Here is a 44,941-nt window from a genome sequence, read left to right on the forward strand (position 1 = left end):
AGTATTTCCTTCTCGTTTTTCTTCTCTTTTTTCATAGTTTGCTAAGATAAGTAGACACACTTAATTGAACAGTCTCACTCTAAATAATCTCCAACAATGGATTCCTGGAAAAAAAAGCAGGTAAGAACTATACCACAACATTTACAAATTATTCCTTTTCCGGTACATTAATAAAAATTGAAGTAGACCTGAATTCCTTTGAAGAAAAAGACCATACTGACGATTTATTTGATTTTTAGGAATATTTTTTGTATCTTATTACATATTTACTTTCAGAAAATCCGTTATTATGATTAAATAAACTGGTATATGAATATCCTAATTTTAAAAGACGTGGTAATTAATTCTAGCTCTAACGAAGAGGGAACAGTTTTGTTTGAAAAGCTTGAAGAAGCCTATCTAAGTAACAATCCTTTAATCTTACAGGTGGGTTCAGACATGTCGATGTCATCATCCTTTTTAAATACATCTATTGGTCTATTTTTAGAAAAATACGGGTTAGACAATTTTAAAAAAACAGTAAAATTCAAAGGATCTAAAAATCAATTCCTTCGACTGTCTGATTATATTGACAAGTTTAATGAACTATACTTAATTTAAAATAAATCCAAGAATCAGAAACTCATAATATCCTCTTGTTTTTTTTATTTTTATATTCAGAATATTTATTCTTCAGTTTCACTGCTTTGTCTATATCTTTAATAGGTGTTTTCTGTCCTTTTTTAATTATTCCATGAGTTGCAATTACTATGATTACTTTACTGTCAGTTTTGTCCCAAAAGGCAAAAAGTCTATATTGCTTTCTATTGTACCAAGTACGAAATTCCCAAATATCAGAATGAAGCTTTTTAAAGAGCCTATTGTCGGTTTTAATTTTTGCTCTGTCAATATTGAATAGGATTTTATCTCTAGCCTTTTTTCGAGTCCATCAAGAAATTCCAAAACCTCTATTAGAGATTAAAAGCTATAGTTAAACAACCCTATTCGATATTAATTTTATCATTACCTTGGCAACCATATCTACATCCTGTTTGCTCGTCCTCCAATTTACAAAAGATGCCCTTATTCCTTTTTTACCGTTATATACAGTTGGCGTCATAAATACTTTTCCCGTTTCGTTAATGTTTTTCAAAAAGGGAAAAACTTTATCTTGATTTTCTTCTCCTTCTAATGTATAGCAAACATTATTTAGTCGAATAGGGGCCATTAACTCAAATGCATTACTGGTTTCAATAAAATGTCCAAAATGATTGGCCATCGCGACAACGTTTTCAGTGATATATCGATAACCTTTTTTCCCGTATGCCATCAAAGAAAACCAAACGGGCAATGCTTTTAGTCGTCTTGAATTTTCAGGCAAAAAATTAAGATAATTAAAATCTTCAGAAGGATCCCCCAAATATGGAGCATTCGAATTTTGAAATGTTTCGGTTTGTATCGACCTATATTGTTCTTTTACTAAGAAAATGGCACTCTCATAAGGTACATTTAACCATTTATGGCAATCTATCGTTATACTATCTGCCGTTTCCCAGCCACTAGTCAAGTGTTTGTATTTTGGAGAACAAGCTGCAAAAGCTCCAAATGTCCCGTCAATATGCCACCAAAAATCATGATTTCTTTTCAGTTTAGAAATGGTCTTAAAGTCGTCAAAGTCCACCGTATTGACCGTTCCCGCACTTGAGATAAGTATAAATGGCTGCCCTTTTAATGCCTTAATTTTCAGCTTTAAGTCCTCTATATCGATACTTTCTCTGTTGTCACTATTAACTTTTACCCTTATATAATTATTACTCCCAATGCCTAACATTGAAAGAGATTTTATCACAGATGAATGAGGTGAAGCGGATAGAATATATATCTGTTCCGAAACTCCGTCTCTGGCAAAGTCTTTTCCGTGTTGCTTTCCTATCCATTGTCTTGCGGTTGCCAGACAAGTAAAATTCGACATTGTGGCTCCCGTTACAAACCCGCCCGTAAAATCCTTAGGTAGATCAAACAAGTCCAAAAGAAGTTTTATAGTTTCCATTTCAATATGGGCAGAAATATCGCCCTCTCCTTTAATGGCTTGGGGATTTTGATCATAAATGGTAGCAAGCCAATCACCAACTATAGATGCTGGTGTTGTACCCCCAATTACAAATCCTAAATATCTAGGACCTGATGATGAGACAATTAATTTCTCAAATTTTTCATTAAATGCCTTTAGGGTATCCATGCTTCCCAAACCCATTTCATCCAATGTTTCATTTAATAAAATGGCTGATGATGCTGAAGTGGGCCTCTCTGAAAGTTTAGCTAAATAATCAAGCCCTTGAACTTTAACTTTTTCAAGTATTTGATCAAGAGTTATTAAGTCTTTATGTAATTGTTCATTCATGATATTCTAACTTTTCTTTGCTTGCCGTATAAGTAAATAGGTATCGCATCAATATAATGTTTATGCCCAAATATTCAAGGGTTATCCCAATATACAATGAAGAGATTAATACACATTCCGAGGAGATAGATCAACTAACATAAAACAAATTACATCTCAGTTATTTACCCAGTTCATACAATGATCTATTAATAAAAAAAGACAAAGTTAAAATAGAAACACTTTGTCCATTTTTTCAAATCATATATAAGGTTTCATGACTGAATAGAATAACTAACATTTCCAGATAGCCCATTAAACTAAATCTCATTGTCCGAAAGGGCAAACCAAGTAAAAATTTAAATCTATGTAAATCCAGCTTCCTGATATGGAATGCTAAAAAAATTATAGATAGGGGAAAAAAAAAAGCCCGACTTCTGTTAATCAGAAATCGGACTTTGTAGACCCACAAGGACTCGAACCTTGACTGGCGGTACCAAAAACCGAAGTGCTACCATTACACCATGGGTCTGTGCTTTAATTCCAAAAGCGGATGCAAATTTAAATATTTTTCGTAATTATACCAAATTAAGTTATTCCTTTTTATGTAAATTTTTATTTGCCTTACTTTCTACCCCATATTTCTAGCCGCTTCACCCAAAGATTTGGCCATAATAAAGATTCATATTGCTATTTCTTTTGATGCATCTTAAACCTTTCGATAGCTTGCTTGACATAAGCCGTATTGACTAGGCGACCACTGACAACAGCCCTTTCTGCCAACAACTCCGTCCATGAATCGGTATTGCGCCACAACATAGCCTTAATCTCTTTTAAGGCCTCTGGATGATAAGTGGTAAATCTCTGCACAAAAGTCTTTACATATGCCTCCAACTGAATCTTATCGTCAAACACTTCTTGGAATAGACCACAGCCTTGCGCCCATTTGGCCGTCTGCCATTCTTCAGCATTGAGGGTTAAATACGAAAAATGTGCGAGGCCAATTTTTCTCTCCACTGCAGGACCAATCACAAAAGGTCCAATCCCCAGCCCCAATTCACTCAATCGCACCGATGCCCATTTGCTGGCTATGGCATAATCCACAGCTGCGCAGATACCTACACCACCACCTACAGCCTTGCCCTGTACCTGAGCTATGGTTATTTTGCCACAGTTGCGCAAGGCATTGATCACTCTTGCAAACCCCATAAAAAAAGACTTCCCCGTCTCTTCATCGGAAATACTCATCAATTCTTCAAAATCCGCACCGGCACAAAAAGTCCGATCCCCTTCACTCTTCAACAACAACACCTTTACCCCATCATCGGTCTTGCACTCCAATATTTTCTTCTCCAACTCAAGCAACAAATTACTGGGCAAAGCATTGTGATTGGGATGATAAAACCGTATCTCGGCTATTCCATCCATACTGACTTCCTTTTCTACAAATCCTTCCATATTAATTTACATTGATCTACGAAAACAAAGTATAAAATAATACTGTGCAAAAAAAATTTCTATTAGAATTAATAAATCTCATCTACAATGAGTTATCATTGTAAAAATGGATCTTACTATCCAGAACAATACAATAATAGGAATCTATCGCAAACCATAGGAATAATGCCTTATAAAAGCGCCCTGCAATCTGCATCACTTAGCATTATCGTCAATTTATTAATGGCGATTGCCAAAGTTGTGACCGGCATATTAGGCTCTTCCTTTGCATTGGTAGCCGATGGAATCGAATCCCTGGCCGATATTTTTTCATCCATCTTAGTCTTCATCGGTATAAAATATGCGGCCAAGCCACCAGACGACAATCACCCCTATGGCCATGGACGTGCCGAAGTACTGGTCACCATAACCGTCGTTGGACTACTCATCATTTCTGCCCTATTCATCGTCTATCAAAGCATCATTCACATTCTCACGCCTCACAATCTGCCTCGTCCTTTTGTCCTTATCGTCTTGGGTATTGTCATTGTGGTTAAAGAAACCTTATTTCAAATCTTCTCCCGACGTGCGGCCAAAGTCAATAGCTCATCTCTAGCCGCCGACGCATGGCACCATCGAGGTGACGCCATCACTTCAATAGCCGCTTTTATTGGAGTATCCATTGCCATATATCTCGGACCGGGTTATGAAGCCGCTGACGATTGGGCTGCGATCTTAGCTGCAATCTTGATTCTATATAATGCTTACCGAATTCTCCAACCTGCCCTCGGGGAAATCATGGATGAAAACCACCATCACATGATCGACCAAATTCGCGATATCGCAGAGGAAGAACCAGGAATCTTGGGAACAGAAAAGTGTTTTATCCGAAAAACTGGTATGACTTATCACGTCGACTTACACGCCATAGTATCTGGAGAGATTCCCGTAAAAGAAGGTCACCTTCTCGCCCACAACCTCAAAGACTCCATCCAGAGCGAAATGCCAGAAATCGCGGAGATTTTAATCCATATAGAACCCGATCAATTCTAGAGTTCCTATACGACTTACATTTATAATTAATGGAAATCTTTCGATTTATTCAATGAATACCCATTCTCAATGATTAAACCATGGTTATCCTGAATATATCCCCTAACTTAAACATCCTCTTGACAGCTTTTCCCAAATCAACCATGCCGAGCTAGACCTCAACAACGACAACTTCTCCAGCCTCATCGGTATCCAATACACGCTCTACCCAATGATCTTGATCAGGATCCCCGATTTTCACTAAATACTTACCCGACGCCAAAACGGGGAAGGCAAAAGTAGTTGTATGCAATCGAACCGCCGAGACCAAAGTCTGCTCATCAGCCTGGTATATCTTAACCACTGGCCGGTCCAATCCTTTCACCTCGATGGTGGGTAAAAACACATTGCTGTGGGAGGCAAAATTATCGTATTGACTGATTTCTACCGGCCAATCATCGTATTGTCCCTGAGGATGATCTATAGGGTTGGTAAATCGATCCCAACATTCGAATCGAATTCGTCTATTGGTTTTATTGAGATGAACCACCCCATATCCCGTAGCCCGATCGTAAAGCAATGCCGGTGTTTTATCCAATTTAGTAGGATTACCTGCCGAAAACACCGTCAAACGATTACCAAATCCATCAAAGAAATCACCAGTATATTGTTTTCTTCCCGGCAAGGGTCTATGTTGTTCTGGAATGGGCGGCCACCACCTCCGAGGCCAAACACTGGCAATGGCTGGGACGGTAAATGCAAAATTACTATCTCTAAAATTCTCTACCCCGTATTGGGCAACGGAAGCCAAATGTTGATCTCCAACCACATGAGTCACATAACCTTTGCGCAATATCCTTACTATTTCGTCCCTCTTCTTTTGAGGCCAACCATTGGAATCCATATCTCTTGTAAAATAGTCACCAGTCACGTATTCACCGTATTTGGGAATAGGTAGTTTCGGTGTTATCTTATCACTATTACTCCCCTCCGGAAGGGTTTGCATCGTCATAAATGAAGTCGCCGACAAAAGCACCTTCATCTCTACCTTATCCGTCCAATCCCCAATCCATTCTTCTAAAAATGCCATTTGCCGCTCCCCTAACAATTCTGCGTGTTCGTCGTCTTTAAATCCCTCCCAGTCAAAATCCCGATTTTGCACATATCCATTGAATACTTCTGCTTCCGGAGGAAAAATATTTTTAGGTGCCGATTTAAATTTGCGGTCTTCAATTATACCAAAATCAATTCCTCCGTATTTCCAACTGGTATAAAATACAGAAATACCCTGAAGTACTGGAGTTGGATCATAGGCATCTGGCATATGACTGGTCTGAGTAGTCTGTACTATATTCACCCATTCCCCCGGCATTTTATATCCACCGGTATCCTGTCGTTCGGCTGCACCACCTTCTGCAATGGTGGCTTTTCCACCTTCACCCCATACGTTGCCGTGATACACATCGTGATCATCGGGCAGGCAAATCGAAGGACGATTGCGGAACAAATCTCGATGAGCCCATCCAAACAAATACCACTTTCTTAAATAGTCCAATGCCGCCTTGTCTGCGGGAAACATTTGAACCCCAAAACCCGCATTGGCTTCGTAAAACTGATCACCCAAAAACACAGCAATATGAGCATCGTGACTGGAGGCGTTCTTGCCAAACTCGAGATCGGGAAAACCCAAATCCCAGTTACAACTCAATGCCAAAACTTTTACATTTTCAACATCTACTGGCTCCTCGGCTATTTGTCCGATATAATTATATTCCGTTTTATGGCCATTGTTATCTTCAAAGGTAAAGTGAATTTTAAACTCTTGCGAAACAGTCCCATCCCAGTCTTCCAATCGAAAATGTGCGGTATAAGAACCCGGTACCAGAGGTTGCTCTTGCAATACCTTCCAATCATCACCCTGCTTAATCGACATGGTAATTGGTCCGACAGACTCTGGCAGCACAGCCAGCTGAGCGGTCAATTTTAACACCCCCAATTCCTGAGTGTATTGAGTAAAATAAATAGGTCCGTAATTATGAGACTCATCGTAAGTCAACAAATCCCCACTTAAATCCCACTTACTATAGGAGACCGACCAATCTTCTTTTTGAGGTTTATCAAAATGTGAATACAGGGCAATATTTCCTTTGGCTTGGTCGATAGGGATTTCATTTTTTCTCAGGGTAGATATAGGGCTACCTTTATACCAGACCGATAGATCTGCTTGAACCTGATGGCCGTCAGAACTAATATAAAACTTCAACTCTACTCCTTCGGAAAGATATTCTTGCTCTATTGGTTTATGGGAAACCATATCGTCCAAATGCAACAAACCTTGAGTATCGATACCTACCACTAGACCTTTGCCCGTAAGTGCTGCGCTTCGATAATCGTCAAATCGCCCTTGGGAACCCCATTGAAAGCCAACCAATCCTTGATTGTCGAGAGCTTTTTCATTTACTTTGATCTGTATAGAAGTTTGTACAAAATTTCCAATATCATTCAATTGGTAGGTCAATAAATGGGCTGTTCTATTTTTGTCGCAAATATTGCACAACAATTCACCACCTCTAATTTCCCAATCCTGCAATCTATTGGCCCAAAAAGATTCGCCGATCCATACCATATCGGGCAGGTTATGCCAGGGGCTGTTGTAAAACACCGTATGAACGGCATTATTTCTCACTTTGCTATCAACTTTTGTTGATGATGATTGATGAAGAGCGGGAACTGCCATGGCAGACAAAGCCATTGACTTTAAAACTTTACGACGTTTCATAGACTAGAAAATGTTTATACACATAAGAAAATACCACATTCAAACGAAAATCAGGACAGAATTATTAACATTCTTCCTTCCACGGAAAGTTAATTCAATATTTTGGGATATACCAAATCAAAGGAAGGGATATTGACATAAAACTTCTCTTCCGTCATCAAATCGAGAACTTGATACCGCCCATCCATTCTACCGATTTCGGTACCTATCGGACTCCACGACGAATAGCTGTGAAATTCTCCGGGGGCAATAATGGGTTGTTTGCCGATAATTCCCTCACCAATGACCTCCCTTTTGGTGCCAAAACTGTCAAAAATACGCCAGTGACGAGCCATCACTTGTACGGGATGGTCGGTCAAATTTTCGATTAAAATTTCGTAGACGTAAACAAATTTTTTCTCTAAGGGGTCGGAATAGTCCTTATTGTAAGAAACGCGTACACTGATTCTGATTCCGTTTGTGGTCGTCGTATGCATATTATATCATTTTTCCAGAGCCAAGTATTGTTCTATTAATTTTGATGCTTCTCTATATGCATCCTCCAATACATCGTTAACAATTATTTTATCGAAACGGTTTTTATAGGACATTTCTTCTTTAACGCGAGCAATTCTTTTTCTCAGATTTTCATCTGACTCGGTATTCCTAGCTTTCAACCTCTCGATTAACACATTGAGACTAGGGGGTTGTACAAATATAGCCAAACATTGTGAGCCATAAGTCGCTTTAATATTTTCCGCTCCTTTGACATCGATATCGAAAATTACGCATTTATTTTGGGACCATATCCTATCGACCTCTGATTTTAAGGTTCCGTAAAACTGATTTTCATAAACCTCTTCATACTCCAACATATCCCCTGAGGTTATTTTTTCTTTGAATTCATCAGGGCTAAGGAAGTAATAATCCACACCGTCTTCCTCATTTCCGCGAGCTGACCGAGTCGTCGCAGAAACCGAAAACCCAAATATATCGGGGTAAGTTTCCAACAGATACTTTTTAATCGTGGTCTTACCTGCTCCCGACGGTGCAGTCAATACAATACATTTATGAAGATCATTCATACTTACAATACATTTGCCAATTGTTCTTTAATTTTATCCAATTCATTTTTCATTTGGACAACCGATCGCTGAATTTCGGAATGAGCAGCTTTGGCACCGAGGGTATTGATCTCACGTCCAATTTCTTGGCTAATAAAAGTCAATTTCTTCCCTTTGGACGAATCATTCACATCCAATTCTTCCAAAAAATAGAGACAATGCTGTTGCAATCTCACCATTTCTTCATGAATATCCATTTTATCGAGATAATAGATTAACTCCTGCTCAAATCTCGCGGGATCAATTTGATCTTTTTTAAGATGTTGTTCCAGATTGGTTCGCAATCTTGTCTTGACTCCATCTATTCGTTCGCTGTCCAGATCGGCGATGGCTTTTTGATGAGTCAATATTTGATTCACGCTATGATCAAGGGCTTTTTTCAACACTTCACCTTCTGTTTGACGAAATACGTGAAGATCGGCCAAGGCTTTTTGCAAAACTTTTAAAATGGCTTTTTTCAAATCCGCACTAATGGAAAGCTCATGAACTTTGACCACTCCGGGCAATCTTAAAATGGCGTTGAGCATATTATCGGAACCAAAATCCACCTCATTGGACAAACGATTAATTTGATTGTAGTAAGATTTAAAAACTTGCTCGTCAATCTCACAGAGATTTTGATCAGATCTCATGTCTTCCAAACTGAGGACAACTTCGACCTTACCTCTAATGGCCATTTTGACCACACTCTGTCTGATTTCCACTTCCATAGAACTTAGTTCAGAGGGAATTTTTAACCGCACATCGGCATATTTACTATTCAGAGTTTTGACTTCAATATTGATTTCAAAATTGTTAAATTGACTGTGTGCGCTACCGTAACCGGTCATTGAATACATAGGCTATAATTTTGTCTAAATAAAAAACAAATATTTGGTTATCTATAAAAAATGATTAACAATTCCCTAATTCACACTATAAATAATTGATTGTATTGGTTTTGTGTCAATTTTTTTTGAAAAAGTTTAGAGTAATGTTATAAAGTAATGGATAAAAATGCGAAATTTGCCGATCATTTAAAAATCAAACAAAAATAAATAAATAATGAGAAAAGCGGATTTAGTTTCAGCCATATCAGAAAAGACGGGAGTACCTAAGGTGGATGTATTAGTGACATTGGAAAACTTCTTTACCGAGGTTAAAGATTCACTTTCAGATGGTGAGAACGTTTATATCCGAGGATTTGGTTCGTTTATCGTTAAGAAAAGAGCTGAGAAAATAGGTCGACACATTAAGAAAAACAAAGCCATTGTTATTCCTGCACACTACATACCTTCATTCAAACCTGCGAAAATATTCTCTGATCAAGTGAAAGATCAAGTCACTGACGAGTTAGTAGAGGAGCATGAAAACAAGTAAGACCCAAGGCATAATCATAATAGTCGGAATAATACTAATACAATTATTCTATTTCGGGTTTGACACAATTCAATTGGAGGACGACTCCAACCAACCCATTGGTGAGATTGAAGAGGGCAGCATTGACATTGCCCATGAAATAGAGGATGAAGTATCTCATTTATCTGGTGCAGATAAGGACAGTGTAAATGTATGGATGTCTTCAGGAAGTAAAGATCTATGGGATCAAAAACAATTAGCTGCTTTTTGGTCAGCCAAAGGGAAATGGGTATTAGCTGGGTATTATACCGAGCAAATAGCACTTCAACAACCTAGTGCAGAAAACTTTGCAGTTGCAGCAAACACCTATGCAACAGGGCTTTCGGATGAATTAAATCCTGAAAAGCGAACTTTTCTAAGCAATAAAGCGCTTAGTTTATACGACAGTGCCATAGAAAACAGCGAGGATGGTTACATGTTGTCATTAAACAAGACTTTGTTAATGATCAACTATCCGCAGGGCAATCCGATGTCGAGTATTCAAGCATTAATGAAATTGAGTACAGACTATCCGGATAGACCCCAAGCCTTTTTTCATTTAGGAAGATTAGCTATTCAGACCCAGCAGTGGGACAAAGCCAAGAGTCGTTTGGAGCGTGCTTACGAGCTCAATCCAATGGATCAATCAACCATTTGTCTATTGGTTGAAGTCTATACGGCACTCAATGAATCAACAAAAAAAGAAGAGTTCACAAGACTCTGTAATCAATAAGAAAACATTTTATAACTAAAAAAATTTTTAATATGCCAAGTGGTAAAAAAAGAAAAAGACATAAGATCTCTACTCATAAGAGAAAGAAAAGACTCAGAAAAAACCGACACAAGAAGAAAAATAAATAGTACTAATTTAATTTGAGAATAGGTGAGGTTTTGAAGGAAAGGGTTTTACAACCAGCTACATATGTTTTTCAAAACCTTTTACATTGTGAGCCAAACAAGAATCGAATTACCTTTCTTATTAAAATCTTGCCATTGTAAACAAACCATAATACAGTGGAAAAGGAGTTAATCATAAAATCTAATAATAAAAAGGTCGATATAGCTGTTCTCGAAAACAAAAAATTAGTAGAGTTACACCAACAAGAATCCAATCAAAAGATTGTCGTTGGAGATATCTATTTAGCTAAAATCAAAAAATTAGTCCCCGGACTAAATGCTGCCTTTCTGGATGTAGGATATTCAAAAGATGCATTTCTTCATTATTCAGACTTGGGGCCCAAGTTGCCTTCTGTAAAGAAGTTTACTAACCAAAGTATAAGCGACAATAAGGGCTCCTGGAGACTGGACAAATACGATCTAAGAGAAGAGATCATTAAAACCGGTCGTATCGATGAGGTTTTAAATAAGAAGAGTATGCTTTTGGTACAAGTCCTCAAGGAGCCTATATCCACCAAGGGACCAAGGTTGACCTGTGAGATAACTCTCCCGGGAAGGTTATTGGTATTGGTACCTTTCAGCAATAGTATTTCCATATCCAAAAAAGTATTAGACAAGGAAGAACGACAACGTCTTAAAATATTGGTAGAAAGTATTAAACCGAAAAACTTCGGTGTAATACTGCGCACAGCAGCTGAAGGTAAGAAAGCTGCTGATTTTCATGAAGAGCTCAATGAGCTTGTGGATAAGTGGAAACTGATGTTTACCGCTCTTCAAAAAGGAAATGAGGTAGGTAAGGTCTTAAGTGAATTAGATAAAACAGAAAGTCTCTTGCGAGATTTGATCACTGACGACTACACAAGAATAGCCGTCAACGACAAGGAGATGTATGGTAGTATTAAAACGTTTTTAGACCATACCATCCCCGATAAAGCTAAAATCGTTCAGCATTATAATGGCAAAAATGCCATATTTGATTCATTTGGTATCACCAAGCAAATCAAAGCCTCTTTTGGCAAAACAGCCACCATGAATAGCGGGGCCTATATTGTCCTTGAACATACAGAGGCTATGCACGTAATCGATGTGAATAGTGGACCGAAAGTATCGACACAAAATCAACAAGATGCTGTGCTTAAAGTCAACTTAGAAGCTGCTGAAGAAACAGCAAGACAATTGAGGCTAAGAGATATAGGCGGACTTATCATTATCGATTTTATCGATATGAGAAAGGCCGAACACCGCAAAGTATTGTACCAGCGGATGCAGGAGTTTATGGAGAATGATACTGCACAACATACCATTCTTCCATTGAGTAAGTTTGGTCTAATGCAAATCACTCGTCAACGAGTGCGTCCAGAAGTAAATATTAAAACAGCAGAAGTATGCCCTTCATGTAATGGAACAGGTAAAGTTACGCCGACATTGTTGACCATTGATGAATTGGAAAGAGACTTGGAAATCGTGATGAAGATGAGACCAAAATCAAAATTGGAAATAAAAATCCATCCTTTCTTACACGCCTTCCTTAAAAAAGGATTTCCCAGCCGGCAAATGAACTGGTTTATGCAGTATAAAAAATGGATAAAAATTCACGCCGACCAAAATCTACCTATCAATCAATACAAGTTTTTTGATAGTACAGGAGAAGAAATACGACTTACACACGGTAAATAATTAATAGTTTACCACAATCTTATCAAAAAGAGGTTATTGCTCAAGGCCATAACCTCTTTTTTTATATACTTATCCGAAATACATTTATAATTTATAGGCTTACCTACCCACGACACGGGGGTCGTGGTGCCCTCGTTGAAGGTAGATTTACTACCTTCAGTACTTCGTACTTTACTCGGTTATCCTTCGATTTATCTTTACAATTTCATAAAGTTAAGAATACATTAAAATATTCATCTTTGTAGATATACTCTCCGCCTCCTCTAACCTATAGTTGGCCGATAGCCAATGGTCTCGCAATAAACCAATTGCAAATCCATTTGGCATAAAACCAAGTCACGGGGATACCAGAGTAATATCGTATATTTGTAATTGTATAACATACCATAGATCAATATGAAGTGTTTAGATGACATCGGTGAAAATAAAAAGATTTTAATATGTCCTTTGAATTGGGGAATGGGTCATGCGACTAGATGTATTCCCATAGCCAAAGAGTTAATAGCCAAAGGTCATGAAGTAGATTTTGCCAGTGATGGTTCACCATTGGAATTGCTAAAAATTGAGTTCCCCACGGTTCGACACCACGCCTTAAGTTCCTACAATATTAGCTATCCAACCAAGAGCATATTGATCAATGTAGGTAGAAAGTTGGGCAATTTTATAAAAACCATGCGCAATGAACATCGACAGGTGGAAGGTCTGGTTGCCAAACATCAATACGATATAATTATCAGTGACAATCGATTTGGATGCCATGCCAAATCAACCTACAACATCTTTATTACCCATCAAATCAACCTACTTTCATCCAGTGGATTACTCGATCCAACCATTAGAAGATTCAATCAAAATTTTATCAACAAATTTGATAAGTGTTGGATTCCAGATTATCCGGATTATCCGGGATTAAGCGGTATACTGGGTCATAAACACAGCGGTATCTTAAATTATGAATACATCGGTCCTATTTCGAGAATGGTCCCTTACGATGTAGATAATAAATACCTAGTGACTGCCATTCTCTCCGGTCCAGAACCTCAGCGCACATTGTTTGAAAAAGAGGTTATCACTGAACTAAATAAGATCGATGCACCCACGGCATTGGTCAGTGGAGTTATCAACCATACCATACCTGACTATTCAACCTCTACCATGGATCACTTCCCTTATATGACGTCGGACGATATCAACAAACTTATCTGTCAATCCGAATACATTTTGTTTAGAGGGGGATATACCAGCGTCATGGATTTGGCCAAACTTCAGAAAAAAGGGATATGCGTCCCCACTCCAGGACAAACCGAACAGGAATATCTGACCAAGATGTATGCCGAGCAAAAACTTTTTCCAAGATATGTACAAGGCAAGCTCAATCTATTGGAAGCCCTCGAAAATATGGATCAATACAAGGGATTTTCTTCCATGGAATCAAATTCTAAGGACCATATGTATTCTAGTCCTAGTTAATTAGTTGGTTGTAAAAAGATTAAAAGTCTTCCACTTAGTTTTCAATCGTAATTCATCCATCGATATGGCAAGAGTTATACGAATTACATTTATAATTAACGGTAATCTTTCGATTTATTAGAAGTTTTACTTCGTTTAAAATACTCGCCGTAGCTACGGCTATGCCTGTGTTTTTAGCCTCGTCAAACTTCAAATATTCTCGAAATCTTTTCCGTCATTATAAAATGTAATTCGTATAATACATTAGTTTCCGATTAACCTTACCAACCGACATATCCATTATACCATACTAAGGTTAAGGGGAACGATATTTAAATAAATAGCATTTAAAATGGCGCTTGATTAAAAACTATCTCCCATAAACATCAGAAGATAGGGGCGTTCCATACATTCCATACATTCCATACATTCCATACATTCCATACATTCAAAAACTACAATCGTCAAGAGAAATTTCTAACAATTGATTATTTTAGATTTAATATTATTATCTCGCAATCCATCTATGCTTAGTTATGCCACAAACAAATAGTATCACCGCTTATTTTGGTTCGAATCTAGCAGAACTCCTATCGGACAAAATCCTTACCATCAACCCTTCATTTGATACGACATCTTACATTCTGGATATAGAAAATAAGGTTACCGATTTGACTTATACCCAAAGAGTGATATGTCATGCGGAAGTATTAAAAAAATATCTTCCCCAGGACTATTTGGCGGCACTAGACATTATTACTGGAATTTTGGGACCAGAAAATCCCTCGGAAACTGGGATGTTTAAACACTATTATTGGATTCTTCCCCTTGGTAAATATGTAGAACTATTTGGCCTTGACCATTTCACTCCATCTGTAAACGCAATCGCCGAAATCACTAAACGCAATACTGGAGAATATGCCATTCGCCCCTATATTCGACGATACCCACAAGCCAGTATTGAACGAATCACAGAATGGGCGCAATCCGAAAACTTTCATTTGCGACGGCTCGCTTCAGAAGGGCTACGCCCTAAACTTCCTTGGACTACCAAACTCGACACCTTTATAGATGATCCCTATCCGGTATTCGATATCTTATCTCTGCTAAAAGAAGATCCAATAAAATTTGTCCAAAAATCCGTTGCCAATCATATCACCGATTACCTTAAGGTACTCCCTCAACCCACTGAAGCCCTAATTGCAGAGTGGAAAACCTCAAGCCACCCTGTTACTCAGTGGATATGCAAACACGCAACTCGAAAATACAGTCCAGAATTCGCTCTACGTATAACATAGATATATACATACTGGACTTTCACAATATTTTAAATTATTGAAATCATAAAGTGAAAGTAAAAATGATATCTTTAGGATATCACAATCCACACTTAATTATGATAAAGGAAACTAAACCCTACATTCCGGCTCATATAAAGCTGCCAGAAACTACTACGAAAGCATTTATTTTAGGCGCTTTATTATCAATGGTTTTGGCCTCAGCCAATGCCTATTTAGGTTTATTTGCAGGTATGACGGTTTCGGCCAGTATCCCGGCTGCTGTACTTTCCATGGCGATATTACGCCTGTTTAAAAACAGCAATATCCTGGAAAATAATATCGTCCAAACGGCTGCCTCAGGTGGAGAATCCCTCGCTGCTGGGGTCATATTTACTTTTCCGGCATTAGTCCTCATGGGGTATTGGACAGAATTTGATTACTTAGAAACCCTCCTCGTAGCCCTATGCGGTGGGGTTCTCGGTGTATTGTTTACCATCCCCTTACGCAGTGCCTTAATTGAAAAACAAAAATTACAGTTTCCCGAGGGTGTGGCCACTTCAGAAGTATTAAAATCAGGTGAAAACGGAGGTAGTTCAGTTAAATTCCTAATCTGGGGTAGTGTCATTGGGGCAGGTATAAAATTATTCGAATCCGGGTTCAAACTGTGGAAAGGAGTGGCCGAAGGTGCTCTAGTAGGTGGCAATAAATTATATGCCTATTTTGGAATGAACCTATCTCCAGCCCTTATTGCTGTAGGATACATTGTCGGTCTAAAGATAGCTGTTCTTGTATTTTTAGGTGGCGTCATTAGTTGGTGGATCGTCATCCCTATATTGATGTGGCAAAACGGGATACCTGCCGACAGCAATTTATTGGATATTGGCTATGCCATGTGGAGTGATAAGATTAGATATATTGGTGTAGGAGCTATGGTCATCGGTGGGTTATGGGCCTTAGTAGATCTAAGATCATCTATAGTATTTGCCGCTAAAAGTGGTTTAGCCGCTATTAAAAACAAGGTCAATAAAAATGACATCCTTCGAACTTCTTATGATACTCCAATGTCATGGGTAATTATTGGGATTGGCATTCTTATTATACCCATATTTATTATTTATTATCGCATGATAGGTCATGCAAGCATCTCTGTATTCATGGCCATTATCATGGTCATCGCGGGATTTCTATTTTCTGCAGTAGCGGGATATATGGCAGGATTGGTAGGAAGTTCCAATAATCCCATTTCTGGGGTAACCATTGCTACCATATTGTCTTCTGCCTTAATCTTGCTCGCCCTTTTGGGTTCGGGCGCTGAACGAGGTCCTGCAGCAGCCATAATGATAGGGGCTGTGGTTTGTTGTGCTGCCGCAATTGCCGGTGACAATATGCAAGATCTAAAAGCGGGAAACATCCTCGGTGCAACCCCCTTTAAACAGCAAATTATGCAAATGGTGGGAGTAATATCGGCAGCCCTAGTTCTGCCTTTGGTATTGCAACTGCTACATACAGCCTATGGTTTTGGCCCCAGTAGTCCAGAACATCCAGATGCGCTATCTGCTCCACAAGCTACCTTAATGGCCAGTGTTGCAGAAGGAGTTTTTAAAAACAATCTACCTTGGGACATGGTATATCTCGGTGTAGCCATTGGACTGGTCATCATCCTTATCGACCAATATCAGAAGAAACGAAAATCTAGTTTTAGAGTGCCCGTATTAGCGGTAGCAGTAGGAATCTATTTACCCTTTATTTTGGATAGCGCCATTATGTTTGGAGGTCTAATCGCTTGGGCTGTCGATCGATTTATTAAAAAGAAAGAAAAACTAGGGGAAGAAAATTTTGAAGAAAAATCTAAAAATAGCGAGCAGGCAGGTCTGTTGATCGCATCAGGACTTATAACCGGTGAAGCCCTTATTGGAATTGGACTCGCCATACCTGTAGCCATCTATGGCAGTGCCAATGTATTGGCATTGGTAGATGAGCCTTTTACCGCTTGGATTGGTATTCTTTTGATCTTTACTCTGGCATATTATATTATCCGAAGTGCGCGTAAAGCATATAAACCCAATGAATAAGTAAAAACTTCAAGTCCGATTGAACTTTCCATATCTATAGTTATACCAGATTATTGATATGGAAACTTCAATCTGGATCAAATCAATAATAAATTTATAGTAAACATGGCCAATACGAAATACATGTATACTTATTCAAAAATTACCGATAGGCCAAACCCTATTGATTTAATATAGCCTCAAAAGGATCGGCTGACCGATCAAAATCTTTATAAGAATTACCTGATTGAACATTGGAGATACGCAAGGTTCTCTCCCCCATTTTGTGTTCGGTAGATATCAATGCACCTGAAGCCAATGTCTGCCACCCTTCCCAAGAAGATCTGAATCCCGGTTGTGGAATCACAGAGACTGTCATTTCGTAAGCGGTAGGCAGGTAGTTTTCGTCGAATGACCATACATATATATCTCCTGGCGTAACGCCACCGGTATTATAAACCACTTTTAATTTAGTCGTGTCTTGGTCTTGAACCAAACTGCGTTCCGTACCATCGGCAAACAATTTCGCAGGTGCATTTAACCAGAATTCATCATTGCAATAAAAACTCCAAGCCTGTTCTAACATAGACATCTTTAAACTATCTTCCTTGACTTCCACTTTATCCTGCATTGCCATCCCGTCTTTATTGGCAATATTCAACAACACTGTGTTATTGTCCCAGACCACTTCTACAAAATTGCGATTCTTGTCCAACAAAAAAGTTCTTCGGTCTCCAAAGGTCCAACTCACCCACGGCGTAGCTACCCAATCGTCATAATGAATGGCTTCTTGGATTTTTACAGCTAGACTATCTGCCGGAGTAAGGGCTATGTTATCTGCGGTTGAATTCGAAGTACAAGACCAACTTATAAAGATGGAAAAAATAATGGCTAGGGTAGAAAAGTATTTTAGTCCTTTCATAATAGGTTTATAGATTAAACAAAAAAAGCGAAGAATAATTCTCCGCTTTCCTAATTTTTGACAAAATTAATTGAGTATATATCTTGCAGCAATTCCCCCCGCTTCGGCGCCAAATCCATGACCACCGGTCAGTGATATAGATGGTATCCAGTCAATACTTAAGTTAAGCGGAATATCATTAAAGGTATAATCTAATCCCAAGTTACCAGCTATTCCAATATTCACATTGCTAGAATCGGTATATTCGCTAGAGAAAAACCCCGCGAAAGCACCACCACCATAATACCAATATAGATTGGGGACGTCGTTAATTGGATTGTGTTTTTGAGCCAATGCCGTCACTGAAAAATAACTGGCTCCTAAATATGAATTTCTAAGATTCACAATGCCTTCTCCAGCTAAATCCTCCGTAAAAAAATGTTTTAGCGATCCTGCAAATCCCCAACCCAATCTCAGACCAACTGCATTGTCATAATTTTGAGCTTCAATTTTAGTCACGGATACGCAACAAATGAACATAAACAATACGACTACTAACTTTTTCATAGAAATTTGTAATTTAAATTATATAAAATATATTCTATTTTTCTGGGCTTAAAGATAACAATACCTATCGTTTCAGATCTATATTTTAAATATATTAAGTGTGCTAATATGTTCAAATCCTGAGTTAAAATCGCCAGAAGAGCATTTCATTCTTGGCATTCTAATAATTTATCGCTAATTTGATGGAAACAAAAACAGATTTAATGCTTAGAATTCATCTATACAATATTCACGGTTTAATTAAGAGCACGGGATTGGAGATCGGGAAAGATGCGGACAATGGAGGGCAATTGATCTATGTATTGGAACTGGCAAGACATCTATCTCAACACCCTGATGTAGAGCACGTTCATATATTTACCAGACTCATCAAAGACCCTAAAGAATTTCCAGAATATGGTCTAGAAGTCGAAAAGATTAATGACAAATGCGATATTAGACGTATACCCTGTGGTGGACCATTGTACATGAGAAAGGAAAAACTCTGGAATCATTTAGATGAATTTGTCGCCAACACTTTTCTCCATATTGAAAAACACAATATCAAACCAGATTGGATTCATAGTCATTACGGAGATGCAGGTTACGTAGCCAAAGAAATATCTCTTAAATATTTAGTCCCTTTTGCCCATACTGGTCACTCTTTAGGTAAACCTAAGAAAAGTAAAATGGCCGACTTGGGGATGTCGGAAGAGGAAGCTGAGGCCACCTTTAATTTTAAGAAAAGAATAGCAGCGGAAGAAACCTGTCTTTCACTTGCAGAATTCATCATCACTTCCACCTATCAAGAGATCAGTGACTGGGAGCGTTATGACAATTTTATGAAGGGCACACTACACGTTTTGCCTCCAGGCATTGACACCAATAAATTTTTCCCTTATTACCGCCACCAATTAGGCAACGAAGAATTGCAACTGGAAGTAGCACAAAGAAAATATTGGGTGAGCCAATCTATTGAAAAATTTTTAGTTCAACCGTCTAAGCCCACTATTCTTGCCCTTGCTCGACCCGATCGAAAGAAAAATCTTCACACCCTCATCGACACCTATGGTCGAGACAAGGAAATGCAATCCTTATCTAACCTTGTTATCTTTGCTGGAATTAGAAAGGACATCAATAAAATGGGGCCATCAGAAAAAGAGGTTTTAACTGAAATGCTTCTCCTGATGGACAAATACGATCTATATGGCAAACTCGCCATTCCTAAAAAGCACGATATTGAAAATGAAGTAAGTTTAATCTACCAATACTGTGCTGAGAAAAGAGGAGTGTTTATCAATCTAGCACTTCATGAAAATTTTGGCCTAACCACCATTGAAGCAGCGGCCTCTGGTCTACCTGTTGTGGTCACTAAAAATGGAGGTCCTTCAGAGATTATCCCAAAATGTAAAAATGGATTTCTCGTCGACCCTCTCAATAAAGAAGAAGTCAGCACAGCGATTAAGACCATAATCACCGATGAACAAAAATGGCGGGCATTTTCCAATCACGGTATTCTCGCTGCCAAAAAATACTACAGCTGGACGGCCCATACCAATATATATATTGGCTGGATTCATGAAACCCTAACTCCGAAAAAACAACGCATACCCAAAGAATTAAATGTTCCCAAGGAAAAATCCAAGCGATTTGTAAGCGCCAAAAGACTGCTGGTAACCGATATCGATGGGACCCTAGTGGCTTCTGAGACTTCCTATCCCGGTTTAGAAGAATTTAAATCCTTTGTTGCCAACCACAAAGATGATTTTTGTATTGCCGTGGCTTCTGGTCGTTCTTACGAATTGGTCAAGGATATATTGAAAAAAATCGACTTTGATCCCGACATGATCATATGTTCAGTAGGAGCTAGAATTTATTACGATCTCGAAGGTAAATCTCCAGACGAAGATTGGGCAGAATACTTGAATTTTAAATGGGAAAGAAAAAGAATTGAGGACAAACTTTCTGCCGTATCATGGCTAAAAAAGCAACCATCTGCCGGTCAAGACACCTATAAATTATCTTACGAATACGATGTAGAAGATTTTGATGAAAATGAAATTCGAACCGTTTTAGACAGAGATTTTTATGAAATCACCATGATCAATTCCCATGAAAAGTTTTTAGATATTTTACCGGTAAATGCTTCCAAAGGCAATGCCATTCGATACCTCAGTCAAAAATGGGCCATTCCTTTATCCAATGTTATCGCCTGTGGTGATTCCGGCAATGACCTCGACATGTTTAGAAAACCGATTAGGGGAATCGTCGTCGGCAATCGATCTGAAGAATTGAAATATTTAAAAGAAGATGAATTTCTATATCTTTCGGAAAATAATGCAGCCGAAGGAATAGTAGATGGTCTAAAACATTATGGATTTAAAATATAAAGTTTCTTATGCTATATACCGGAAGTGGATTCAAAGACTGGGAAATAGGAGATATAGAAGTAATAAAACACGGAGATACTTTCCATTTATTTCATCTCATCATACCCAACCACGATTACATTGCTCATGCCGTTTCCAATGACGGTATCAATTGGCGAAGAGTTCGACATGCTATTTTTGTCGGTCACCCCGGAGAGTGGGATGATGATATGTTGTGGACCATGGATGTGTCCCAAACCGAAAATGGATTTGAAATGCATTATACCGGCCTGCAATTGGCAGACAAAGGGGTGGTTCAAAAAGTAGGACGTGCAGTTTCTCCCGACCTCTATCATTGGACGAAGGACAATAATTTCAATCTGCCCATAGGATCGGAAGGGCCCCATTATGAAGACCTCGACAACAATCCTAGAACTTGGCTTAGCTTTAGAGACCCATTTCGATTTGTTCACGAAGGTCACCAATATCTATTGATCTGCGCTCGAAGCAGTCATGGCCCCATTAGTCGACGAGGAGTGGTGGGAGTAGCAAAATTAGAAGACAATGAGTATAAACTCCAAAAACCTTTACTCAATCCTATAGCTTACGACGATATCGAATGTCCCTGTCTAATAGTTTTGAAAGGCAACTATTACCTAATTGGCTCTATACGGGAAGACATTAAGGTCAGGTATTGGTATTCGGAAACCTTTGAAGGCCCATATCGAAGTTTTCATTCAGATGTTCTAATGCCTCAGGGCAATTACGCTGCTCGGATTATCAGAGATGGAGAACGTATCCTACTGTATTGCTTTTATTTCTTGGATCGCCAAATCAATTTAAAAAGAGTGCTTCCGCCGCCCAAAGAATTGGATATTGACGACAGAGGGCGATTGTTTTTAAAGAGTTATCATGCATGGGAATCCATGCAGATAGATCATATTAGTCAGGACAATTTTGCTGATATGGTCCCTATATTGAGAAATAGCTATGCATCTATGGAAATATCAGCGGACAAATGGACATTTCAATCCATATCGGGATACGAAATATTTACATTCCAAAAACCTGCCAAAAATATAAAATGGGAAGGCACACTACACCTTGAAGGAATGGGCAAGAGTGGATTGGTGCTCAATGAAGATGGGCAAGGCAACGGGTATTTTATTGCCATCGATTTTGTCAATGGTTATGTCCAAATTAGGAAATGGGGTTATAACGAAGCCGATCATCACAACAATTTTATATTCACCAACCTTCAAAGTGGGCTATTTAATCCTCCCGAGAATCGGAAAATAAATTTTAGTTTGATTATTTACGGACATTATATTGAACTATCTATAGCCAATAAGGTAGTGCTTACCCTAGTCGATTACAAATATACTGGGGATCGAATTGGAATATATTCTGCTTCGTCTGTGATTTCGCTAATAGATAGTACTATACATACGTTAAAAGAACCGGAGACTGAATACGCCAGTACCGATCTTGCGTAAAGGCAGGTAGATGAACAACATTATCGAGATTATTTCAACTGATTAACTACTATAGTTAACCATGAGTCAGGGCATGAACCTAAATAATGTCGTTCAATATTTATAGTCAAACCAAAAAAACACAGGCAATGATGACAGACGATAGATTGATAGGGATATTTGATGAGGGCCATCCAGGACCTTTGGTGATCATGATTGGTGCTATTCACGGAAACGAAACAGCAGGGCTCAAAGCATTGGACTTATTACTGAAAATGTTAGAAGTTGAATATATCACCAATACCAGTTTTGTGTTCAAAGGTAGGTTGGTAGCGATCAAAGGAAATATTGACGCCATCAATCAAAGTAAAAGATATATTAAAAAAGATCTCAACCGACAGTTTCGCGAAGAATGGATTGAAAATTGGAGTCGTAGTACAGATCTCCAATATGAAGAAAAACAGGCTGTTGAGTTGGTGAATTTTATTAAATCGATGATTGAATCCTATAACCCAACAGAAGTATTTATACTCGATCTCCATACCACTACAGCCACTGGAGGGATATTTACCTTGGTGACTGATGATGCTGAGTCCATTCAATGGGGGTTGGAGTTACACGCTCCGGTCATTGAAGGATTTCTAGACGGTATTAGTGGAACCGTACTCCATTATTTCAATACCAAAAACCTACAGCGACCTACTGCCACACTATGTTTTGAGGCAGGTCAACACGATGATGTATTATCGGTTAATCGAGCCATTGCCGCTGCAGTCAATTACCTAAGTGCTATTGGTTGTGTCGAAAGATTTCATATCGAAACCCAGCACAATAAAATCCTCAATCAATATGCCAAAGGACTTCCAACCCACTGTAGATTGTTGTACAATCACGAAATAAAAGAAAACGATGGGTTTAAAATGTTGCCCGGTTTTAAAAATTTTGACCCTATCGTCAAGGGCCAAGTATTGGCATCCGACCACGAAGGAGATATTTCAGCCCTTAGTTCAGGTAGAATATTGATGCCCCATTACCAAGAACAAGGCGAGGATGGTTTTTTTATTATTGAAGATTTAAGCGATGAATTGATTTCATAGCATTGTATACTACAAAATGCTTTTAGTATTAATTCTATCTATAACATAGCGGCTTTTATGAATATAAAACTATTCCATTCCGCCTGTTACTTTAAGTCTGAATCAATGATTCTCTTTGGTTTGCACAGATATTGCAAACCCTGTTTCTATATGAGATTAACCTTATAGACTACCTCTGTATTGACCGCCATCGACCACTAAGGTCTGTCCCGTAATATAACCACTGCCATCACTCAACAAATATGATGCATAAGCTGCCAATTCATCGGGATTCCCGATTCGTCCTACGGCAGTATTACCGGCAAAATCGGCTTCAATATCGGCCAATGTTTGTTGTTCTGATACTCTCATGGCCATCAAAGAAGTCAATCGATCGGTTTTATGAGATCCAGGCGCCAGTATATTAAGAGTAATGTTTTTATTAGAAATCTCTCCAATAATGGATTTCATCAACCCAACCATGGCCATCCGGAAAGTATTGCTCAATACAAGACCGGGGATGCCTTGTTTTATTGAAGCACTTTCTATCATCAAAACCCGACCATAGTTTTGTGCTTCCAACTTGGGCATCAATTCCAATAGCAAATCGATTTTCCAACGCAGTACCGTGGTATAGCCCTTATCCCAATCACTGATATCAGAGCCCATAAAAGGTCCAGCTGGTGGCCCTCCTGCATTGATGACAACTCCGTGAATCCATTGCCCTTCAATACTATCTAAGATCGACTCTTTACCTTCACTTGTCATTACATCAGCCACCACAGCAGTCACTTGGTCAGGATAAGCTGCTGTCAACTCTTGCAATTTTTCTGCTGATCTTGCCACGGCTACTACCTGAGCTTTTTCCCGACATAATTGTTCAGCTATAGCTCGCCCAATCCCAGTACTGGCACCCATTACCAAATAGTTTTTACCCTCCATTTCCAAATTCATCCTAGTGATTTTCCTTGATTTAATAAATTGAAATATAAAACTAATTGAAATTATACCAAATTCATATGGGATAAACTAAAACTTTCACAGTAAATCATAGAAAATAAAGCCACCTGAATAGTCAAAACTTTCATAACACTATCCACATAATTTCCTTGATAATAATTCTATCCCTTTCCCTATAATTAGATCAAAGTAGCCTAGTTTGTTTTACATTCTAAATCCAAATTTTAGCTGCAGTCCAGTATTGTTTCCTTCTTCTAAATAGGTTTGGTTTTGGATTCTGATTCCCAACAATAAATTTTCCGTCAGCTTAATGGTATTTTCAACCACAAGATTAAATCCAAATCTCCTGTTTTTATAGAAACCATAGGTATTGGGTATATAGTAACCATCTTCAATTCGATAAGAGGATATCTTTGCATTTGAGATCTTCATAACACTAAAGCCCGTACCTATTCTAAAATCAGTTTTGTTTGTGTTTTTAAATGGGGAAAAATATCCATTTAAATTACTGAGCACATAATTTGAACTTGCGTATTCTCCGCCCTCACTTTTCCCTAAACCAATACTTAAACTAGTGGCCCATTTATCCGTTAACCTGTAGTTTACTTCACCTTCAAAAGAATTTGCCAACAGATCTGACTTGCCATGATAAATAAATCCACCACCTAACCTCATATCCATTCTCGATGAGCTCTCCTGTCCTAAGGTAATGGTATTCATCCCCAGTAGGAGTAGAAATAAATAAAACAACTTCATAATCTTAAATTTTAATAATTTCAGTAATTGAGTATCATTCACCCTATTAAATTAATCAAAAACAATCAACTCAATGAAAAAATCAATAATAAAAGAACCCTTATTTAATTTAACCCACTAAAACTAGATTAAAAACACTTATTGCAATAAAATACAAACTAAACACAATACTATAAACTAATCATTATCGATTAATAAAACAACAGATACAATTTCACACAAACAAAATCCCAACAAATGCCAATCGCATCCAATAAATTAGAAAATCATATCATTTGTAAATAAAACAGTGAACACCATGATTTAATTAAAAGTCCTTCGGTCAAGTGTATTTACTGCCGTGATTATTTAAATAAATCACAGCTTTAATGACATTATCTTCAGAATATCAATGACATAAAAATTGACTACAATACTTATTACGCCAAAATTCTTATACAACGACAAAGGTTTTTATTACCAAAACCGAAATTAATCTATCCATTCGCCTTCATATTGTTTCCTTATATTTGAATCGTCATGGGGATAAGCGGTATTACACTTTATTTATTGGTTGGCTGTCTAATCTGTATACTGATTCAGGCTCTGCATTGGTATAGTGTATTCTGGTTGCGTCAACCTATATCACAGTCGGATTTCAAGACCAAAATGGCGCAAATAGTCCAATCTAATATTGGTCTGGAAACTAGTAATCAACAAATGGACATATCCGATAAAAGGGATGGCCCAATTCCAATAGCCGTGCAAGAAAAAACAAAAAACACCTCTCATTTAAAGACAGACATAAAAAAACAAATTCATTTTTCCATCATTGTGTGTTACCATCAAAAGCCCGATGATATAACCTCAGCTATCCATTGGGTATTGGAACAAGACTATCCATACTTTGAATTAATCTTAGTCAACGATGGTGATTCTACTATATTCAGTAAAGTTGAAGAAGAATTTTTGACGAGATATTCAGAGAAAATTAAATATATTTTTCACTCAAAACAAAATATGGGCAAAAGGGGGGCATTGGCTAGGGGAATAGCAGAAGCCCAAAATCCCTATTTGGTTTTTACCGATATCGATTGCATCCCTCCTTCTACATGGCTATCCACTATAGCCCTACATATTCAACCCCATATTCAAGTAATTCTCGGGGTATCCCCCTACTTAAAAAACAAACAATTCCTCAATCAAATCGTGCAACACGAAACATTTCTCACTGCTGTGCAATACCTAGGCTGGGCACAACGCGGCATGCCCTACATGGGATTAGGGCGAAATATGGTTTATCACAAAGATTTATACCATGCCGACCAGTTTCAAAAATCCCAATCCGTGCCCTATGGAGATGATGATTTGTGGATCAACAAAGTCGCCCGTAAAGACAATACCACGACCGTGATAGCCAAGGAAAGCTTTGTGCCTTCCCTACCTCCACTTTCGTGGTCGTCGTGGTTCAACCAAAAAAAGAGACATCTCAGTGCAGGAAAATACTACAGTCGTCGCAGCAAAATGACCATTGGAATATTCAGTGCTTGTTTAGTAATAGAAAAAATATTATTATTATCTATAATTTGCATTGACATTCAATTGTTTTTATATTTAATCCTATTAAAATACATTGTATTATTTGTTGCCATACACCATAATAAACGAAGAATTGGGATGGTGAACTCAGTTGGAAGTTTTTGGCTCTATGAATACTTCCATTTCATATATTTGTTGGTAATTTCGCCGTATATTTTTTTCATTTCAAAACCCAACTGGTAACATGAAGACCATTCTCAAATATTTTACTGATTTCACTCAAACACAAATTGAACAATTCGAAAAGATAGAGGCCGTATACCGGGATTGGAATGCAAAGATCAATGTGATCTCTAGACAAGATATCGACCATATATATTTACACCATGTACTGCATTCCCTCAGCATAGCGGCTCATGTCAATTTTCGTCCAGGCAGTAAGATCTTAGATTTGGGCACCGGCGGTGGATTTCCCGGCATCCCATTGGCAATATTCTTCCCTGAAGTTGATTTTCATTTAATCGATGCGAGGCGGAAAAAAATTACCGTAGTCAACGAAGTAATTCAAACCTTGAACTTGTCCAATGTATATGCCAGTCATTTAAGAGCGGAAGAGGTAAAGGAAAAATACGATTTTGTAGTCACCAGAGCAGTGGCTCCATTGGAGGATTTGGTTCGTTGGTCGCGTCCATTGATTGCCAAAGAAGATAGAAATTCCATTCCCAATGGGATAATTGCACTAAAAGGTGGAGCTTTAAAGAAAGAATACAAGACTGTTGCCAAAAGTGTTTATATTGAAGAAACCAAAATCAGCAACTACTTTAAAGATCCATATTTTCAAGCCAAGTATTTGGTGTATTTACAATATTAGGTAAATGGAAGAATTACTCAAAGACGAACTTCAAATAGCCAATCAACACAGTATCTCAGCCTATATCATTCTGGGATTGGGTGTTGTCTTAGTCTATCTATTCTATCGTCTGTTATTAAGGTTGGGACTCAAATTTATAAGTGTAGACAAGGGGGATATTTTTGAACGCAAGATTCGCAGTATATTAAAATACCTTTGGATACTATTTTCTTTGCAGATCATTCTTTTTGGCTTAAAATGGAATCAGTTTTCCATTCTCGAATTCCTTGTAGAACAATTTAAACTGGATTGGAACATTTCAAAGGAAGGCTTTAGAATATTTGAGGTAAGCAAATTGATATATGGATTAATTATTTTTCAATTTGCCAAACTATTGGATTGGATTCTAACCCGGTTTATAAATACTCAAATTGTACAGACGGGGAGTAAAAGCAAAATAAAAAAATATCTAACTCAGGAGGAAGCGGAACGAAAAACCAATGTAACCGTACAATACCTTGCTTATGGCATAGCAGCCATACTAATTATTAATTCATTTAATCTAGATTTTGTCATCGTTTCTTTTCCCAGTGCAGGAGACAGTCCCTTGACCTTCAAACTATCCAACTTAATCAGCGTAATCAATATTATGTTGGTGGCCCGTTTGTTGAATTCGCTATTTATCAATATTTTTTTACGCAAATTATATACGTCTAAAGGATTGGACATAGGTCGTCAATATTCCTTTAATCAATTGTTAACCTACTTTGTATATATCATTGCGGTATTGTTTGCATTTAGAAGTCTGGGTTACAATACAACCATTATATTTGGTGGATTAGCGGCTTTACTAGTAGGGGTTGGAATTGGACTACAACAAACTTTTAACGACTTCTTTAGTGGAATCTTGTTATTATTTGAACGATCCATTGAGATTGGCAATGTAATTGAAGTCGAAGGTCAGGTTGCCGAAGTAGAAAAAATTGGTTTGCGCACTTCATTTATACGAAACAGGAACAACATTATCATGATCGTCCCCAATTCTATATTGGTCAATGGTCAGATCACCAATTGGAGTCATATGGATAGTAAAGCCCGATTTTACGTAGAATTCGGGGTAGCATACGATACCGATTTAGTCTTATTTGAAAAAATTCTCTTAGAAGAAGCCAAGAAACTCGATGATATTCTCCCCTATCCCAGTCCACGAGTGCAAACGACTGCAATTGCTGCATCCACCTATAACATACGATTGTTATTTTGGACGCAAAACTTTATGCAGTTACCAGATTTACAGTCTAGACTAAGAAATGCTGTGATCAATGCTTGTCGTACACATAAAATCGAAATGGCCTATGACCAATTGGATATTCGATTCAAAAACGAAATCATAGCTAGACCAGAAGCTGACAAATCTATGAGAATCACCCCATTAAGTCCAGACAGAGAATTTGAATAATCCCAACTATTTAATCTCAATATTTTCACTAGCAATACAGCTTATTCAGCCAAAACCCCATAGATATTAAAAGAAAAAACCAGTGGTGACTACCAATCGATATGGTCGAGGATTTTCTTTTTCGTAAAAGTATTTATGTACCATTTTTTCATAGGAACATCTGATAAATACTGCCTTGTATTGGAGGCCTAGAGCAACATTCCAATAAAGGGACAGGGTACTTAAATTACCGTGTTGATCCTTAAAATAATCACTTGAATTGATGATGTGATCAGCTATGACTCCTCCACCGAAAGTTGGCCTCAATTTCTTGTCCACAAATAGCCGCTGTTCCAGATTAAATTTTCCTGAAATAAACGTCAAGCCATCGCCACTCTTGCCGGAAGTCGACAAATTGGAAAGAGAATGATCGATCTTTATATCACTGTAACTAAGTCCAAACAACATCCAAAATGATTTGTCACCTATTCTGGCATCGATACCGGCTCGATACCCAATATTTAATGCAGATAACTGGTCATCTTCTACATCAAAATTCATAAAAGTAGGCCCTACATAGACCGTCGCTCCACTTTGAGCATTACCAGATATTAAACAACATAATCCTAGGGTAAACATTATGAATGTTTTCATATATTTATTATTTATACAAGGTTGTAAAATCAATTATTTAAGCAACTAAACTAAACGTTTTACCAAAATATTGGGCAGGTCATTAAATTTAACTTAAATTACTCAATGATTTGCATTTATACATTTGAATGATTGTTATTAAATACAATTTTGCAAATATTATATATATTTTTGGAAGTATTTAACCAACTGAACTTTAATTTTTGAATTTGACCTTCCTCTACCAATTTCCTCCTCAAGTCGGGTTGTGTGGATAAGTCATACATCGCTTCGGACACTTGATCAGGATTTTGGGGATCTACCAATACAGCAGCAGAACCGGCCACCTCGGGCAATGATGTGGTATTGCTACAAATTATTGCAGTTTTGGCATGCATGGCATCTAGTAAAGGTACGCCAAAACCCTCCCAATTAGAGATATAACATAGTGCAGTGGCTCGACAGAGTAATGACCACAGCGACACGTCGTCTAAGTAACCTGTAAATATAATTCGATCTGCAAACTTCGATTCCTTGGCCATCTTCATAATATCGTCTGTCATCCAAGCATTGCGACCAACTAAAACCAAATGGTACAGCCCGCTTTCATCCTTTTCACAAAAACGATTAAAGGCGTCAATTAACAATTCAATATTTTTACGAGGATGAATACTTCCGGTGTAGATAAAATATTTATCCGCAGTGACCTTGTATTTAGATAATACATTTTCATCTATCTCTATCTGTTTTTTCTCAAACCTCGAGCCATTGTAGACCACGTCGATCTTAAAATTGGACAAACCATATTGTTGTATTAAATCCTGTTTTGAAAATTCAGAAACAGTAATGATTTGCTTGGCTTTATGAGCAAATTTTTCTTGAAAATTTCGATAATACCACAAAGCCCTGCTAGGAATATAGGTGGGATAGTGCAAATAGGCCAAATCGTGAATGCACAGGACCGTGGGCACCTTGGTGTAGAGAGAACAAAACCCGTCTAATGAAAGGAATATATCGGCATCCCATTGACTGAGGTAAAAGGGCATGGTGATTTCAAACCAAATCATATAGAGTAAAGGGTGACGTGCTGGAGGATAGATCACGCGATATTCCACACCGGGGATCAACATTTCCTTATCAGGTTTTTGATCAAATAAAACGAGGTAATCGTTATCTGGATATGTGGTGACCATATTTTTCAGTACTTCAAAAGTAAAATAGCCTACGCCCTCCAATTTATTTTTAATCAATACTCTGCCATTTATGGCTATTCGCATCTTAAGTTTATTTTTACAAAACTAAATACTTAAATCTATGGAAAAGAAAATTTCTACGCTAATTTTCGATTTTGGAAATGTCATTATCGATATCGATATGTCCTCTACGATAGACGCCATCACAAAGCTGACCGAGGTAGATTTTGAAGCTATTTTTCGCCAGGATGAAAGTGTATTTATTCAGTACGAGAAAGGTCTTATTTCGACGGAAGCTTTTATTAACCATATTATTAGACTGAGTAAAAAACCCATTCACGCCAATGAAATTGTTGCCATTTGGAACTCAATATTGTTAGATATTCCACCCATAAGATTGAAAATATTGGAAGATTTAAGTCAACGCTACCAATTGTATTTATTGAGTAATACCAATACTTTGCACATTCAGTGGGCACATAGGTATATGAAGAGAAAGTACAATGTTGACAATTTTGAAACTAAGTATTTCAATCAAGTGTTTTACAGTCATCAGCTCAAAGCGCGCAAGCCCGATCAAGAGATTTATAAAATGGTCAATGACCGTATCGGTGTCGATAAAGAAGAAATATTATTTATCGATGACTTAAAGGAAAATGTTACGGCTGCCCAAGACTTTGGATGGAATAGCGTGTTGCATCCGGCTCAAGGGGACTTAAAAATCACTTTAGCGGGTTTGTAACCTTGTAATGTTAGTGTAGTTATGACAGATAAAGAAAAAGCATTGCAGAGGATGCAGAAATACTGCGCTATACAAGATCAATCCGTCCAAAAGGTAAGAGAAAAGCTTTTTGCCATTGAAGCACTTACTGATGAGGAGAGAGAAAGTATAGTGGATGACTTGTTGGATGATAAATTTTTGGATGATCTTCGTTTTGCTAAAAATTACGTCACTTCCATGATCAATCAAAAAAGGTGGGGAAAGTACAAAATTATTCAAGGATTACACCGTCATAAAATAGCTTCCAACCATATAGATGCTGCAATAAAAACCATTGACTCATCTATTTATTTAAATAATTTAGAACACCTTTATCAAATTAAAAAGAATTATACCGAGGATAAACATAAAATAATTCGTTTTTTACAGCAGAAAGGATACGAAATTCAAGATATATTCAAATTTCTAAGTTGAAAAATTGCTATATTTTTTTAACTTTGAGGGGTTGCAATAACCCAAAACCTTAAACCCAATGAAAAAACTGATTGTAATTTTGACGATCTTATGGTTTGTCGGTTGGGGCTATTGGTTTTTATATGAACGAGGGCATGTTATTACTACCAAGCAAAATGTCAATCAAGCTACTCTAAACCAATCAACAACCGCCAAAGAAGCCCCTCTAACTAATAATGATACAAAAGACAAATCTTCAAATGATGAGGAAGTAGGTACTCTTAAGATTACCAAAAACCAAAGTTTTGAAGAACAGATAATATCGAGTATCGACAGTTTGAAATCAGGTCAATTGATTCAACTCATCTCATATTATGATGAAAATGAAGAATATCAAGGAAAATATGAGAATAAGGGGATTGAGCGATCGATAAAACGATTATCAAAAATTGAGGACAAATACATAGATTCTTTGATTTTTGCAGTAGGATTGAAAGCCATTGAGGAAGACTCCATAAATGTGGATAGTTTTTATCAAATTAAAATTTTTAATAAAGAACAACCCCTACAAGAGATCAACCCTAAAAGGTTTTTTATCTTTTTCCCATATGCTTCTGACAATGAAGTAGCGGCGAGTAAAATTGAAGAAATCATTGATTCATTGTCAAACGTATGGCAGGGTCAATCTTTTGATTATTTAATATTGGGACATACCGATGACCAAGCCACCGAGTCAACTAATTATTTATTGGGAGTCAATCGAGCCAAGTCATTACAACAAAAACTCGCGAATGCCGGTATTCCCAAGGACAATATAAAGATATTATCAAAGGGAGAAAACGAACCTATCACAACCAATTTAAAGGCAGAGGGTCGTTATTTGAACCGTAGGGCAGAGATTATCCTTCGCAGCAAATAAAAATATATGGCAATAATGTTCTACAATTACATAATAAATATCTTAAGCTTAGAACTGGTCCAAACGAGGGAACTTTGGATCGATGTATTGGTATATGTTGCTATGGCATTGGGTTTTCTCATATTGGGTTACTTTTTGTACAAAGTATATAATGAAAAGCGAATCAAAGACTTAGAGAATGAAATATTAATGGACAAAGATCGACTCGAAAGAAGAATATCCATTCTGGAGAGAGAACTTCAACATAAATACACCAAAGAAGATGAATTGCTAGTCATCATAAACAATTTGAAACAAAAATTATCTAAAGCCAAATTCGATGACGACAGTACAGATTGGCATTTCGAATTGTATTCACATATTTCAACTCGGAAATCTAAAGATGAGGAAGAATAATTAGGGTTGGTCTAATTATCCAGTTATTTTTCTTTTATAAGTATCTTCCTATTCAGTAGGGGTTAATACCAAGTGAATTTATAGAAACACATGATCCAAATAAGGGAGCTTATTGGGATAATCGGTATTGTAGTGCAATCCTCTACTTTCCTTTCTATAGGCAGCCGATTTGGTAATTAAATAGCCAATAGTAATTAGATTTCTCAATTCACCCAATTGCGGGGAAGGCGTCGTGGTTTTGTACAACTGTTCTACTTCTTCGTGCAAAGTAGTCAAGCGATGTAGGGCTCGCTCCAATCGAACATCAGTCCGCACTATTCCCACATAACTACTCATTATTTCCTTTAACTCCTTTATACTTTGGGTGATCAAAACCATTTCCTCAGGTTCTGTTGTCCCATGAGCATCCCATTCTCTGATAGAATCTAAAATCTTATAGTCATCGATTCGGCCATTGATATGATGAGCAATTCGCTGTCCAAAAACCATACCCTCTAATAAGCTATTGGAAGCCAATCGATTGGCACCATGTAAACCAGTGCAAGTAACCTCTCCACATGCATAGAGTTGTTGTATCGAAGATTGACCGTATTCGTCCACCAAAATACCGCCACATATGTAGTGACAAGCAGGAGTAACTGGTATATAATCCGTCAAAGGATCTATACCCAATGATTTGCATTTGGCATAAATCGTTGGAAAATGTCTCATAAATCCATCTGCATCGAGGTGGCGACAGTCCAAATAAACATAATCCCAACCGTGAATCTTCATTTCTCTATCGATGGCCCGTGCCACAATATCCCTGGGTGCTAAAGATCCTCGTTCATCGTATTTCTCCATAAAGGATTTACCGTCCAAGGTTTTCAATATTGCACCATAGCCTCTGACTGCTTCTGAAATTAAGAAATCGGGCTTTTCCCCTGTGGGATTAAACAATGAGGTGGGATGAAACTGTACAAATTCCATATCTTTTACCGTTCCTTTGGCTCGATACATCATAGATATGCCATCACCCGATGCCACGACAGGGTTGGTAGTATTGCGATATACTTGACCCGCTCCACCAGTAGCCAATATGGTTACTTTGGCAAGGTATGGTTCTATATCTGCGTGATTTTCTTTTTCCATCACATAGGCTCCGTAACAAGTGATGTCAGGGGTAGCCTTAGTGACCACCATACCGAGATGATGCTGAGTAATCAAATCCAAAGCGAAAGCATTTTCATAAACAGTAATATTGGGATAATCACTTCCTTTTTCAAGAATAGCACGTTGGATTTCCCATCCTGTTTTATCTTTAAAGTGCAAGATCCTATTTTCTGAATGACCTCCTTCTCTCCCCAAATCATAGGCCGATCCAGAAAGATCTTTATCGAAGCGAGCCCCCCACTCTATCATTTCACGCACTCTTGTGGGACCTTCCGTAACTACTATATCCACTATTTTGGGATCACACAGACCATCGCCAGCATCCAGAGTATCAGCTATGTGTTTTTCGAAATCATCTACTTCGTGGTTCCATACCGAAGCCACACCGCCTTGGGCCCAACTGGTATTGCTCTCACCTTTCTTCGTCTTGTTCAATACGGTAATGGAAAGATCCGGTCGCAATTCGGCTAAGTTAATGGCTAAAGTCATGCCGGCTACGCCTGAACCAATAATGAGTATATCTTGCTTTTTCATTTTAGATAATTAATCGAAAAATGGTGAAAGTTAAACATTTAACACGAAAAATAATAAATCATAACATAAAACTGGGAAGACTTAGTATTTTGAGACCATCTCTTTATACAATTGATGTGGAATCAATTATTTCAGCTACTTCATAGATCTTTGTCTATCTGTTCAACCTACGGCATAATTAAACAAGTCTATAATAGAGAATCAAAACCTTACACCCTAGTTTAATGCTATACTTTATTTGAAATCAGAATTTCTTGAATTATTTTCAGTAATTTTTCTATCGAGAAATATAACTATCCATCTCAGAAATTCATCTATTATATAATAACTTATTTATATAATTAAAAACTACAATATCATCTTTCGATTAGGATTTATATTAAAAAAATATAAATATTATTGCAAATAAGTAGAAATAAATATTGAAATTCAATATTTATTTTTAAATTAGCTAACAGAATACTAGTAATTCGAATTTACCCCTATCTATTTAAGCTAACCTACCAAAAGACACTATAAGAAGACAACTCTATTCTTTTTTCGAAAAATAGAGAGTTTGAATATAGTTCAATACCCCTTTCATACTATATGATAAGAAACAATCAGATGATTCTGTGTGGAAGCATCGCGAATTGAAAAAACTGAGCAATAGCATTCATCAATCCTATTATACAGTCAATTTGTAATAGGCTGTCAATATGTTTAATGAATAGTGGGAATTTTCTTAAAAACCACTAAAAAAAGAAGTAAGAACAAACATTTAAAACTATTTGCATATGAAAGAGTCAACCAGAAAAAGAACAAATGATTTTATAAAATACCTGCTTCCTCAAGAAAAGACCTATAATCAATTGCCCCTCAACAACTAAAATTAGGCTGGATAGCCAAATACTACAATTGAAATATTGACCTTAACCAAGATTAAAATTTCCTTTTGTGTCATATAAATACTCAAAAAAGGAAAGTGTAATTAATAGGAAAATACTGACCGTATCAAATACAAACTATAAGATACTAAAGTCCTATAGACTGTATATTTTCTCACTAAAATCAAGACAAATGTTTAAGATTATTGATAATTTTTATAAAAATCCAGATCAAATAAGGGATTTCGCCCTGAATTGTAAATATAAAAAACCAGTATCTACTAAATGGAAGGGATTGAGGTCGGTTGAAAAACACCCCGAAACCAAACCGACTCTGTACCAAATAGCCAAATACTTGCAACTTGAAGGCAAACCGGATTGGAATCAAATTGAAATTTCCGATAACTTTTGGCAAAGAGCCTCAGTAGGACTGTTTACCACTTTATACGATGGTCAAGAGGACAATATTCACTTCCACTACTTTACAGGCAGATGGTCGGGAGTTTGCTATCTTAGCCCGCCAGAACTTTGTAAAGGTAAAATTGCCCTATCGTTCTACCGTCACCTTACTAGAAACATAGAGACCGCTCAATATCTAGATAAGAATGAATTGCAGGAAATTAAAAAAGAAACGGCCGATCCCAATTTATGGATGACAACCCATGAAATCGATATGAAGTACAATAGGATGGTTGTCTTTGATGGTCAATATTTTCATAAAGCTTGCAATGGATTTGGCAGCTCTCCAGACAATTGTAGGCTAACTCAATTATTCGGATTCAATATGTAGTATTGCTTCACACTTGTAATTATACCAAATAAAATTAGCTAGTCAAGATTCCGGGAAGTCAATCCCAAATAGATGGCGACCACTATGATCTAAATTTAAATCGACACCTTGATGAATTTTTATCAAGTCATCTCTATCAATTTATCCTACAACACTGGCATCACAGCTAATGATTAAACTTCATATCAAATCCGAATAAACTATAAAAACTATTTATTACCAACCACTTACTACCTTGCTTTTTAAAATATTTCGCACTCAGTTTTTTAGTAAATGCATACATCTTGCCCTCCAATAAAATTACAAACAGGAACTACCTTTTAATTAAAAGACCGTCCCTGTTTGATATTATTAAATCCTCTTTATATTCTGGACTAATATCCTTCAGTCTGAATCATTCCCGATGCTTCGATTTCACTGGCGGGAATAGGATAAATGGTCTCTGGTGAAGTAGCTGATATATTTAAATTGTTTACATTAATTCCAGTATTGACATGATCGGATTCTGGCCGAAGTATATCATTCCCCCTTCGGATATAATCATAGACTCCGTGGCCCTCCAACGCGAGTTCCTTTCTTCTCTCCTTAGCAATACGCGACAATAAAGCATCACCTCCTTCCTCAACGCGGTGGGCATCAAAGTTAGTAGTTCGTCTGCTTACAATGGAATTTAGAAATTGTCGAGCCTCATCCTCACCATCACCTGCCCCATGAGCACAAGCCTCCGCTGCGATAAGAAAAATCTCTGACAATCGAATGATTGACACATTGTGATTACTTAAACCAGCATCCTCTCCCCGATTGATATATTTGACAAATGCAGCTGTATTTCCCTCTTTATCCTCAGTCAATAGTGCAGCCCTAGGATCTCCTTCATATTCATTTAGTAGATCTATAAAAGTCTGGGTAGCAATTACATCTCCTTGTCCACCGAGACGAAAATCAAATTGAGCTCCTAAGCCGTTGCTGCCCGAAGAATTTTCAGATGTTACATACAACTCAAATATAGACTCACTGGTAAAATCAGTAAATTCATAGCCATCGATATTCATCAAATATGATTCATCTCTCTCAGCCAATATACGCTTACAGTATTTTAGTGCATTATCCCAATCCTGTTTATACAGATAAACCCTAGCGAGCAAACCATGTATCCCTGCTGGTGTAATATACTTTGTACTGCCTTGGCTCCAGGAATTCGCTGACAGCAATGTCTCCGCAACATTAAAATCACTTATAATTTGATCAAAGGTCGCTTCAAGACTACTTCTTTCCGTGACAATAGTTTTTGACGTCAAATTAATAGGTAATCCAAGGTCACTGCCTCCTTCTCGAATCCATGGATAAGTAAATGTACGAGCAAGGTCAAAATAAACCATACCTCTCAACGCCAATGCTTCTCCCTTTATTTGTCTGCGTCTGGCATCATCCCCTTCAGCATCGTCAATATAGTCCAATATTAGATTAAGATTACTGATGACCGAATAGCATTTTTCCCACAAAACCTGTGCACTGCCGTTGTTATTACTACTTTCTTCATATTTGTATTCAGTAAGTTCATAACTGCGGGGATTATACGTGGTTTTAACATATCTAAAATCACTTCCTTTGACAGCAGCTCGCTTATACAATACTCTACCTAAATAACTGGCACTGGAAATTTCATTGTAAGAACCTGTCAATAAATCTTCCAATTTATCCACATAACCCAAAACTAAAGTTTCTGATATGACATGGTCTGGTGTTTGGGTTAGGAAATCTTGATGACATCCCTGATGCAACATAATTCCTGAAACAATAAGAATGGTCTTTATATATTTTATAATAATCATTATGGTATAATTTGTGGTTTTTAAAGATTCAATTGCAATCCCAGTCTTATTTGAAGAGCTGTAGGGGCTTGAAAAAAGTTAATCCCAGAAGAAACCGCCTCTGGATCGTAATCATCCAATTCGGTCAACAACAAAAGATTATTCCCTTGGAGATATAAAGTGCTGTTTTGAAAGGAAAGGAAACCTGGCAAACTATAACTAATTTTTAAGTTCCGAAGTTTTATATAGTCCGCACTGTAAAGATGTCGATTAGACACATCGTTTGAAAAACTAGAATTGCCATTAATTCTAATTGGAATCTCTGAATCTAGGTTATTGGGATTCCATGGATTAAGCTGTGCTACGGTATTGGTATATTGGGGAGAAAATCCATCATCATCTCTTTTAAATGCAGTACGATCGTAAACTTCCCCGCCCCAACCAAAGGTAAATAAAAGGTCTAGGCTAAAGGATTTATAATTCCATTGATTAGAAAATCCTCCCTGGACATCTTGAAATGCATTTCCGAAAATTCTAAAGCCGGCTTCTTGAGCATCAGTAGTTATTTCTCCCGTTCGTTGACCATCGACCAATACGTAATACTGGGCCAATCCATTGGACTGATTGACTCCTGCATAGTCCCTAAGGTAGAATGAATTGATACTTTCACCCTCCTTTATAATCTGAGGATGTTGTCCATTACTAGAACTATAGCTAGGCAACAAATCCCCCTTTAGTTTGGTTACACGATTGGACAACATGGTTAAATTCAACCTCGTTTTCCAAGAAAAATTACTTTTCTGAATGGGATAATATCCCATCTCAACTTCCCAACCTTTATTGAGCATTTCACCGAAATTCTGTAATTGATTACTAAAACCTGTAGTAGCCGACACCGGAATATTAAGAAGAAGATCTTCGGTCTTTTTTGTAAAATATTCGACGGTTAAATTGAATTTTTTAAACATAACGGCATCGAATCCGAAATTAAAATTTTGACTCAATTCCCAAGACAAATCGGGATTGGCCAATTGCCCATAGGTAAGACCAGAAGAACCATCGTACCCATTACCACTCGAATTGAAGAAGGCCAATGCAGCGTAAAATTGAGGAGGAAGGTTGCCATTACTTCCGTAACTTGTTCTAAATTTTAAATAATCCACCGCATTCGACTGAAAAAATTCTTCTTCGGAAGCGATCCACCCCAAAGATACTGACCAAAAATCTCCCCAACGTGAATCTTTACCAAATCGAGAAGAACCATCTCTTCTAAAACTAGCTGTTGCGTAATACTTTTGTTGATAATTGTAATTGAACTGGGAAAAGTAAGACAACAAAGAATAATTTTCAGAATATCCCGTCCATGACCATAGGCTCCCGATACTACTTGACGAAAGGAGATCACTATCCAAGACATCGTAACCAGCATTTCTAATAGACTTCATATTCGAAAGCTGGGATTCCATTCCAAGAATGGCGCCAAATGAATGATGCCCCAATCGCTTATTATAGGTAAGCAAATTGGATGAGGTAAATTGATTTACACTGCTCTGAGCCACATAAAGTACTCCATTCCAGTTACCCCCGCCAGCTCCAAATTCTTTGTTGTCGTAAAGGCTTTCTTCATTGGATTGTTGATCTATTCCAAAGGTCGTTTTAAAACTGAGATCACTAAACAAACTTATTTCAGCAAATACATCTCCCCGCACCCTAAATTCATTGTTTTGGTATTTACCGACTTCTAGAATTCCAATGGGGTTTGCATTTTTTTCTATGGCATTGGGCAAATCCGCTATTCCCTCGTATCCTTCCTCATCGTAAATCGCAGCAGCAGGAGGCAAAACCCTAGCCATATATAGAGGATTAAGTCCTCCAGCATAATCACTGTCAAACTGTGCACTGTTTCTACTTGTTTTAGCTAGTAACAGATTACCTCCCAATCTCAACCATTCCTTGGCCTGATTCTCGAGATTCAACCTCCCAGAATAACGCTCAAAGTTTGTCGTAATAATTTGACCATCTTGATTTAAGTAGTCACCAGATATATAAAACTTGGTTTTTTCTGAACCACCTCGAGCCGAAAGACTATATTTTTTATGCTCACCGGTTCTGTATATGGCTTCTAACCAGTCCGACTCCAAGTCGACCTGTCCGTAGATAGACTGATAATCCAGTAGAGCTTGTTTTTGATAATTCTCATAGAGATTGGGATCAGCATATACTCTTTTAAATTCTCCATTTTCACCGTTTTGAATATACTGATTGATTTGCCCTTCCTGCCACAGATCTTTAAACTGCTGATTGGATATAAGTTCTTCTTGTGTGAGATTGGTAGTTAAACCAAACTCAGCATTAAATGACAAAATAGTTTCACCATTTAATCCCTTCTTCGTAGTAATAATTATTACCCCATTTGCCGCTCTAGAACCATAAAGTGAAGCTGCGGCAGCATCTTTCAATACCGTAATATTTTCGATATCGTCTGGATTGATATTAGCTAATGGATTATTGAATTTAACTGCTCCACTTCCTCCAATTCTTGAGGTTACATCGGTGTTAATGACTACCCCATCCAAAACGTACAAAGGTTGAGTAAGACCGTTAATGGAACCTATCCCTCTAATTTGAACATTGGAACTCCCCCCTGGCTGCCCAGTGACAAATGCATTTACTCCAGCAACATTCCCTTGCAAAGCAGTTTCAAAGCCAGCCGAAGCAGTCTGATTTAAAGTGGCATTATCTATTCTTTCAGCCGATCCTGTAAAATCCCTTTTATTAGAAGAACTATAAGCTGTAACTACGATTTCTTCAATCCCTGTAGCATCCATTTCCAATATGATTTTCAATGGACTGGCCTGATTTACATTTATCTCTTGGGAAATATATCCGATATAAGACACTACAAGGATGTCATGAGATTCTACTTCTATTGCAAAATGACCATCGATATCTGTCACCCTTCCACGATTACTTCCTTTGATCATTATTGTAGCCCCAATCAAAGCTTCTTCTTCTGTATTGATTACTCTGCCAGCAACAGTGATGGGGGGATGAGTTTCATTAGCTGCATCTAAATGGATAATAGCCAAGAAAAAAAATATGGATATATATATAAAGTTATAAGTACTACCAAATGTAAGTATTTTCTCTATGTTGAAAATTTTCATATGTTGTATTTAATTTAAATTATAGTATTAAAAGCCCGTGTGGCATGCTAAAATCTGCATCCACCTACTATTTGACTGAATTTCTCAGCACCCTTTATAGACTTACTCTGAAATTATTACGGCTTAAACAATACCTTGCCAATGCAATGCTATCTCCATGATGGAGTAATTCGATGAAATTTCAATGGCATATTCACTCTAAAAAAACGATGTCAACATCGGATTACTATCTCATAAACATCATAACCCTATTGAAATATTAATTATTCCGGAGAAAACAATTATATTATAACAGAATCAATTAGCAACCTATTAAATAATCTTATATATTGACTATCTTTTTATACTATCAATAGAGAATTTCTATTTCGAGCACAAAGCTAGAATGCATAGACAAAACCCAGTAATGGCGTAACAACGAAGACATTAGAGACTTTTTTCGCGGTCTCGTCCACTATATCTCGACTAAATATATCAACTAATTTTATTTAGATAAGCACATAGAACGACCTAACTTAAATAAAACACTTAAGCTTTGAGCAAAAAGACATGGAATTCATCTGTGAAATGTCATTAAAATAACTATGGCAATAGTCCTTGAGGAGGTCGAAGAATATCTTTGATAAAAGATTGAGACTTCGAAAAGAATATCTGTTTAAAATTAGATATGGCTACTTCAATGTAGTCATATGTGTTTCGAATGACTTTCAATTCACAAAAATAATTACACTCAAATACAATCCCAGAATTCTTATAAGGTTTGGGCTCCATATCCTCTGTCTCCTGCGCCAGCTCTTCATTCAAGTAGCATTTACCGCTACACATTAATATAGGCTGATCTCGATTGACACAAAGGTTTTGAACAATGTATTCGTAATTGATCGCATAATCCAACAATGGGGACAAAGGTTGGAAAAATATAGACAATACAAAGGCCAAGATGAATACGGATTTCAAATTGGACTTAATAATCGATATGTTATATTTCTCTTTTTTCACTATATTATGTTAACAATATAGAACCTCTGTTATTGAGCAGCGAATATACTACTTACCTTTATTGATTCCAAAAAGAATTAAATAAAATTGAAAAAATAAAGATCAAAAATAAATTAAATAAACGACATATTAAATCAGACCTTCTTACTACCTTGGACATCAAAATTGAGAGATAGAATATAAAATGAATTTACTCATTAAGGTATTATTTTGCTTTTTACTTATTTCATGTGTATCACCTAAAGAACACCAGTATGAAGATTTATCTGGAAATCCTGTTTTTTTAGAAGATTTCAAAGGAAAGAAAATTATTCTTCACTTTTGGGCCACAACTTGTAGGCCTTGTTTAGAAGAAATGCCTGTATTACAGGAAATGCACGACTCTTTAAAGCAAGAAAACTTTATAGTTCTATTGGCTTCAGATCAATCGGCGGATGTGATTAAAAAATACACAGAAAACAGCGATTTGGATTTCACTTTTCTTCGATTTACAGGCCCACTACACAAATTAAATGTATATGTCTTACCCACTACTTTTCTTTACAACAGCGAGGGTGAAAAAGTAGATGAGATAAACGGTGCCGTAAAATGGGACGATGCCCAAATATTTAAAAATTTAACTTCTAACCATTTATGATTTCAATGTTAAAAATAAGTGTAGTTGCACTGATTTTAGGAATAGTAGCCTGTACAACACCAGAAAAAGGAGTCCAAAATATTCCGTTTAAGACAACAATAGACAGTTCTCTCCCATTTCTATTTGCCAATAACAATACCCTTCATTTATCCTGGGTGGAAATCGTAAATGATACTACATCAGAAATGCGCACTTCAACTCTAGAGAACAATGTATGGCAAGAATCGGATTTGATAAATCGAGGAAGTCATTGGTTTTTAAATTGGGCTGATTTCCCAATGATCGTAAGTAATAAGGGCAATTTAATGGCCCACAACCTCAAAAAATCCTCAGATAAAAAGTTCGCTTATGATATTGAATTGAATTTAAAACCAGGTAATGCTTCTGAATGGTTACAAGGACAACCACTTCATAATGATTCAACCCCGACTGAACACGGATTTGTTTCTGCCCAACCCTACGGAGACCATTCTTTTTATATAACTTGGCTAGATGGTCGCCATATGGTCGACACAGGATCTAGTTCAGAAATGAATATTCGCGCTGCAGAAGTTGATTTCAATGGCAGGGTTATCAGGGACGATATAATTGACGATAAGACCTGTTCATGCTGTCAGACAAGTATTGCCATCACACAATCAGGGCCAATCGTTGTGTATCGCGATAAAGCAGACGATGACATAAGGGATATTTATATCACCAGGCTAGTCGATGATCAATGGACCACACCACAAGCTATACACCCTGATAGATGGGAAATAAAAGGTTGCCCAGTAAATGGTCCTAAAGCAGATGCCATAGGCGACGATTTAGCAGTAGCTTGGTATACCGCTGTAGATAATCAACCTAAAGTGAAATTGGTTTTTTCCAATGATGGAGGTCAACATTTTGACCCACCCATCATCATAAGTGAAGTCATGCCCTTGGGACGATTAGACTGCATTCAATTAGAAGACAAATCTGCTCTAGTCAGTTGGATGGAAGCGGACGAAGAAGAGGTTTATTTAAAGGCAATAAAAATATACCAAAGCGGAGAGAAATCAAGTCCTATCACCATTTCTCAAATGAATGGTAGTAGACAATCGGGATTCCCTCAAATGGAAAGGTTAGGGAAAATCGTATATTTTGCATGGACAGATATCAAAAACGAATTGAAGTCTATCCAAACCGCAATGGTAAATATTGAGGAGTTTAAATGATATCAATTCTACATGACTCTCCTGTTATACCAAATCCATTTATTAATATCGGTTATATTTCGATGAGACTGTTCAATTAAGTGTGTCTACTTATCTTAGCAAACTATGAAAAAAGAGAAGAAAAACGAAAAGGAAATACTA

General features: G+C 37.3%; 38 protein-coding genes and 1 tRNA gene. 21 read left to right on the top strand and 18 right to left on the bottom strand.

What is annotated here, in order from left to right; genetic code table 11:
- Nucleotides 1-309 precede the first annotated feature (309 nt).
- Nucleotides 310-600 (top strand): STAS-like domain-containing protein, encoded by a 291-nt coding sequence (locus LVD51_RS17615; protein WP_236972685.1) that lies wholly within the window; start codon nt 310-312, stop codon nt 598-600.
- A 22-nt stretch (nt 601-622) separates the two neighbouring features.
- Here LVD51_RS17615 and LVD51_RS17620 read toward each other — a convergent pair whose 3' ends face one another.
- The 4 genes from LVD51_RS17620 to LVD51_RS17635 all read right to left on the bottom strand — a co-directional run bounded on the left by LVD51_RS17620 (nt 623) and on the right by LVD51_RS17635 (nt 3,817).
- Complete coding sequence (locus LVD51_RS17620) at nt 623-901, bottom strand: type II toxin-antitoxin system RelE/ParE family toxin (protein WP_317207906.1); 279 nt, start codon at nt 899-901, stop codon at nt 623-625.
- A 69-nt stretch (nt 902-970) separates the two neighbouring features.
- On the bottom strand, nt 971-2,380 hold the full coding sequence (locus tag LVD51_RS17625; RefSeq protein WP_236972686.1) for a pyridoxal phosphate-dependent decarboxylase family protein: 1,410 nt from the start codon (nt 2,378-2,380) through the stop codon (nt 971-973).
- A gap of 440 nt (nt 2,381-2,820) precedes the next feature.
- A tRNA-Gln gene (locus tag LVD51_RS17630) sits at nt 2,821-2,891 on the bottom strand.
- 158 nt (nt 2,892-3,049) lie between these two features.
- Nucleotides 3,050-3,817, bottom strand: coding sequence for an enoyl-CoA hydratase/isomerase family protein (locus LVD51_RS17635; protein ID WP_236972687.1), 768 nt, complete (start codon nt 3,815-3,817; stop codon nt 3,050-3,052).
- Between the two features lie 165 nt (nt 3,818-3,982).
- Here LVD51_RS17635 and LVD51_RS17640 point away from each other — a divergent pair, with 165 nt between their 5' ends.
- Nucleotides 3,983-4,849, top strand: coding sequence for a cation diffusion facilitator family transporter (locus LVD51_RS17640; RefSeq protein WP_394803190.1), 867 nt, complete (start codon nt 3,983-3,985; stop codon nt 4,847-4,849).
- A gap of 151 nt (nt 4,850-5,000) precedes the next feature.
- Here LVD51_RS17640 and LVD51_RS17645 read toward each other — a convergent pair whose 3' ends face one another.
- The 4 genes from LVD51_RS17645 to LVD51_RS17660 form a co-directional block, all read right to left on the bottom strand.
- Nucleotides 5,001-7,607 (bottom strand): alkaline phosphatase D family protein, encoded by a 2,607-nt coding sequence (locus LVD51_RS17645; protein WP_236972689.1) that lies wholly within the window; start codon nt 7,605-7,607, stop codon nt 5,001-5,003.
- An 89-nt stretch (nt 7,608-7,696) separates the two neighbouring features.
- On the bottom strand, nt 7,697-8,083 hold the full coding sequence (gene apaG, locus LVD51_RS17650; RefSeq protein ID WP_236972690.1) for a Co2+/Mg2+ efflux protein ApaG: 387 nt from the start codon (nt 8,081-8,083) through the stop codon (nt 7,697-7,699).
- Nucleotides 8,084-8,089: 6 nt separating this feature from the next.
- Nucleotides 8,090-8,671, bottom strand: a complete 582-nt coding sequence (gene gmk, locus LVD51_RS17655) for a guanylate kinase (protein ID WP_236972691.1) — start codon at nt 8,669-8,671, stop codon at nt 8,090-8,092.
- A 2-nt stretch (nt 8,672-8,673) separates the two neighbouring features.
- Nucleotides 8,674-9,549 carry a YicC/YloC family endoribonuclease gene (locus tag LVD51_RS17660; RefSeq protein ID WP_236972692.1) on the bottom strand — a complete coding sequence of 292 codons (876 nt, stop codon included), beginning with the start codon at nt 9,547-9,549 and terminating at the stop codon, nt 8,674-8,676.
- Nucleotides 9,550-9,754: 205 nt separating this feature from the next.
- Between LVD51_RS17660 and LVD51_RS17665 the strand changes: the two genes are divergently transcribed.
- The 6 genes from LVD51_RS17665 (at nt 9,755) to LVD51_RS17690 (ending at nt 17,462) form a co-directional block, all read left to right on the top strand.
- Complete coding sequence (locus LVD51_RS17665) at nt 9,755-10,069, top strand: HU family DNA-binding protein (protein WP_236972693.1); 315 nt, start codon at nt 9,755-9,757, stop codon at nt 10,067-10,069.
- Nucleotides 10,056-10,820 carry a tetratricopeptide repeat protein gene (locus tag LVD51_RS17670; RefSeq protein ID WP_236972694.1) on the top strand — a complete coding sequence of 255 codons (765 nt, stop codon included), beginning with the start codon at nt 10,056-10,058 and terminating at the stop codon, nt 10,818-10,820. Before LVD51_RS17665 ends, LVD51_RS17670 begins: the two co-directional genes overlap by 14 nt.
- Before the next feature lie 281 nt (nt 10,821-11,101).
- On the top strand, nt 11,102-12,661 hold the full coding sequence (locus LVD51_RS17675; protein WP_236972695.1) for an Rne/Rng family ribonuclease: 1,560 nt from the start codon (nt 11,102-11,104) through the stop codon (nt 12,659-12,661).
- Nucleotides 12,662-13,057: 396 nt separating this feature from the next.
- Nucleotides 13,058-14,131, top strand: a complete 1,074-nt coding sequence (locus LVD51_RS17680) for a glycosyltransferase (protein WP_236972696.1) — start codon at nt 13,058-13,060, stop codon at nt 14,129-14,131.
- A gap of 515 nt (nt 14,132-14,646) precedes the next feature.
- Nucleotides 14,647-15,408, top strand: a complete 762-nt coding sequence (locus tag LVD51_RS17685; protein WP_236972697.1) for a DNA alkylation repair protein — start codon at nt 14,647-14,649, stop codon at nt 15,406-15,408.
- Between the two features lie 98 nt (nt 15,409-15,506).
- Nucleotides 15,507-17,462 (top strand): OPT family oligopeptide transporter, encoded by a 1,956-nt coding sequence (locus LVD51_RS17690; protein WP_236972698.1) that lies wholly within the window; start codon nt 15,507-15,509, stop codon nt 17,460-17,462.
- A gap of 160 nt (nt 17,463-17,622) precedes the next feature.
- Here the strand turns inward: LVD51_RS17690 and LVD51_RS17695 are convergent, their stop codons facing one another.
- Nucleotides 17,623-18,363, bottom strand: a complete 741-nt coding sequence (locus tag LVD51_RS17695) for a hypothetical protein (protein ID WP_236972699.1) — start codon at nt 18,361-18,363, stop codon at nt 17,623-17,625.
- 66 nt (nt 18,364-18,429) lie between these two features.
- A complete protein-coding gene (locus LVD51_RS17700) occupies nt 18,430-18,909 on the bottom strand; it encodes a hypothetical protein (protein ID WP_236972700.1) in 480 nt (159 codons plus the stop codon).
- A 182-nt stretch (nt 18,910-19,091) separates the two neighbouring features.
- Between LVD51_RS17700 and LVD51_RS17705 the strand changes: the two genes are divergently transcribed.
- The 3 genes from LVD51_RS17705 (at nt 19,092) to LVD51_RS17715 (ending at nt 23,829) form a co-directional block, all read left to right on the top strand.
- On the top strand, nt 19,092-21,278 hold the full coding sequence (locus LVD51_RS17705) for an HAD-IIB family hydrolase (protein WP_236972701.1): 2,187 nt from the start codon (nt 19,092-19,094) through the stop codon (nt 21,276-21,278).
- Nucleotides 21,279-21,286: 8 nt separating this feature from the next.
- Nucleotides 21,287-22,753 carry a glycoside hydrolase family protein gene (locus LVD51_RS17710; RefSeq protein WP_236972702.1) on the top strand — a complete coding sequence of 489 codons (1,467 nt, stop codon included), beginning with the start codon at nt 21,287-21,289 and terminating at the stop codon, nt 22,751-22,753.
- A 128-nt stretch (nt 22,754-22,881) separates the two neighbouring features.
- Nucleotides 22,882-23,829 (top strand): succinylglutamate desuccinylase/aspartoacylase domain-containing protein, encoded by a 948-nt coding sequence (locus tag LVD51_RS17715; RefSeq protein ID WP_236972703.1) that lies wholly within the window; start codon nt 22,882-22,884, stop codon nt 23,827-23,829.
- A 162-nt stretch (nt 23,830-23,991) separates the two neighbouring features.
- On the opposite strand, the gene LVD51_RS17720 is transcribed toward LVD51_RS17715, so the two are convergent.
- Entirely contained in the window at nt 23,992-24,762 is a 771-nt protein-coding gene (locus tag LVD51_RS17720) for an SDR family oxidoreductase (protein ID WP_236972704.1), read from the bottom strand.
- Between the two features lie 210 nt (nt 24,763-24,972).
- Entirely contained in the window at nt 24,973-25,524 is a 552-nt protein-coding gene (locus LVD51_RS17725) for a hypothetical protein (protein ID WP_236972705.1), read from the bottom strand.
- 519 nt (nt 25,525-26,043) lie between these two features.
- On the opposite strand from LVD51_RS17725, the gene LVD51_RS17730 reads away from it, so the two are divergent.
- The 3 genes from LVD51_RS17730 to LVD51_RS17740 are packed head-to-tail and all read left to right on the top strand — an operon-like array spanning nt 26,044 to nt 29,351.
- Nucleotides 26,044-27,285, top strand: a complete 1,242-nt coding sequence (locus tag LVD51_RS17730; protein WP_236972706.1) for a glycosyltransferase — start codon at nt 26,044-26,046, stop codon at nt 27,283-27,285.
- Between the two features lies 1 nt (nt 27,286).
- Nucleotides 27,287-27,913, top strand: a complete 627-nt coding sequence (rsmG, locus tag LVD51_RS17735; RefSeq protein WP_236972707.1) for a 16S rRNA (guanine(527)-N(7))-methyltransferase RsmG — start codon at nt 27,287-27,289, stop codon at nt 27,911-27,913.
- A gap of 4 nt (nt 27,914-27,917) precedes the next feature.
- Entirely contained in the window at nt 27,918-29,351 is a 1,434-nt protein-coding gene (locus tag LVD51_RS17740) for a mechanosensitive ion channel family protein (protein WP_236972708.1), read from the top strand.
- Nucleotides 29,352-29,417: 66 nt separating this feature from the next.
- On the opposite strand, the gene LVD51_RS17745 is transcribed toward LVD51_RS17740, so the two are convergent.
- Both LVD51_RS17745 and LVD51_RS17750 read right to left on the bottom strand, forming a co-directional pair.
- Nucleotides 29,418-29,984: a hypothetical protein gene (locus tag LVD51_RS17745; protein ID WP_236972709.1), complete on the bottom strand. Its 567-nt coding sequence runs from the start codon at nt 29,982-29,984 to the stop codon at nt 29,418-29,420.
- A gap of 116 nt (nt 29,985-30,100) precedes the next feature.
- Nucleotides 30,101-31,240, bottom strand: a complete 1,140-nt coding sequence (locus LVD51_RS17750) for a glycosyltransferase family 4 protein (protein WP_236972710.1) — start codon at nt 31,238-31,240, stop codon at nt 30,101-30,103.
- A gap of 37 nt (nt 31,241-31,277) precedes the next feature.
- Here LVD51_RS17750 and LVD51_RS17755 point away from each other — a divergent pair, with 37 nt between their 5' ends.
- Genes LVD51_RS17755 through LVD51_RS17770 form a run of 4 tightly spaced genes read left to right on the top strand, consistent with a single transcriptional unit; the run spans nt 31,278 to nt 33,645 of the window.
- Nucleotides 31,278-31,898 (top strand): HAD family hydrolase, encoded by a 621-nt coding sequence (locus tag LVD51_RS17755; RefSeq protein ID WP_236972711.1) that lies wholly within the window; start codon nt 31,278-31,280, stop codon nt 31,896-31,898.
- A 21-nt stretch (nt 31,899-31,919) separates the two neighbouring features.
- Nucleotides 31,920-32,351: a regulatory protein RecX gene (locus tag LVD51_RS17760; protein WP_236972712.1), complete on the top strand. Its 432-nt coding sequence runs from the start codon at nt 31,920-31,922 to the stop codon at nt 32,349-32,351.
- A gap of 58 nt (nt 32,352-32,409) precedes the next feature.
- Complete coding sequence (locus tag LVD51_RS17765) at nt 32,410-33,249, top strand: OmpA family protein (protein ID WP_236972713.1); 840 nt, start codon at nt 32,410-32,412, stop codon at nt 33,247-33,249.
- Nucleotides 33,250-33,264: 15 nt separating this feature from the next.
- Nucleotides 33,265-33,645 (top strand): hypothetical protein, encoded by a 381-nt coding sequence (locus tag LVD51_RS17770; RefSeq protein ID WP_236972714.1) that lies wholly within the window; start codon nt 33,265-33,267, stop codon nt 33,643-33,645.
- Nucleotides 33,646-33,723: 78 nt separating this feature from the next.
- Here LVD51_RS17770 and nadB read toward each other — a convergent pair whose 3' ends face one another.
- Entirely contained in the window at nt 33,724-35,331 is a 1,608-nt protein-coding gene (gene nadB, locus LVD51_RS17775; RefSeq protein ID WP_236972715.1) for an L-aspartate oxidase, read from the bottom strand.
- A gap of 1,059 nt (nt 35,332-36,390) precedes the next feature.
- Between nadB and LVD51_RS17780 the strand changes: the two genes are divergently transcribed.
- The gene (locus LVD51_RS17780; protein WP_236972716.1) at nt 36,391-36,987 is read left to right on the top strand and encodes a hypothetical protein; all 597 of its coding nucleotides are present in this window, start codon (nt 36,391-36,393) and stop codon (nt 36,985-36,987) included.
- A gap of 374 nt (nt 36,988-37,361) precedes the next feature.
- Here LVD51_RS17780 and LVD51_RS17785 read toward each other — a convergent pair whose 3' ends face one another.
- The 3 genes from LVD51_RS17785 to LVD51_RS17795 all read right to left on the bottom strand — a co-directional run bounded on the left by LVD51_RS17785 (nt 37,362) and on the right by LVD51_RS17795 (nt 42,964).
- On the bottom strand, nt 37,362-38,819 hold the full coding sequence (locus LVD51_RS17785; RefSeq protein WP_236972717.1) for a RagB/SusD family nutrient uptake outer membrane protein: 1,458 nt from the start codon (nt 38,817-38,819) through the stop codon (nt 37,362-37,364).
- 20 nt (nt 38,820-38,839) lie between these two features.
- Entirely contained in the window at nt 38,840-41,965 is a 3,126-nt protein-coding gene (locus tag LVD51_RS17790; protein WP_236972718.1) for a SusC/RagA family TonB-linked outer membrane protein, read from the bottom strand.
- 582 nt (nt 41,966-42,547) lie between these two features.
- Nucleotides 42,548-42,964, bottom strand: coding sequence for a hypothetical protein (locus LVD51_RS17795; protein ID WP_236972719.1), 417 nt, complete (start codon nt 42,962-42,964; stop codon nt 42,548-42,550).
- Nucleotides 42,965-43,148: 184 nt separating this feature from the next.
- On the opposite strand from LVD51_RS17795, the gene LVD51_RS17800 reads away from it, so the two are divergent.
- Nucleotides 43,149-43,601: a TlpA family protein disulfide reductase gene (locus LVD51_RS17800; protein WP_236972720.1), complete on the top strand. Its 453-nt coding sequence runs from the start codon at nt 43,149-43,151 to the stop codon at nt 43,599-43,601.
- A complete protein-coding gene (locus tag LVD51_RS17805) occupies nt 43,598-44,800 on the top strand; it encodes a hypothetical protein (protein ID WP_236972721.1) in 1,203 nt (400 codons plus the stop codon). The genes LVD51_RS17800 and LVD51_RS17805 overlap by 4 nt, the downstream gene beginning before the upstream one ends.
- Nucleotides 44,801-44,941 lie beyond the last annotated feature (141 nt).

Origin of the sequence: Membranihabitans marinus (assembly GCF_021729155.1) — a bacterium.
GTDB classification, from domain to species: Bacteria; Bacteroidota; Bacteroidia; order Chitinophagales; family Saprospiraceae; genus Membranihabitans; species Membranihabitans marinus.

Excerpts from the sequence above, each read along its gene's own strand:
- LVD51_RS17615 (WP_236972685.1), top strand. The coding sequence starts at position 310 with ATGAATATCCTAATTTTAAAAGACGTGGTAATTAATTCTAGCTCTAAC.
- LVD51_RS17625 (WP_236972686.1), bottom strand. The coding sequence starts at position 2,380 with ATGAATGAACAATTACATAAAGACTTAATAACTCTTGATCAAATACTT.
- LVD51_RS17635 (WP_236972687.1), bottom strand. The coding sequence starts at position 3,817 with ATGGAAGGATTTGTAGAAAAGGAAGTCAGTATGGATGGAATAGCCGAG.
- LVD51_RS17640 (WP_394803190.1), top strand. The coding sequence starts at position 3,983 with ATGCCTTATAAAAGCGCCCTGCAATCTGCATCACTTAGCATTATCGTC.
- LVD51_RS17645 (WP_236972689.1), bottom strand. The coding sequence starts at position 7,607 with ATGAAACGTCGTAAAGTTTTAAAGTCAATGGCTTTGTCTGCCATGGCA.
- apaG (WP_236972690.1), bottom strand. The coding sequence starts at position 8,083 with ATGCATACGACGACCACAAACGGAATCAGAATCAGTGTACGCGTTTCT.
- gmk (WP_236972691.1), bottom strand. The coding sequence starts at position 8,671 with ATGAATGATCTTCATAAATGTATTGTATTGACTGCACCGTCGGGAGCA.
- LVD51_RS17660 (WP_236972692.1), bottom strand. The coding sequence starts at position 9,549 with ATGTATTCAATGACCGGTTACGGTAGCGCACACAGTCAATTTAACAAT.
- LVD51_RS17665 (WP_236972693.1), top strand. The coding sequence starts at position 9,755 with ATGAGAAAAGCGGATTTAGTTTCAGCCATATCAGAAAAGACGGGAGTA.
- LVD51_RS17670 (WP_236972694.1), top strand. The coding sequence starts at position 10,056 with ATGAAAACAAGTAAGACCCAAGGCATAATCATAATAGTCGGAATAATA.
- LVD51_RS17680 (WP_236972696.1), top strand. The coding sequence starts at position 13,058 with ATGAAGTGTTTAGATGACATCGGTGAAAATAAAAAGATTTTAATATGT.
- LVD51_RS17685 (WP_236972697.1), top strand. The coding sequence starts at position 14,647 with ATGCCACAAACAAATAGTATCACCGCTTATTTTGGTTCGAATCTAGCA.
- LVD51_RS17690 (WP_236972698.1), top strand. The coding sequence starts at position 15,507 with ATGATAAAGGAAACTAAACCCTACATTCCGGCTCATATAAAGCTGCCA.
- LVD51_RS17695 (WP_236972699.1), bottom strand. The coding sequence starts at position 18,363 with ATGAAAGGACTAAAATACTTTTCTACCCTAGCCATTATTTTTTCCATC.
- LVD51_RS17700 (WP_236972700.1), bottom strand. The coding sequence starts at position 18,909 with ATGAAAAAGTTAGTAGTCGTATTGTTTATGTTCATTTGTTGCGTATCC.
- LVD51_RS17705 (WP_236972701.1), top strand. The coding sequence starts at position 19,092 with ATGGAAACAAAAACAGATTTAATGCTTAGAATTCATCTATACAATATT.
- LVD51_RS17710 (WP_236972702.1), top strand. The coding sequence starts at position 21,287 with ATGCTATATACCGGAAGTGGATTCAAAGACTGGGAAATAGGAGATATA.
- LVD51_RS17715 (WP_236972703.1), top strand. The coding sequence starts at position 22,882 with ATGATGACAGACGATAGATTGATAGGGATATTTGATGAGGGCCATCCA.
- LVD51_RS17720 (WP_236972704.1), bottom strand. The coding sequence starts at position 24,762 with ATGAATTTGGAAATGGAGGGTAAAAACTATTTGGTAATGGGTGCCAGT.
- LVD51_RS17725 (WP_236972705.1), bottom strand. The coding sequence starts at position 25,524 with ATGAAGTTGTTTTATTTATTTCTACTCCTACTGGGGATGAATACCATT.
- LVD51_RS17730 (WP_236972706.1), top strand. The coding sequence starts at position 26,044 with ATGGGGATAAGCGGTATTACACTTTATTTATTGGTTGGCTGTCTAATC.
- rsmG (WP_236972707.1), top strand. The coding sequence starts at position 27,287 with ATGAAGACCATTCTCAAATATTTTACTGATTTCACTCAAACACAAATT.
- LVD51_RS17740 (WP_236972708.1), top strand. The coding sequence starts at position 27,918 with ATGGAAGAATTACTCAAAGACGAACTTCAAATAGCCAATCAACACAGT.
- LVD51_RS17745 (WP_236972709.1), bottom strand. The coding sequence starts at position 29,984 with ATGAAAACATTCATAATGTTTACCCTAGGATTATGTTGTTTAATATCT.
- LVD51_RS17750 (WP_236972710.1), bottom strand. The coding sequence starts at position 31,240 with ATGCGAATAGCCATAAATGGCAGAGTATTGATTAAAAATAAATTGGAG.
- LVD51_RS17755 (WP_236972711.1), top strand. The coding sequence starts at position 31,278 with ATGGAAAAGAAAATTTCTACGCTAATTTTCGATTTTGGAAATGTCATT.
- LVD51_RS17760 (WP_236972712.1), top strand. The coding sequence starts at position 31,920 with ATGACAGATAAAGAAAAAGCATTGCAGAGGATGCAGAAATACTGCGCT.
- LVD51_RS17765 (WP_236972713.1), top strand. The coding sequence starts at position 32,410 with ATGAAAAAACTGATTGTAATTTTGACGATCTTATGGTTTGTCGGTTGG.
- LVD51_RS17770 (WP_236972714.1), top strand. The coding sequence starts at position 33,265 with ATGTTCTACAATTACATAATAAATATCTTAAGCTTAGAACTGGTCCAA.
- nadB (WP_236972715.1), bottom strand. The coding sequence starts at position 35,331 with ATGAAAAAGCAAGATATACTCATTATTGGTTCAGGCGTAGCCGGCATG.
- LVD51_RS17780 (WP_236972716.1), top strand. The coding sequence starts at position 36,391 with ATGTTTAAGATTATTGATAATTTTTATAAAAATCCAGATCAAATAAGG.
- LVD51_RS17785 (WP_236972717.1), bottom strand. The coding sequence starts at position 38,819 with ATGATTATTATAAAATATATAAAGACCATTCTTATTGTTTCAGGAATT.
- LVD51_RS17790 (WP_236972718.1), bottom strand. The coding sequence starts at position 41,965 with ATGAAAATTTTCAACATAGAGAAAATACTTACATTTGGTAGTACTTAT.
- LVD51_RS17800 (WP_236972720.1), top strand. The coding sequence starts at position 43,149 with ATGAATTTACTCATTAAGGTATTATTTTGCTTTTTACTTATTTCATGT.
- LVD51_RS17805 (WP_236972721.1), top strand. The coding sequence starts at position 43,598 with ATGATTTCAATGTTAAAAATAAGTGTAGTTGCACTGATTTTAGGAATA.